The sequence below is a fragment of the Psychrobacter sp. AOP7-C1-14 genome, from assembly GCF_052376135.1.
In the GTDB taxonomy this organism is placed as follows: Bacteria; Pseudomonadota; Gammaproteobacteria; order Pseudomonadales; family Moraxellaceae; genus Psychrobacter.
In genome coordinates this window covers 115,343-173,013 of record NZ_JBQSVH010000004.1, presented here as the reverse complement: position 1 = coordinate 173,013, position 57,671 = coordinate 115,343, and the positions used below count along the sequence as shown (strand labels likewise).

Below are 57,671 nucleotides of genomic sequence, written 5' to 3'. Positions count from 1 at the left end.
ATACGTGCAATAAATAGACCTACAAATGGCGCCCAAGCAACCCACCATGCCCAGAAAAATATCGTCCACCAAGATTTCCACTCGGCACCAGCAGCACCGTCATAAGCATAAACGTCAAAGGTTTTATAAATGATGGTCTGGAAATATTGACCAATATTTTGAGTAAAGGTATTTAATAGATATACCGTATTACCCATTACCAATATAGCAAGCAATAGCAAAATTGACGACAGCATGTTGAACTCAGATAGACGACGGACGCCTTTTTCAACACCTGTCATCGCAGAAATAGCAGCTGCGGCAACAACCCCGACAATGATGAGCGCTTGAACCATTTTACTAGATTCGATACCAAATACATGGGTCAAACCTGCATTGGCTTGTAGCACTCCAATACCCAAACTGGTCGCAATACCCATCAACGTACAGACGACACCAAAGGTATCAATACCATCACCTAGCCAGCCTTTGATTAAACGTTCACCAAATATCGGCGTCAACGGCGAGCGTAGCGCGAGTGGCATATTTTTACGATAAGCAAAGTAAGCCAAAGCCATACCGATTAGTGCATAAATACCCCAGCCGTGCAAACCCCAGTGTAAAAAAGTCTGAGCAAGCGCTTCACGCATCGCTTCAGCACTAGCAGGCTCTAGACCAGTATGCGGGGTCAAATAATGCATCAAAGGTTCAGAGGCACCAAAGAACAACAGGTCGATACCGATACCCGCTGAAAACAACATGGCCGCCCACGCTAAAAACGGAAATTGCGCTTTTTCGTGGTCTTGACCAAGCTTGATATCGCCATACTTAGAAAAACCAACAAACAACGCAAAAATGCTATAAGCAGCAACCACCAGCATGTAGTACCAACCAAACTTATCTGACACCCACGCCATGCTCGCGCTCAGTAAAGTCTCACTATAATCTGGAAAAGCAATGGTCCAGATTATCAATAAAATAGAAATAATAGCAGAGCCCAAAAACACCGTTTTGTTCAGGCTCAAAGGTTTCGTCACATCTTGTGATGGCGAACTGTACATAAAAGACCTCAATAGGTAAATTAAACAGGGTCCGATATTGCTTTGTCCGGCATCGTCTGATGGTAGACTGATGACCTATAACCGTATGACGTGGAACCAACCGCATGACGGACAAAGCAGTACCAATAAATAAAAAGCTAATAAAATTATAAACAACTTCAACCTGAGCGGTATTCATCATTCTAATACGCTAACGCTGATAGAAAAGGCCTTTACTTGGAAAGGCCCTTTTGTTGAAATTTTCTCATATCGTTATTTATTCAGTTTTTTGCCTGTAGGTTTATATCTCAGCCTACACCGTCGAGAGGTAATCACGCATTGGCTCAGAGCGCAGTGGTGCACCATTGGCTACATAATAATCTGCCGTAGAACGTGGTAGCTTCACGCCTCTCATCTTATCGACAATTTTTTCTGCCAACATAATAGTCGTGGCATTGAGATTACCACTAATGATGTTGGGCATGATAGATGCATCGACGACTCGCAAGCCATCAATACCGTGAACCAGACCTTCGCCGTTCACTACCGAATCATTGTCTTCACCCATCGCACAGGTACAAGATGGATGATAAGCCGTCTCACTATGATTACGTACGTATTCATCTAACTGGGCATCGGTGACCAAATCATCAGTCGGTGCAATCGCACGACCACGATAAGGGTCGAGCGCTGGCTGATGCATGATTTCACGCGTGATACGCATAGCCGCACGGAATTCTTGCCAGTCCTGATCATGCGACATATAGTTAAACAAAATACTTGGATGCGCTTTGGGATCACGCGACTTTAGCTTGACGCGACCACGGCTTGGCGAGCGCAATGAGCCGACGTGTGCCTGAAAGCTGTGCGATTTAACGGCACTACGGCCATCGTAGCGTACAGCTAACGGCAAGAAGTGATACTGAATGTTTGGATGGGTGAACTTTTCATCGGTACGGATAAAGCCGCCACCTTCGAATTGGTTAGAAGCACCCAGACCTGTGCCATTGAACAACCACTCTGCACCAATCGCAGGCTTATTCCACCATTTATTGGCAGGCGCGATTGAAACTGGCAGTTTGCATTCATACTGCATATACAGCTCTAAATGGTCTTGTAAATTATTACCGACACCTGGCAGCTCTAGTATTTCAGTCACACCAGCGTCTTTTAGCCACTGACCAGGACCGATACCTGAACGTTGTAACAGTTGCGGTGAAGCAATCGCACCAGAAGAGACAATTACTTCGCGAGCGGCATGGAAATTTTTGGTCTGGCCCTCGTGCTCGACTTTAACACCGACAGCGCGCTTGCCGTCGAATAAAATTACATCAGTCAACGCACCTGTCAAAATCGTGATATTGCTACGAGGTTTGGCACGATCGAGATAGCCGCGAGCCGTTGATGCACGGCGACCGTTGGGTGTCACGAATCGATCCATCGGACCAAAACCTTCTTGCTGATAGCCGTTTAGATCTTCGGTACGTGGATAGCCCGCTTGCACGCCTGCTTCAATCATAGCTTGGAACAGTGGATTAACCCCTGGCTTTGAGGTAGTCATTTCAACAGGACCACCCACGCCGTGATAGTCATTCTCGCCAGCGTCACGATTTTCTAGCTTTTTGAAATACGGTAAGCAATCAGAATATGTCCAATCTGATAGGCCTTTTATTTTAGACCAATCATCAAAATCTAACGCATTACCACGGATGTAGCACATACCGTTAATCAGTGATGAGCCACCTAGCCCTTTGCCGCGACCGCAGTCCATGACACGGTTGTTCATATAGGGTTCAGGATCTGTCTTATAACCCCAGTTATAAGTCGTCCCTTGTAGTGGCATTGCAAGCGCAGCTGGCATTTGGGTACGAAAGTCAGAACGATAATCTGGACGACCTGCTTCTAACAGCAGTACCCTAATATTGGCATCTTCGGTCAGACGTGTGGCCAGCACATTTCCTGCTGAGCCTGCACCAACGATAATGTAGTCGTACTCATGTGTGGTTGATGGCATAACATACTCCATAATATTGAAAAACATAAATCGTTTAGTGTCAGTAAGGTCTACTAAAAAGGCCAAATAGACCTGATAAAAAACCTTGCTGGCTTAGTTTTTCTCAATACAAATTATTAAACTGTGGACAATTAAAAGACCGATTCGAACGCGCCCAACTCTACTTGGATAGATTTGGTCTGAGTATAATGCTCAAGCGCTTCGATACCATTTTCGCGGCCGATGCCAGAATGCTTGTAGCCACCTACTGGCATTTGCGCGGCCGACTCACCCCATGTATTTAACCAGCAGATGCCAGCTTCGATTTGAGCAATGACGCGATGCGCGCGTTTTAGATCTACAGTCACAACCCCAGCTGCCAATCCGTAATCGGTATCATTGGCACGGCGAATAACCTCTTCTTCAGTCTCATAGGTCAATATCGACATTACTGGGCCAAATATCTCCTCACGTACAATTGTCATATCGTCCGTGCAATCAGTGAATACAGTCGGTTCGACAAACGCCCCGTTTGCAAACTCGTCTGTCGTAACACGTGCGCCGCCTACTAGTAGACGTGCACCACTTTGTTTACCTTGCTCGATATAACCAAGCACTCTTTCCATATGCGGGAAGCTAACCAATGGACCCATATTGATATTTTCATCCATAGGATCGCCTAGCTTAATACGCTCAACACGAGTTAAGATAGCTTGCTCGAACTTAGCTTGTAGCGCTTTGGGGACAAATACACGCGTACCATTGGTACACACCTGACCAGTACTATAGAAGTTGGCCATCATAGCGATGTCAGCAGCCGTATCGATATCTGCATCATCAAATATAATCAACGGTGATTTACCACCAAGCTCTAAAGTTACATCTTTTAAAGATGAGCTTGCCGCGCTCGACATAACTTTTTTACCGGTCGGCACACCACCTGTGAACGATACTTTTGCGATATCTGGGTGTTCAGTCAACGCCTGACCTACTTCGTAGTTACCTTGAACCACGTTAAACACACCATCTGGCAATCCAGCTTCTGTCAATATCTCTGCCAGCTTCAATGCCGTTAGCGGCGTCACTTCTGATGGTTTAAAAATCATCGCATTACCAGCAGCCAGCGCAGGAGCCGCTTTCCACATAGCGATTTGAATAGGATAGTTCCACGCGCCAATACCAGCGACTACTCCGAGCGGCTCGCGGCGAGTGTAGACAAAGCTAGTATCACGCAATGGAATCTGACGACCCTCAATCATTGGCGCAAGCCCTGCATAGTATTCAACGACGTCAGCACCAGTGACAATATCGACGTACTTAGTTTCAGAGTAAGCTTTACCCGTGTCTTTGGTCTCAAGTAGTGCCAAAACATCATTGCGTGCGCGCAATATTTCAACAGCTTTTGATAAGATTCGGCCACGCTCAACTGCTGTCATCGCTGCCCAAACTTTTTGACCTTTATGAGCAGCTTTTACTGCCTCGTCAATCTGCTCATTGCTGGTTTGCTGGATCGTTGCCAATACTTCACCCGTGGCTGGATTGATATCTTCAAAAGTTGTCAGCGATTCATCAACTGCTAGATAGCGACCGTTGATATAGGCTGTTTGTACTTGGTCTAAATCGATAAGATCTGTCAAATTATTAAGATCAGTCATAAATTCTCCTTAGGACGATTGGCAGAAGTAACTATATAAAAGCACTCAGGCCGAATAGTATCGTCGTTAGTTAAGTTTCAAGATTCAGTCTTTAAATAGTGAAATAAAAATTACTTTATAAATCAGTGTTGCGTTATAAATCAGCATCGTTTTATACATCGAAATCGTGTTGCGTCATTTTTATCAAGCGCTTACGCAGCGACTTTTTATCTGCGATATCAATGCCTGAAAAGTCTGAGAGCCAAATACCGTCGGCGACGAGACGCACCATACATAATGTCTCGGTATTATCCGTTTCAGCATGTTTTTTAATTTGTTCATTTGCCCATTTAGCCCACAACTCACGCAGTTCACTATCACCAAGCATTAGCACATATAAGGTTGCTTGATTATCGTACTCTTCCTGCCCTTTTTCGCCGAGGCTGATGGTGGCGTCTATATAAGCGCGAGTAAATGAACCGTATTTAATAGGATCTTCGGCCATTGCTGCGTTTACTTCTGCCTCAAATTTAGCCATTGCATCATTGAATACTTCTAGCACGAGTGCGTTTTTGGTAGAAAAATGATGCATCACGCCACCTCTAGTGACACCAACTGCATCAGCGACTGCCTGAAACGTTACCTTAGATAAGCCTTGCTCCAATGTGATACGTGCTGCCTGATCTAACAACGCACGACGAATGACTTCTGGTTGTTTTTTACGCTTATAAGCATTTACCATATCAATGCACCACAGAATTAGACAATAAGTTCATCACAACAACACCGCCGACAATCATCGCGATACCGACCACTGCTGCTGTATCGAGATTTTGCTTGAATAGCACCACACCAGCGAGTGATGTCAGCACAATACCAAGCCCGCCCCACAGTGCATACGCAATGCCTAGCGGTATGGTTTTGAGCGTCTGAGCCAACAGATAGAATGAGATAGCATAGAGCACGCCCATCATCAAAGTTGGCACCAAACGGGTGAACTGCTCTGACTTTACTAAAAAAGTCGTACCCACCACTTCGCATATAATGGCAATAGTCAGATAACCGTAAGCAATCGTAGTAGGACTCATCTTTAGAACACCCGCTTTTATTCAACGCATGCTATGAAAAAACATAGCAAAGAAACCACATGGTCGGTATTTTATAGAACTCTACTACCAATGTGAAGGGCTATCTTGCAACTTTATTGTGTCAAACGATGTCGCCTTACCTTTATATTTGAAAATACAAAGCATCAAATCCAGTTTGACTTGATTCAATTCATATCTATTTCTATACTTTTATCGTTTTTCCTATACATCAGATGAGAAGCTCTAAAAATAATCTTTATTCTTGCAGCCTATTTATAGTCATTTTCTATAAAATTGAGCCTTGAAATAGCTTATCGGACAAGGGATTGACGTTAATTTTTAATAATTGCGATAATATTTATAATTAAACGCATAATAAGGTTGACAGCCTGTAACGACTTGGCTAAAATGTGCCCCACATAACGCAAACAAGATAATTAATTGCTTTAATAGAAAGCATCAATAGCTTGTTGTTATGACCATCTATTCTCCAATAGCTCAGTTGGTAGAGCAACGGACTGTTAATCCGTGTGTCCCTGGTTCGAGCCCAGGTTGGAGAGCCATATACTAAAAACCTTCATCATAATTTGATGGAGGTTTTTTTATTGTTGTACCTTTTATATTTACCTCTAATAATATTAGCACGGCTGCGGTGTTCTTTTAGACATTTTTGTTGTATGGTAAGGTTAGATTTGATTGGGTTCGTTTTTGTTTGAGTGCTCTGCTCATACTCACTAAAAGTAATGGTTTATTATGATACCTGTACGTGTAAAAAATAAATTCTCTGCGCATCCGCAGAAGATCATGCGTCCGATTAGTATTCGTTTGTCTGAAGAGATGATTGCCCTATTAGAAACGACGTCTTCAGACTTGGGCTTTAAGCGCATTCAAGGGCTTATTCGCTTATACATACGTCAGGGCTTGGATCGTGACCATCAGGATTATACGCTTGCTCATGATGAAGTATTCATCGAAACGCTACGTAAGCGCGGTGTTAGCCAGCACATTATTGATGAAGCGATTGTTGTGACGCATAACAATAACATCACTCATCCGCTATCTGAATTACAAGATGACGACTAGACGATTGATAGTATCGCTATAAAATAGCATTAGAACAATACAGCTAAGACTCGATATTCAGTGCTATCAGAATAAAAGAGACCAAGCTTGCTTGAGCAAGTTTGGTCTTTTTTTGTGGCCGTTATAAAAGTTGAAACATTGCTGATATTTCTCCAACTCTCTTCTTGTTACACCCTTCTACTATCTAATCTACCGTATGTATATCTTTAGACACTCCAAGCTATTTGCAACTGTAATTATCCATAATCAAACACAACAGATGTTTAAACAAGGTATATTAAGAGTAGAGTCGTGACTATTTATGAGGTTTTAACATAATAAAAATTGACAAGGAGGTGTACGATGACGAGCTTACATCAGCATTTCAACAAGGCTTTGTTTTCAACCGTAACAGTAGCCATGCTAGCGATTGTGGCTGGCTGCTCATCGCCGCAGACTGATCCAAGTAAGATAACCATACCGACAGATTCTGACCAATGGCAAAAAAAGTTAGGGCAAACTTTTGAGCAACTGTCTGAGGCTGACCAACAAGTGCTCAGCCGATATATGCTGCGCATGAAGTTGAGCGATGCTTATGAGTCAGGTGCCATGCCGCGCACTACTATTAAGCAAGCACTGATACAACAGCGTGAATACGAGCGTCTACATCCAAACAATCCAACAGGCAAGAAAAGCCCTATTGTCACTGATCAGGCAGCTAACGCTACCGCGCAGATGTACCCTGTCGCCCTACTACCTGTGAAAACCAGTGATAGCGATAGCTTAAATCAAGTCAAAATGCAGTTTATGCTATCTAATCATGGAACAGGTGCGATAAAAAGCTTTAAAGGTACGCTAACCATGAAGGATGCCAACCTGAAAAAAGGCAAGAACTTCAATGTGCCTTTGACAACGTTTGATCCACCTATCGCACCAGAACAATCCGGAAAAATAATTATCGAAAGCAGTATTGAGGATATCAATGTCATGCGTGCTATCAAAAACGCTAACGGCATGACTATCGAGATTAATAAAGGCACGCTTATTTTAGTGGACGATCAGACGATCGAATTCGAAGACTCACTGGTGAAGTAGCCGCCCCGCACTATATTGAGAGCTTTATAGAAGGTAGTATTGAATACTTTTATCACTACCATAAAAAAAAGCCCCAATCATTGATGATTAGGGCTTTTTCGAATTTGGCGGAGACGGAGAGATTCGAACTCTCGAAGGGCTATTAACCCTTGTCGGTTTTCAAGACCGGTGCATTCAACCGCTCTGCCACGTCTCCATTGGTGCATCATTATATAGATATCATTTTATAATGCAAGCCCCTAATCTAAAAAAATTCAATTAATTTTCGAATACTTTTAAATTGGTGCATTATCGCTGGCTTGAGGCCAAATGTAAGCACATATCGAGCAGCCTATTGGCATAGCCCCATTCATTGTCATACCACGCAAAAACCTTATACTGACCGCCTACTTGCATAAGCTGCTGACCATCAATAATGAGTGACTCAGTCTGATGGATAAAATCACTAGATACCAACGGTTCATCGGTATAAGCCATGATGTCATGCAGATGTGCTTGGCTAGCAGATTTGAGCACCTCTCGCACTATCTCAATATCGACATCTGGCGTATCAAATACAAAGGTGACATCAATCGCAGCCACGTCGATAGTGGGTACACGTATCGAATGTCCATTTATCTTGCCGGCCATAGCTGGTAGCACCCGCTCTGTCGCAGCGATACTACTGGACGTCGTTGGGATAATATTATAGCCAGAAGCGCGCGCCCGTCTTGGGTCTCGATGTGCTTGATCTAGCACCGTTTGATCAGCAGTAACTGCATGAATCTCAGTCATCATGGCAGACTGTACACCAAACGCTTTATCTAGCGTATCAATCAGCGGTACCAATGCCTGCGTGGTGCAAGAAACACTAGAGATAATCGGTAGCTCAAGCGTGAGCGCATCGGTATTCACGCCCATGACGATACAGGCATCTACATCGTCAAATGGTGCGGCACCGATAATAACTTGCTGCGCACCAGCATCAATATGTAACGTCGCTTGCTCATACGAGCGAAAATGCCCAGTACATTCTAAAACCACATCGACACCCAGCGCCTGCCAAGGTAAGTTTTTAGGATCAGGTTCAGACAGCATATTGATGCAGTAAGTTAGGTTGTTCTTGGTCAGGCAAAGCTCGGTCTTATTGGTATCACCTGACTCATTCTCTACAATCTCAGCATTTACCCCTAGTCGACTGAGGCGACCATGTGTGCTATCAAATTTTAATAAATGCAGCAAGATATCCGCTGGCGCTAAATCATTAATTGCCACCACATGAATCGCACGGCCCAACACCTCAAAGCGCTCTAGCAAAGCACGGAGTACATTGCGCCCTATACGACCAAAACCATTGATAGCAACTCTCAGTGGCTGTGTGTGCTCACCCGTCGTACGGAACGTCGCCGCTATCGGATCAGGGGTCAATTGATAAGTAGCGCTCGAAAAATCAGGCATAACATTGGACATAAAGGGTATCGCTATAAATAGGTGCAAAAACTGAGCGTTATCACGTTGAGTGCCCTTATAATTGCTGAATACTAAGCAATAGTAAAAATAAAGGCCAAAAAACTAAAGTAGTAAAATAATAGGTAGTAAAGTTATAAGTAATACAGCTACGGAGTAATAAAAATCAGTGCAAGGCGAATGGTGTTGTAGTCAATGCTCTGCTTAAGATGATCAAATATCGGACGCAGCTTGATGTTGCCATCATCGTTGAAGTCATTTGGATTGTTAGCAACTCTAATGGCGACATAAGCATTACCAACGGCTGTCATCACCTCATCATCTGGACGCAAATGATCACAGGCAAGGCTTGGGTCTTGCGACTTTAATTCACCGATGTGACGCATGATAGTCGACTGTGACAACTGACGGGCTTGTGATATCTCCGCAATAGTCAAACTCTCTTCTAATAACACTCTGGTCGCAAGTAGAGTACTGTCTGACTTGTCAGAGACTTGATTGCCTAATTTCTGTTTTTTATCAATCTTCGCTTGCTGCTGTTCGCGGCGCTTCTTTTGTAGTGTGGCGTAGGCGTCGATTACTGACTTGCTCAATGTCCCACCTGACTTTAGGACGAATTTTTCATGTGCCTGCTGCATGCTTTCTTCATCTAGCATCGCATAATTAGCATCCGCTTCTTCAGACAGTACCAAAAACCGCTTATCTGCACCACGAGCCAATGGGTCGAGTTGCAAGCTCATATCGTTCATCCCTAGCAACTGTAGGCCCGATAGCGACTTGAGACGTGATAATGCCACATAGCCTTGTCCCAACTCAAAAGTACGCGACAAGTCAATTTCAGCTGCATCGAGGGTCATGCCTTGTGATTTATGAATGGTAATCGCCCATGCCAGACAGAGCGGCACTTGTAAGTAACTTGCTAATACATCACCCGTTTCATCTTCGATAATCCATTCTTCAGGCTCAGCGATAACCTCTCGTCCTGAATTAAGCCGCACGACAGGCATTTTTTGGGTCGTTGGTTTCTTCGACTTTGGTTTTTCTTTATCCTTCTTAGCAGCGGACTTCTTACCTTTTGTCGTTTTTTCGCTAGCAACATCTTCATCAACGTCATCGCTGCTATCATCTTCAATCAACGCGTCACTACTTTCTTTATCGTCTATTTTGACAGCAGCAAATCCAATCAACTCGCCCATTGTTCCATTAGAGACGCCAAGCTCAGCATTGTTTTTGATAAACATCACTTTTGCGCCAACTTTAAGAATCAGCTCATCTTGGGTACGGACGGTCTTTTTTAGCGTCTCAACCAGCTTACTATCGCCTGTCGCCGTCGCCTCAAAACGCATCATCTCTCCATCTAGAGAAGCCAGCTCTTTATCATTGATTTTATTCACGTTGAGATTGTGCGTATACAGACGCGTACGCTTGATATCGACACTTTGGTCATAAGTTGCTTCTAAAGCAGCAATTGCCTCAAAAGTCACTTCCTGCCGACGAATTTGGTTAAGAATATCGTCCAAGTCAAGACCACCGTTGGCTGCATCGCTGACTTGACGATGTTGCTCAGACAAATAGCAAATATGGAACTTGGCATCGAGCCACGCCTCAGACATAAAGGCAAACTTTTCACGATTGGTTTCACCTTTACTGCCAATCGGTGGTAGCTGAAAAAAATCTCCTGCGACAACCACTTGAATACCGCCAAACGCTTTGTCATTTTTGCGAATATGCTTAAGCACTTGACTGACCAAATTAAGCTGCTTGGCATGCAGCATCGAAATCTCATCGATGACCAATACCGCAGTATCTTTCAATCTGTCTGCCAAGAACTGCTTGCGTGACAAAGTAGTTAAATCTCGATCAGTCAGTTCATCCTTGATACCGATGCCTGACCAGCTATGAATCGTCGTGCCATTCATGTGCGTTGCGGCAATACCCGTACTGGCGGTCACCGCAACGGGCACACGGCGGGCGCGTAGATAGTCGATGTATTGATTGAGAGTATAAGTCTTACCTGAACCTGCTGAGCCGGTCAAAAAGACGTTTTGACCTGTTTTTAAGATATCAAGAGCAGAAGATTGACGCATATATGTAAACCAACCAATAACTTAGAAAAAAAGAGCCGCTATCAGCAAATTTATAAATGCAATAGCCTAAAAAACTGCCAATAATTATAGCAGCTACATCAACTTTACGAACCACTTTAACCGATACATTTTCCATAACTAAATTTCATACGTATACCGACTAATCATTATTAAAATTGAGTATAAGTATAAGCAAAAGTTCAGTACGATTGATTGAGAACTTAATTAGGAAGATTAAGTAACGACGATATAAGTCTCTATTTCATACACAATAAAATGATGAATTATGGCTTACCCATCGTGTACCTGATATATAAAACAACAAGGAGCAGTTAATGTTATACCCTTATCCGAATACCGAGAAAAGCCAAGTCCAATTCCGCGAAAAATACGACAACTTCATCGATGGTGAATGGATAGCACCAATTGATGGTGAGTACTTTGACAATACCAGTCCCATCGATGGCAAAGTCATCTGCCAAGTCGCCCGCTCAAAATCAGCCGATATCGAAAAAGCATTAGACGCGGCACATGCTGCTAAAGACGCTTGGGGCAAAACCAGCGTGACGGAACGTGCGAATATCCTACTGAAACTCGCTGATAAAATGGAAGCCAATCTCGAGTCTATCGCTATTGCTGAATGTTATGAAAACGGCAAGCCAGTGCGTGAGACACTCGCAGCAGACATCCCTCTGGCTGTTGATCATTTCCGTTATTTCGCTAGTGCTATTCGCGCCCAAGAAGGCGGCATTAGTCAAATCGATGATGATACCGTTGCCTATCATTTCCATGAGCCACTTGGCGTTGTCGGTCAGATTATTCCTTGGAACTTCCCTATCCTAATGGCCGTATGGAAACTAGCCCCTGCATTAGCTGCGGGTAACTGTATCGTCCTCAAACCTGCGGAACAAACCCCTGCCTCTGTTTTATACATGCTAGAAATTATCGGTGCGGCTGATATTTTACCTAAAGGCGTATTGAACGTGGTTAATGGCTTTGGTGTCGAAGCAGGCAAGCCACTGGCTTCAAACCCGCGTATCAATAAAGTGGCCTTTACTGGTGAGACCACCACCGGTCGCCTTATCATGCAGTATGCCAGTGAGAACATCATTCCTGTGACCTTGGAGCTGGGTGGTAAGAGTCCAAACATCTTCTTCGCCGACATCATGGATGAAGATGATGACTTCTTAGACAAGGCGGTTGAAGGCCTAGTGATGTTTGCGCTCAACCAAGGTGAAGTCTGTACCTGTCCGTCACGTGCACTGGTACATGAGAGTATTTATGATGAATTTATCAAACGCTGTGTCGCTCGTGTCGAAGCCATCAAAATGGGTAATCCACTAGATACTGACACGATGATTGGTGCGCAAGCAAGCTCAGACCAGCTAGAGAAAATCTTATCTTATCTAGATATCGGCAAACAAGAAGGTGCAAAAGTCCTAGTTGGTGGCGATCAAGCCAAACACGATGGCGACCTAGCAGACGGCTACTATGTTAAACCTACTATTTTTGAAGGCACGAACGATATGCGTGTGTTCCAAGAAGAAATTTTTGGACCTGTACTTGCCGTGACTACCTTTAAAGACGATGAAGACGCAATGAAAATTGCCAACGATACATTGTATGGTCTAGGTGCAGGTATTTGGACGCGCAGTGTTCATAAAGCATATCGCTTCGGTCGCGGCATCCAAGCAGGCCGTGTATGGACTAACTGCTACCATGTCTATCCGTCACATTCTGCATTCGGTGGCTACAAACAGTCTGGTATTGGTCGCGAAAACCATTTGATGATGTTAGATCACTATCAACAAACCAAAAACATGCTGGTATCCTACGATCCGAAGAAAATGGGCTTCTTCTAGACGCACATTTAAATACTGGCTTAAAGCACTTTGCAACTGAGGTTGCAAAGTGTGTTAGGAATGCTTATAGAGCATTTTCATATAGTAGCGATAGTCGGTTCAATCTAGTTTGGATACAAGGAAAGCGCGTGAAAGTACTACAAGTAGTAGACTAGACGAGGCTAACAACGTATCTAATCTATAGAGGATTGGCTGTATCAAGACTTATGACAAGGAATAACGACATGACTGATAAAATGAAAGCAGCCGTATTGCACGAGTTCAACCAACCTTTAAAAATCGAAGAAGTAGATACTCCCACACCAGGTCCTGGTCAAATTTTGGTCAAGATGCAAGCGTCAGGCGTTTGTCATACTGATCTACACGCAGTCGAAGGTGATTGGCCAGTCAAACCCAGTCCACCATTTATTCCAGGACATGAAGGCGTTGGTTTAATCACTGCCGTCGGTGATAATGTTACTCATGTAAAAGAAGGTGACCGAGTTGGCGTACCTTGGCTTTATTCAGCCTGTGGACACTGTACTCATTGTTTGGGTGGTTGGGAAACGCTATGCGAGAGCCAAGAAAACTCTGGTTATTCAGTCAATGGTAGCTTCGCAGAATATGTTCTAGCGGATGCCGATTATGTCGGTATTATTCCTGATAGCGTTGATTCTATAGAAATTGCACCAGTACTGTGTGCAGGGGTCACTGTCTATAAAGGGCTCAAAATGACTGATACCAAATCAGGCGATTGGGTCGTTATCTCGGGTATTGGTGGGCTAGGTCACATGGCAGTACAATATGCTATTGCAATGGGGCTAAATGTTGCAGCAGTGGATATTGATGACGAAAAACTTGCCTTTGCTAAGAAGCTAGGTGCCAACGTTACGGTCAATGCAAAAGACACTGATCCTGGTGAGTATCTACAAAAAGAGATTGGTGGCGCGCATGGCGCACTAGTAACAGCAGTATCATCTAAAGCGTTTGACCAAGCATTGAGCATGTTGCGACGCGGTGGTACTTTAGTCTGCAATGGTTTACCAACAGGCGACTTCCCTGTCTCTATCTTTGACACCGTATTAAACGGCATCACTATTCGCGGTTCTATCGTGGGTACACGTCTTGACTTACAGGAATCACTAGACATGGCCGCCGCAGGAAAGGTCAAAGCGACTGTAGCAGCAGAACCACTAGAAAACATTAACGATATCTTTGATCGTATGCGTGACGGAAAAATCGAAGGACGTATTGTCATTGATTATAGTATGTAATTATCACTTATGATATTTTGACTTTTTCTTAAAATAGTCGATTAGAGATAATTTGACTATAGATCATAAACCGTCAGTCGTATCATTTTCGTTCACATACTATAAATGATGTGAGTGAAAGTGATACGACTTTTTATATTCTCACTTAATATAGATATGAGCTAACCTACTTCACTTCAAATAAAACAATGTCTACAACTATAATTTATATGATAAGGAAGTCATTATGAAAGTTACAGCAACAGAAGCCTGCACTACCTTAATTGAACTGCTTAAATCTAAACATGGTGAGCTGATGTTTCATCAATCAGGTGGCTGCTGTGATGGTAGCTCGCCGATGTGCTATCCATTAGGAGAGTTCAAAGTGGGCGGTCAGGATGTACTGGTTGGGGATCTTGCTGGATGTCCATTCTATATGGGTAAGGCACAGTATAATCTATGGCAGCACACCGACCTCACCATTGATGTCGTCGATGGGCGCGGTGCAAGTTTTTCCTTAGAAATACCTGAAGGCAAACGCTTTATCGTACGCTCAGAAATATGTGCGATATAAGCTCGTTCGGTGCAACACTAAGTAGCATTCATTTTAAATGATGTACCCAATACAACAGTCTTAGCTTCTTCTATAATATTTGTGCAAACAGATACCGCAGAGTCATTTTTATTTTATTATTTCAGCAGAATAATAGTTACTGTAAAGCGTAGCCTATTTTAATTAGCACGGATGCTATAAGGAATATAAAATGGAATTTGACACAACCTTTGACTATGTCATCGTAGGCGGTGGCTCAGCGGGCTGCGTGCTCGCCAGCCGTCTTACTGAAAATCCAGATATCAGTGTCTGCTTGTTAGAGTACGGCGGTGATGGCAAAGATCTAGCAGTACGAGTACCTGCTGGACTGATTCTGATGGTTCCTGGCAAACCGCTTAAATTGAATAACTGGTGCTTTCACACCACTCCGCAAGAGCACCTTAATAATCGTAAAGGTTTTCAGCCGCGTGGACAATGCCTAGGCGGTTCATCAGCCATCAATGCCATGATCTATACACGCGGTAGTAGATTAGACTATGAGCGCTGGGTAGAGCAAGGCTGTACTGGCTGGGGATTTGAGGATGTCCTGCCTTATTTTATCAAAGCTGAAAATAACGTCCGTGGTAGCGATGATTTACATGGTGATAGCGGGCCGCTGCATGTTAGTGACCTACTCAGTCCACGAGATATTTCTAAAGCATTCGTAGAAGCTGCGATTGCCAATGGCCTAGATCACAACACCGACTTTAATAGCGAAAAGCAAGATGGTACAGGGTTGTATCAAGTCACTCATTTCCATGGTGAAAAACAAGGCCAACGCTGCTCTGCCGCAGCCGCTTATCTACATCCTGTACAAAACCGCTCCAACCTGACGGTTATCACTCATGCGCAGGCTAACCGCGTCATTATCGAAGACAATCAAGCAACAGGTGTCGTCTACGAAAAAGACGGCGTCGAACACACTGTCATGGCACGTCATGAAGTCTTACTATCAGGTGGTGCCTTTGGGTCACCCAAAGTTCTAATGCTTTCGGGTATCGGCCCTGCAGATCATTTGCAGTCTCATGGTATCGATGTGGTGGTAGATGCACCTGAAGTCGGTGGCAATTTGCAAGATCACTTAGACGTCGTCTTTGATTACGAGGTCAATACTACTGACGTTATCGGTATTGGCATGGCATCTATTTCGACATTGACCAAAAGCATTCGGCAATGGAGAAAGGACGGTACAGGCATACTATCTACCAACTATGCCGAAGCAGGTGCGTTCTTTAGCGTCGGTGATGACCCAAAAGAGTGGCCAAACACCCAACTGCACTTTGTCATCTCGCGCGTGATCGAGCATGGCCGCAACCTCAGACGTGGGTTTGCTGTCTCTTGCCATAGCTGTTACTTGCGTCCTAAAAGTCGTGGCACTGTCAGATTGGACTCAGCAGATCCATCTGATGCCGTCTTGATCGATCCAAACTATCTGTCTCATCCAAAAGACGTAGAGTATATGGTGGCAGGCGCCGAGCGGACTCGAGCCATCATGCAGGAGTCCGCGCTCGCTAAGTACATCACGGAAGACTACCCTGCCCCTTACATCGAAAAAGATGGCATGCTTGGCTATATCCGTAATAAATCAGATACTATCTATCACCCAGTAGGTACTTGCCGCATGGGCTCAGATGACAGCTCCGTGGTTGATTTGGAACTGAAGGTACGGGGTATAAGTGGATTACGAGTCATCGATGCTTCAGTGATGCCAACGCTTATTAGCGCCAACACCAATGCGCCAACCATTATGATTGCCGAAAAACTAGCCGATCTCATTAAGGAAAGTCATAACCATGCCTAAAACATCTCTACATAAAATATAGTCATATATATCGCCACACAGCACAGATAACCATCCTAAAGGCACTTCATAACTGGCTACGCTAAACGAACGTAACCAGTTTATTTCTTGACGTCTATATTTAGTAATAAAGGCATACAGAAATAATTTTTAGCTGCTTACCTGCAAAAAATAAAATATATAGACAAAAATCAATAAAATCTAGTATATTCCACTAAAACCATGCTACTGACAGCATAATAATCTATTTTTTATCAAAATTAGTTTATTTATAGCTTGCGTTACTACAGATTAAAAGAGTATATTCGAACGACTTGTTTATATTTTTAGTTTTCATCTACATAATTTAAAGTTATAACAACCCTTAATATGTTTTATTTTGTATATATTAAACATTGTATAGATGGAGACTTTAGAGGTTATTAAATAATTTCTCATCATATTCATGCTCAAGTACGAGCATATGGATACATGAGTAACTACCTACCATTACATAGGATGTAATAATGCAAAAATCACTCTTCAAACTTACGATGTTGGCGACGTTTGTCTTAGGTATCAGTGCCTGTAGTGGAGACAACAAAACTACCGACGACTCTGCTGCTAGCTCAGACGCTAAAGCTGCGAAGACATTGCTCTATTGCTCAGAAGGTAGCCCTGCTGGATTTGATCCAGCGCAGTATACTTCAGGCACGGATTTTGATGCGAGTGCATTCCCTATTTACAATGGCTTGGTAGAATTCAAAAGAGCGGAGACAGAAATTCAACCAGGACTTGCTGAAAGCTGGGACATTAGCGAAGACGGCAAGATTTATACTTTTAATCTACGCAAAGGGGTTAAATTCGGTACAACTGACTACTTTACTCCGACTCGCGATTTCAACGCGGATGACATTGTCTTTACGCTAGAACGTATCACTGACCCAGACTTTGAATTTAACAAAGCTTATCCTGCTGAATTCCCATATTCGGTCGGTATGGGGCTACCTGATATTATCTCTAATATCGAAAAGGTTGACGACTATACGGTGAAAATCACCCTTAGCGAAACCAATGCACCGTTCCTACAGAACCTAGCGATGCCTTTCGCCTACATCAACTCTGCTGAGTACGCAGATCAATTGCTAGCCTCTGATAATGCTGCTGATATTAATACTAAGCCCGTTGGTACCGGACCTTTCGTCTTTACTTCATATCAAAAAGATGCACAAATTCGTTACACCAAAAATCCAGACTACTGGAACAAAGACGACATTCATATCGACAACCTAGTATTTGTCATCACTAAAGACTCAGCAGTACGCGCCCAAAAAGTGCAAGCTGGCGAATGTCACGTGTCCGCTTATCCAAAACCTGCCGAAATCGAATCTGTCAAAAAATCAGGTAAAGCTACCGTTCTTAATCAGCCTGGCTTCAACGTTGGCTATGTCGGTTACAACGTTGAAAAACCTCAATTGAGCGATCTTAAAGTTCGTCAAGCATTAGATATGGCGATCAACAAAGACGCCATTATCAACGCGGTTTATCAGAGCGAAGGTCTCAAGGCGACCAACCCAATGCCACCAACGCAGTGGGGCTATGACGAGTCACTTCAAGACGCACCTTACGACGTCGAAAAAGCAAAAGTACTAATCAAAGAAGCCGGCGCGGACAACCTAGCTATCAATTTATGGTATATGCCAGTTCAGCGTCCGTACAATCCAAATGCCAAGCTAATGGCTGAAATGCTGCAAGCAGACTGGGCGAAAATTGGTGTTGATACCAAGCTTGTGACTTATGAGTGGGGCGAGTACCTAAAACGTGCTGCTAAAGGCGAGCCTGATGTCATTCTAGCGGGCTGGACTGGCGACAATGGCGATCCAGACAACTGGCTTGGCTCATTACTGTCTTGTGACGCAGTCGGTGGCAATAACTACTCACGCTGGTGTAACAAAGACTTCGATAATTTGGTGACCAATGCTCGCCAGATTAATAATCAAGATGAGCGTGTCAGTGAATATGAGCAAGCTCAGCAAATATTCAAAGAGCAGCTTCCTTGGACGACGATGGCGCATTCAGTAGTGACGGTGTTCACCGCACCAAACGTTGTCGATTATAAAATCAGCCCACTTGGCTCAATACGCTTCGATGGTGTAAAAGTTGAATAACCTTGACTGATTAACTCCGTTACGACATTCGCAATTTATTCATTGATTTTCGGCTGGGTCAGTTACTCTGCTCCAGCCGAATTCATATAAGTAATATGAGTTAAGCGCTTTGTCACGGAACTCTTCATCATTACTAATACTCTAATCATTGAACCACAACTATTGAGCAGCCCATGCTACTTTATATTCTGCGTCGTATTGCCATTTTAATACCCGTCTATCTTGGTCTCACCCTGTCCACCTTTACTCTAATTCGCCTCGTCCCTGGAGATGCAGTCGAGATTATGATGGGTGAGCGTATGGTCGACCCTGAGCTACACGCTCGCGCGCTAGAGAGACTGGGACTAGATAAACCCCTCATCGCCCAGTATTGGGACTACCTAACGGGTATCTTGACAGGCGATTTCGGCCAATCTTTTCGTACTCGTACACCCGTACTACAAGACTTCTTTGCTCACTTTGTCCCTACTTTAGAGTTAGCGCTGTGTGCCATTGTTATTGCTAGCGTCGTTGGTATTAGCTTGGGGATTTTTGCTGCCCTACGCCGTGGTACGTGGATTGATTACACCCTCATGTCAGGCGCGTTGGCAGGATACTCTATGCCCATTTATTTATTGGGCCCTATCCTGACTGGTATCTTCGCTCATTATTTAGGTCTCTTGCCTGTCGCTGGGGTGATATCCGTCGCGCAGTTCTTAGATGTGCAGCCATTGTATGGCTCATGGTTACTCGGCTCACTAAGCTCAGGAGAGCCGGGCGCGTTTTGGAATGTGGTCAAACACTTTATATTGCCTTCGATTGCATTATCGACCATTCCGCTTGCCATGATTGCACGGATGACGCGCTCAGCGATGCTGGAGGTGTTAGATGAAGATTATGTACGTACAGCACGAGCCAAAGGCTTATCTCCACGCCGAGTGATACTGGTTCACGTGATGCGCAACGCCTTGATTACTGTTGTTACAGTCGTTGGTCTACAGATGGCAACGTTGCTAGCAGGTGCAATTATTACTGAGACAATCTTTAGCTGGCCGGGTGTTGGCAACTGGTTACTCGATGGATTCTTCACGCGTGACTACCCTATCGTACAAAACGGTATTTTATTGGTCGCCACCGCTCTGATTTTAGTTAGTTTATTTATTGATATTTTGTATGGTCTGATCAATCCACGTATTCGCCATACTTCTTAATTCAACATTGATAAATACTCACATTATAAATAGTGATAATTAGCGCTTGCATGGTTCTAGAGGTTTTAGCAAATTCCTAATGATTGTTAGGAAAAGAAGCCCAAACGAATCCGATGCGCTAGTCACTATAGGAAATGCTCATGAAGCCTTCTGTTCTTCCCTCTGATGTCAATCTGATGGCAGCCAAACCGCCGTCATCTTGGCAGCTGTTTTTATCGACGTTCTGCCGAAACAAAGGCGCCGTGATTGGTTTTATTGTACTGGCACTAATGGTTCTAGTTGCGATACTCGCGCCTGCTATTGCACCTCATGATCCTTACGAGTTATTCACCGGTCAAGAGCAATTGCCACCTGCCTTTTTAGATGGTGGTAATACCATGTTTTGGCTAGGTACTGATGATGCAGGCCGAGATACATTGTCTCGCGTGATGTATGGCGCACGTTATTCGTTGTTTATCGGTCTAAGCGCAACGACTCTAGCGATGTTAGTTGGTATTTCTCTAGGACTGAGTGCCGCGTTTTGGCCAAAGGTCTGGGGCAAAGCGGTCATGTTGGTTAATGACATCTTGATGTCGTACCCGAGCTTACTATTGGCTATTATTATTGCCGCTATCTTAGGGCCATCTATGACCAATACGATTATTACGATCGCACTGGTCTGTACACCGCCATTTATTCGTCTGACTCGTGCGACTGCGATGGTAGAGCTACAACGTGAATACTTTATTGCCTCACAAGTAATGGGTGCTGGCGTATTGCGTTTGTTGTTTATCACCATTTTACCCAACTGTATGGCACCGCTTATCGTACAGGCAACGATGATTTTCTCGTCTGCTATTTTAGAAGCAGGTGCGATTGGTTTCCTAGGCTTTGGCGTACAGCCACCTGATGCTGAATGGGGCGCGATGCTAGGTACGGCACGACAATATATTCAAAGCAATGTTTGGCTAGCAATCTGGCCAGGTGTCGCTATCTTCTTGGCTGCATTATCGATTAACCTGACTGGTGATGGCTTACGCGATGCGCTAGATCCCAAATTAAAGCAGGTGACCTAAGATGACTGAACCATTAATCAAAACACCTACCACTCACACCTCTATGAATGGCGCATCAACGAAAGACTCACCATTGTTGCTAGATATTGAAAACCTGTCTGTCACGTTTGGACAAGGGGTACGTGCCTTTCGCGCAGTCGATGATGTGTCATTAAAAATAACCCAAGGTGAGGTCATAGCTGTCGTGGGTGAATCTGGCTCAGGTAAGTCGGTCACGATGATGGCACTGATGGGGCTACTTCCACCTTCTGCAACCGTCCGTGCTCAGCGAGTGGTATTTGATAATAAGGACATGCTCAGTATGTCAGCCAAAGAGAGACGCGGAATCATTGGTAAAGACATCTCTATGATTTTTCAGAATGCAATGTCTTGCTTAAATCCAAGCTTTACGGTTGAGATGCAACTGGGTGAAGTCCTGCGCAAGCACCTTGGTTTGCGAGGCGCAGCCGTACAAACACGCATTTTAGAGTTGTTAGAGTTGGTCGAAATGCCTGACGCCAAAAACCGTCTCAAAGTCTATCCGCATCAGTTGTCAGGTGGCATGAGTCAGCGAGTTATGATTGCGATGGCGCTTGCTTGTGAGCCAAAACTGCTTATCGCAGATGAACCGACCACCGCACTAGATGTCACCGTACAAGCACAAATCATGGATTTACTGAGCCGATTGCAACGCGAAAAACAAATGGCAATGGTATTAATCACTCATGATTTAGGTCTAGTTGCACAAAACTCGCGTGATGTCGCGGTCATGTATGCGGGACAAGTGGTTGAAACCAGTACTGTGCCAGAAATTTTTCAGCATCCTGCACACCCTTATACTGAGGCATTGCTGCAAGCAATCCCTGAGCTAGCTATCGGTCAAGACCGTCTGAATAGCTTACCAGGGGTCGTGCCAAGTCAGTACGACAGACCAGCTGGTTGCTTGTTGTCTCCCCGTTGCCCGTATAAAGAACCTGCATGCGAAGTACCACCGCCGATATTAGATACACCTAATGGCAAGGTGCGTTGTATTGATTCTAATATTACTTCTCATTCCTCTCACGCTGCTACCTTGGAGTCACAAGTATGAGTAACAAAGTGGTCCTAAAAGCAGACAATCTACACAAGCATTACCCAGTATCACAAGGTTTGGGCAAAGCAAAAGCGTACGTAAAAGCGCTCAATGGTGTTTCATTCGAACTTGAAGCTGGCAAGACATTGGCAGTCGTTGGTGAGTCAGGCTGTGGCAAATCTACCCTTGCCCGCCAGTTGACACTGATCGAAGCACCTACACATGGTGAGCTATTTATCAACGATGAAGGCACCACAGGCTATAGCAGAAAGGCACTAAAAGAGTTGCGTACTGAAATACAAATGGTTTTCCAAAATCCGTATGGCAGCTTAAACCCTCGCCATACTATTGGCTATCAATTGACTGAGCCGTTGGATATTCATACCAAACTGTCTAAAGAAGAAAAGCGTGACAAAATCAACGAAATGATGAGGCATGTCGGTCTACGGCCCGAACATGCTGGTCGTTATCCGCATATGTTTTCGGGTGGTCAGCGCCAGCGTATTGCCCTCGCGCGCGCGATGATGCTCAATCCTAAAATTGTCGTCGCTGATGAGCCAACTTCCGCGCTCGATGTCTCGATCCAAGCGCAAGTCTTAAATCTATTTATGGATTTGCAGGATGAGTATCGTACCGCTTACGTCTTTATCTCGCACAATCTATCGGTCGTACGCCACGTCGCTGATGATGTGATGGTGATGTATTTGGGTCAAGCTGTTGAACACGGCCCCAAAGAAGCGATTTATAATGCGCCAAAACACCCCTATACCATCGCGCTACTGGCTGCTGCACCAACGGTCAATGGTCATAAAAATGATTTAACCCTACAAGGTGAGCTACCAAGTCCTCTCAATCCACCAAGTGGCTGTGCCCTACATAAACGCTGCCCCTATGCCAAACAGCAGTGCAGCGAAGTAGAGCCACAACTGCGCGAATGGGATGGTCGATTGGTGGCTTGTTTACGTTTAGAAGAGATATATGGTTAAGGTAATTAGTGGCTAGTCGATATTTACCACACCGCGACACGTAGGAAACTGCGCGCACCCATAAAAGGATTGTCCTTGGCGTGCGCCTTTTTTTGCCACGCGTTTGACCATCTCGCCAGTACATCTTGGGCAGGTTGGCGCTTGATCGATATTAGCGTCATAGTCTGTCGCTTTAAGTGTTGCAGGTTCATTCACTTTTGGCTCAGATTCTGCAACCTCAAACGGCGTAAGAAAAACCTTATCAGCCATATCTTGTGGTGGGCTTGCCTTCTGAGTATTCAAACTATCAATCGGTAACTCGTTAGATGCAATTTCAGTTTGACCAGACCAGCGAGGCACTTCTCTACTTTTCAGCGTGGCTCGTTTAGCGGTGTCTTTTACGATTGGCTCTGGTGTAGGGTTATTAGCCACTTTAGTAATTGGTTTATCAGTAGCGTTACCACCAGGCTGTTTGTTTGAGGGGCTATGCTTGTCTTTTAGGTAGGCTTTATGCCTTCGATTAGTGCGCCAAGATTTACTAAATCTATTGCTATTAATCTGCTCAACGATAGACTTGACCTCGTCTTCAGTCAGTATCTTATCTTGTTTCTTCTTCACATAAGATGCCATACCACTCGTCAATACGTGCTCAGGTAATTCATCACGAGTTTTTAGCTCGCACTCACCGATGAACGCAATCATTGAATGAAAGTAGCTCAGCTCTAAACCTAATAAATCTGCGAGCGTCTTAATGTGCAAGTAATTTTGGCGCAATGGGTTTTGGAATTTGTATTTACTGCCATTTGGGAATGATTGCGTCCACTGCCTTTGCTTCTCGCTACCGTATATCCAGCCTTTATAGTTTTTGGTTTCGATGACAAAGATACCGTATACAGAAACGATAATATGGTCGATTTGCGTACTGCCGCCATTGGCTCGTGGCAAAGTAATACCGTTTAATCGGTGATAGATATTTTTTTCTAGTTTTAGCCACATGGCAACGTTGATGACGGTTTCACCTAGGAAACCTTTAAAGCTGGATTTTAGGGACATAGTTTTTCTTTCAACACGTGAATAGAAATCGTAGGAAGTATATATACGATAAATAAAGCAAATATAAAAAACTGTACACTTAATTTTCGTAGTATAGACTGAATTATTCACGCTTTAGAAACTAAATATATTTTGGAATACATTTCTGTATGTTGTGGTAAAAGCTATTATAAACTTTTTCAAAATCTGCTTGACGCTGCTCAAGTTTATTTAAGTTTTCATCATTAGAGTTTATTTCGAGAAATCGCTGCGCGGCACATAAATCTGATCCTGCCTGTAGAAAAACCTTACATTCATCTTCAAGCTCAGAAAAATATAATACTGTCAAAATTTCAACTTTCCCACCTTCTCTAGCAAAATTACTCAGATCAAAGCTTTTACTATCTTTACCCTGAAAATTTTTGATTTCATACTCTTTAACGAGAGTAGCAAAATCTGCAAGCCTAAAAACCAGCTCTTCAAACTTCTCTCTAAGGAAAGCTCGACGCTCTTTTTTTCGGTCAAAGTATTGAGTAATGAAAATACCGCACAAGCCTAAGAATCCAATGATAAAGGCTGCTATCACTCCTTCACTTAGACCTATTTGTTGCAACCATGTTGTATGTGTTGTTAACTGTATGTTTTCCATTTATCTCATCCAAAGTTCAGCAGCATAAAATCAGACACTACAGTCCTTATCCAGTTATATTATAGACAGTAGTTACGATGATCATCGCTTTATTTTAATATCAAAATAAAGTATACCTACACTAAAAAACTAAATGATAACCCTTATTTTTTAGTGTTTAGCTATTGAAAATAACTATTAAAACCAATCATATAAAAAAAGCCACTAGATTTCTCCAGTAGCTCTTTGTCAAACACTAACTAAGTTAGGTTTATTACACCAAACTATTTACCGCTTCGACCACAGCGTCAGTCGTAATACCAAACTCTTTATACAAATCACTAGCAGGAGCAGATTCACCATAAGTGGTCATGCCGATGACTTTGCCATCTAGACCAACGAACTTATACCAGTAATCTACATGAGCCGCTTCGACTGCGACGCGAGCACGGATATTAGCAGGCAATACAGCCTCGCGGTAGCTAGCATCTTGCTCAACGAAAACCTCAGCACATGGCATAGACACTACGCGGACGCCGACACCATTCGCGCTCAACGCTTCATACGCTTCCATCGCTAGGCCAACTTCTGAACCTGTCGCGATGATGATAGCTTGTAGCTCGCCCTGCTCTTTTGCCAATACATAACCACCTTTGGTGATGTTCGCGACTTGCTCGCTATCACGTGCTTGATGTGGCAAGCTCTGACGGCTGAAGATTAGCGCTGAAGGATTGTTTTCAGACTTGATTGCTTCTACCCAAGCGCTAGCAGATTCAGTTGCATCACACGGACGCCAAGTGCGTAGATTTGGCGTCGTGCGTAGGCTAGTCAATTGCTCAACTGGCTGATGCGTTGGGCCATCTTCACCCAGGCCGATAGAGTCATGCGTATATACATGAATGACGCGCTGCTTCATGAGTGCGCCCATACGTACCGCGTTACGTGCGTATTCCATAAACATTAGGAACGTGGCTACGTAAGGGATAAAACCACCATGTAATGCGATACCATTGGCAATCGCGGTCATACCGAACTCACGTACGCCGTAATAGATATAGTTACCGTCAGCGTCTTTCTCGATGCCTTTAGCGCCTTTAAATAGCGTAAGGTTTGAGCCTGCTAGATCCGCTGAGCCACCCATTAGTTCTGGTAATAATGGCTGCAAGCTGTTGATAGCGTTTTGGCTGGCTTTACGACTAGCAACATCGCCGCCCGCTTCTTGCGTTTGCTGAATATAGGCTTGTGCTTGGCTAGCAAAGTCAGCAGGCAACTCGCCATTTAAACGACGTAACAATTCTGCTGCAAGCTCTGGATAGGCTTTTGTGTACGCTTCAAAGTCAGCTTCCCAGTTCTTTTGCTGTACGTCGCCTTTGGCTTTGGCATCCCACGCTTCATAGATTTCATCATCTAATTCAAACGGAGCATGTTTCCAAGACAATGCATCACGAGTCAAGGCGATTTCGTCATCACCAAGTGGCGCACCATGACTGGCTGCGAGACCCTGCTTATTCGGGCTACCAGCGCCGATAGTTGTTTTACAAATGATGAGACTTGGCTTAGCAGACTCTGCAAGCGCTTGTTCAGTTGCTTGCGTAATCGCATCAGCATCATGACCGTCGACCTTGATAACTTGCCAGCCGTACGACTCAAAACGCGCTTGCGTATCATCTGTGAACCAGCCTTCGACATTACCATCGATTGAGATACCATTGTCATCATAAAAGAAGACTAGCTTACCAAGAGCCAACGTGCCAGCCAGTGAGCACACTTCATGACTGATACCTTCCATCAAGCAACCATCGCCTAAGAATGCATAGGTGTTATGGTCAACGACGTTATGACCGTCACGATTGAACTGCGCGGCTAGGGTTTTTTCTGCAATCGCAAAACCAACGGCATTGGCAATACCTTGACCTAGTGGACCAGTCGTCGTTTCTACACCAGGCGTGTAGCCAAGCTCAGGGTGACCTGGAGTTTTTGAATGCAGCTGACGGAAACCTTTTAGGTCATCAGCGCTGACATCGTAACCTGATAAATGTAACAACGAATAAATAAGCATCGAGCCATGACCGTTTGACAGTACAAAGCGATCACGGTTGTGCCAATTAGGATCTGCTGGGTTGTGCTTCAAAAACTTGCGCCACAAAACTTCGGCAATATCAGCCATACCCATTGGCGCACCCGGATGTCCAGAGTTGGCTTTTTGAACCGCGTCAAACGACAGTACACGGATGGCATTGGCTAGTTTACGTTCGCTAATTGGAGCTGGCATAGAGTGTCCTAATATTCGAATGAGTCGTATAAAGATAAGAGGAGAGTTTACTCAGAGGATAATCCATCAAAAACGCGGCAGGCGCCTTTAATGAATAGGCTATAAAATAAAAATGCAATATTAACATATTTGCTATAAGCCTAGCTAAAAATGCGGTGACAGGACCGTTTATATTTAGCAATGACTCACATCGTTTTTGTTAAACGATAAGCAATGACGGACTTTTACTTAAATCATAAGTAACAAGCCGCGAGTGACTTAATGGACTTGCAGCTTGTTACTTATAGCCAATTTATTAAATTGAAATAGTCTCAGCACCGCCCATAAACGGACGTAATACTTCTGGAATCGTAATGCTGCCATCAGCGTTTTGATGGTTTTCCATCACTGCTAATAGCGTACGACCAACTGCTAGACCTGAACCGTTTAAGGTATGCGCTAAGCTAGTTTGCTTGCCGTTTTTGACACGCGTACCCATACGGCGCGATTGGAAATCACCACAGTTAGAGCAGCTAGAGATTTCACGATAGGTATCCTGGCTCGGTAACCATACTTCGATGTCATAGGTTTTTTGTGCGGCAAAACCCATATCGCCCGTACATAGCTGTACCGTGCGGTATGGTAGGTTCAATTGCTGCAAGATATATTCAGCCTGCCCTGTCATTGCCTCTAACAGGTCATCGGACTGTTCGCTAGTGCCAACATTGACCATTTCAACTTTTTCAAACTGATGCTGACGAATCAGACCGCGCGTATCACGCCCGTGTGAGCCAGCTTCACTGCGGAAACATGGTGTATGTGCAGTGAATTTTAGCGGTAGCTCTTTGATATCCAAACGCTCGCCGCGTACCAAGTTAGTCATTGGCACTTCAGCCGTTGGAATAAGATAAAAATCCATCTCATCATTATTAGTATGGTTGCTCAGCTTAAATAAGTCATCTTCAAACTTTGGCAACTGACCCGTACCTTTTAAGCTATCGCTATTGACGATGTAAGGCACGTAGGTCTCAAGATAGCCGTACTTCATAGTATGCGTGTTCAACATGAATTGAATCAATGCGCGATGTAATTGTGCGAGCTTCCCTTTAAGCACGTTAAAACGGCTACCAGTCAATTTGGTTGCTGCTTCAAAGTCCAGCATACCAAGTGTCTCACCGATATGCGTATGATCTTGAATCTCAAAATCAAACGTACGCGGCGTGCCCCACTTACGCACTTCTACGTTATCGTCTTCTGATGTACCGACTGGCACACCTGCCGCAGGAATATTTGGAATTTGCAAGGCTGCTTGAGTGATACGCTCTTGTAGCGTACGTAGCTCGTCTTCCGCAGTTTTAATCTCACCGCTAACGCTTTGCATCTCAGCCAGTAGCTCACTGGCATCTTCGCCTGATTTCTTTAGGGCGCCTACTTGCTTAGCTCCAGCATTACGGCGCGATTGCAACTCTTCAGTTTTAACTTGTAGAGACTTACGTTCAGACTCAATTGCTTGCCAAAAGTCCATATCAAGCTCATAACCACGGGTGGCTAGCTGCTGTTGTAGGTCGCTTAAATCGCCGCGTAAGAGTTTCGGATCAATCATAGTAGTTGCCTGTAACACTAAAGGTGAGTAAAAGGTTTAAAAGTATTATTAATAAAGTAATCGTCTAGCGCGCATCGCTATCACAGTCTCTGTGGTAACTGGCTACGACATTATGTTTTACATCAACATATCTGGTAGCCGCTATAATACCAAGACACGGCAGATTTGACCATGTTTTGAATATCTTTGGCTGCTTTTCACTGTTTTTAGCGATGTATGACTGATTCTCACTAGGTTTTGTTCATGATACTAATCGCTTATAGCAAGTTACTCTATTTTTAATTGCTCACTTTTGCTTTCGTCTCGTCTTAATAAGCTGAGTATAGAGCGTGAACTACGGCATTAATATGACATCTATCCGTGAACAGTCTTGCTTATATGTTTCATTTAGGAGTACTTTTCGGTAAGATAAGCGCATACCTTTATTCACTTCTAGCCAAGTACAGCATCGCTGCTTCGCTTTGGCAGTTTTAATCCAACGCTTTTAATATAAGTATTTGAGAAACCTTTATGGCCCTGTACCCCTACACGCTCCAACCTGTCGCCTTAAACCTAACTGAGGCTGAATTTCACCAAGCACAGTATGAACTGTTTGCCAGTGCCAGCCCTTCTTTTGGTTTATCAAGCTTTAAGACCAAAGAGTGGATCATCATGGCCGTGGTTGTGGTACTTGCTATTGCAGGGCTTATTTTTGTAACAGGCTATTCAACCATTATATTTTGGTTAATGCTGGTTGGTGTGGTGATTTATCTATTGGCGCGTACCTTAGGTTTTAAATGGTATGTAAAAAGAGAGTTTGATAAACAAGTGGCCGACCAAGAGATGCCAGATGAAATGCGTCAGATGAAGTTAGGCGTGCAGAAGCATGGTCTAGTCATGGCAATGCCAAGCAATCAGCCTGACATGATGAAAAACTCACAAATGCGCGGTATGCAGATGCGTGCAGGCGCAACTCAGCAAGCAGTTATTCCTTGGACATCTATCAAGAGCTGGGATGAGACTGATGACTATATCTTTATGATGTTTGAGATGAAAGGTCAGCAAGGCAGCCAAATCGTACCGAAACGCTTGCAAGCACAGAAATTCCCTATCGATACAGTACGTCAGCACCTACAGGAAGTGGTTCCTATTAAAGGATTAAACCCTGAAAACTTGCAACCACCAGCGTAAACATAATTAAGTTTCTCTATCATTGAGAAACTTAATAGAAAAAACTGTTTTTAGTTTTAAAAAATTAATCGTAAAATTGTATTTATTAAATTTAACTTATTAATAATAGTTTGCTATTATTATAAGCATCAAAGGAAGAGATAGAATTTATTTCAATAGATACAGATAAAAGTCAAAGTGCTCTTATCCGTACCTCAGCTTGGTAACAGTTCTACTTTTCTTTATTCAGTATTTTAAAACTACACTCACACTATAAGGACAATACTATGAGTAATTCTAACAATGCTACTAACCAGATCGGTCTAGAAAAAGCAGATATGAGCGAAGTTATTGCTCAGTTAAACAATCTACTATCAACGTATCACGTGTTTTATCTAAACGTACGTGGTTATCATTGGAACGTAAAAGGTGAGCATTTCTTCACCTTGCATCCAAAATTTGAAGAACTGTATACGTCACTACAACTTCAAATTGATGAAATCGCTGAGCGTATCTTAACCTTGGGTGGTACACCACTGCACGCTTACAGCGATTTTACACAGCATACTAGCATCAGTGAAGATAAAAACGTCAAAGATGGCACGAGCTGTGTCAAAGGCGTCGTCACTGGCTTGCAAGCGTTGATCGCAGAGCAGCGTCAAGTATCAGCACTAGCAGAAGAGAGCGAAGACCAAGGCTCTGCTGATTTAGTTGATGCCTACGTACAAGAGCAAGAAAAACTCGTATGGATGTACAATGCGTTTTTAGGCTAGTGAAATATAATCTTTTATCTAAATACTCATGAAAATCCAAACAATAAAAAAGCACCCAGTTGGGTGCTTTTTTATTGTTTGCCGGTTCGAAAAATATCAGTCTACTGTTGAATCCACTGACGCATTTTTTCACGTTCAGCAGGCGTGGCTTGTAGCCAGACTTGCATAAATGTATCTAGCGTACTAGTGGAAGTATTCACGCTAGTAGCTTGATTAACAGTAGTCGTACCAGTATTGACGTTGCTAGTAGTATTTGCTACTGGTTGATCTAAAGAGGCAATAGCACGTTGGTTCTGTAGCTCTGCGTCACCTGCACCGCCAAACACGCCGCCTAATGCTTTGCCGATGCCTGAGAATATGCCGCCTTGATTACCAGCCATACTTTGTTGACTAGCGATAACAGTATTGTTCTGCTGGACAGCGAGCGTTGGCTGTTTGGCATAGTCTTTAGCTGCTTCATAAGCTTCTGGTTGGTTAGGCATAGTCAAACGATACGTTTGGTTATCGGTTAATTGTGCTGTCACGCTGACATTACCTGAACGCAAATAGTCGTGCTGATCGCGAGGTAAGTTATACAGACGATCATATTTAGCGGTGATAGCATGTTGTCCAGGCTGTAACGTAAATGTTTTCTGCAAAGTCTGAAAAGCGCTCTGCTGAACTTCCTGCCCATTAATAGCGGTTACTTTGATATGGTCATCAACCTGTAGAGTCACTGCTGCCTGTGACAACATAGGAACCGCGGCAGCACCTACCAACAATGTGCCTATCGTTAATTTTTTTAGCAAAGAAGCATTCGATTTCATAAGTTATTCCATTAATAGTAAAAGCGAGTTGGGCAAAAGATTCGTATTCTTACGGTTATTCGTTTTTCTTACTGCTAAAAATCTTGCTATTAAAAATCAAGTGGCATCGTGTGCTGGTCTTGATCGGAGGTATCATTATCTATATGTGTCTCTTGAGCAATATCTGCCAGCTCCGCTGCAAGCGTCTGCTCATCAATGGTACGCAAAGCATCACTTATTACTGCTTTTGAGATATTACTGCGACCAAGGTTAGAAAACATTGGCTGAATGTAATTAAGCACTTCCATCATCGCACCGATACGATGCGGCCCATCAGTCAATAAGTGATCAATAATTCGATCGTCAAACTGCCATCCGCGCCGACGTAAAATAGATTGTAATAATGCTTGTCTGTCTGCCAAATCATGGCCAGTAGGCACTTTGAAGGTAGGTGCTTGTGCCAAACGCGTCATCAAATCCCTTAGCTGAAATGGCAAGCCATCAGCTGGCTTATTGGCTGCAAACAATAGCTGGCGTTGCCCTTCTCGGCTACGATTAATCAAGTGAAATAAAGCTTCTTGCCACTGACTGCTTTGCTCAAGCACTTCCAAGTCATCAATAGCGATAAGATCAAAGTTTTCTAAAGATGATAGTACGTGGACATCTGTATGAATCAGCTCATTAAGAGACAAACAGATAGCCGATTTATCCATTTCGATAAATGACTCACAAATAGCAGATAGCAAATGAGACTTACCTGTGGCAGGGCTACCAAACAGATATAATTGACCGATCAGGCCGACATGTAACTGCCGTACTGCATCGATAATCGACATCCAACCGGGACCGGCAAAGTCGCTGAGACTTGCATCATGCTTAATGTCCAGATTGAGGCTTAGCTGTGCTTCTGCCATGAATCATCAACTCGTATTGCGTAGTGCAATGAAAAATATAACAAAAAAGATAGGTTGCTTTGAGCTGTATTTATTACTATCAGTACTAGCCGATATAAATGCATTTAATGACCCTATAGCCTTTACAAAATCGGTTAATTACTTTGTAGAAAACAACTTTAGCAAAACTGCTACTAAAACGGTTGATACTATCAACACTGCGCCTATATATAACATATTTACAAAATGACTGACAAGTCTTTTGCCCATAAAGCCTTATCAGTCATTGCGTTCCTATACTTATATTGTATAGCTATCTCTATCTAGTGTATTCAATAATAAGGTAATTATCTTTTTTCAAACAATGCCAATTGTTTGCGACCTTTATAAAAGTCAGTGGTTCGATAATAATTATATAAATGGCGGAACAGAACATTTAGAACAGCAGATACTGGCAAAGCAATTAACATACCGACAAAACCTAATAAGCTAGCACCAGCCAATACGGCGAATATGACCCATAGCGGCGATAGTCCAATCTTATCACCTAAGAGCAACGGTTGCAGGATATAACCTTCTGCAGCCTGACCAATCAAGAACGCACCTACAACTAATGACAAATACGTCCAGTCCAATCCAAACTGAAATAAGCAGGCAATAATAGCTGCGATAAAACCAATACCAAACCCTAAGTACGGCACAAAACTGGCAACGCCTGCTACCATACCAATAATAAGCCCAAGCTCCAGCCCAATAAGCTGTAACTGTACCGCATAAATAGCGCCTAGTAACACCATCACTAGTAATTGACCTTTGATAAATGCCATCAATGCAAGATCGCACTCTTTAGCTATTTCGGTCACTTTTTGGCAGTAAGCACTTGGTATCGCCATCTTCCAACTTTGCAAACGTTGATCCCAATTGAATAGGAAATAAAAAGTCAAAATTGGCACCAATACAATGAGACCTGCATTATTGATGAAATTCATACTTGAGGTCAGTATTTGGCTCATCATAGTACTGGCATCAGCGAACTTATAATTCGTCTGCATATAATCGACGAGTGTATCAGAGAACTCCTTCGACTCTAGTTCAGGCAGTTTTATACGGGTATTACTGTTGAACCACTCTCGTACTACTTGGTTATACCAATTAAATATCTTCGGCAAATAATCCCAAGCCGCTTGCAGCTGATGCCACAATGTCGGTACCAACCACCAAAGTAATAACGCCATCCCCAAAGTAATCGTCGAGTAAACAATAATGATTGCGACCCAACGTTTGATGTATTTCGATAAGCGCTTGACTAGAGGGTTGAATAGGTAAGCCAGCATAAAGGCAAAAACGAAGGGTACGATGACGGGCATCATCAAATACAAAAGAAACATAGCCACAACTAACGCCACGACAATAAATAAGCGCCGGAAAAAAGGATCTATTGTTTGGTTTATCATGGCAAGTAATCCTATAGTTGGACGGGTTTAAAAAGTGATCAAAAGCAATACACTGCTAGTAATTTCTAAATGAAATAAATACAGCATTATGCTATTTCACTAGGTGAGTTTCTTTTTTTTAGTTGTTTTTAGCTAGCTAAGCTGAGATGTATCAAAACCTTCAAAGACGTTTAATTTTTGACAAATTTATGTTTATTATTTTCTATGCTGTCAATCACATTTGAATTTGTATTAAGGCTATTATTAACAATAAATCTAGCGTTCTATTATCGCAGAACACAACAAAAAATCAGTCATTTTTTGTTTCTTAACTGCTAATTTGCCCCTCAATGCAAATCTTAGTCAAATATTGGCAAGTTGCTTTGCGAGTACGGTCTGTTTTTGGGTATAATGCGCGCACTGTCTTTAAACTTTGTCTTTGAACGTTATAACGCTGATTTTTGCGTGCTCAATTACTTTACCTTCTAATCCCAATTATCTATCCCCAACTGTGAGATGACTATGAGTGACAAGCCTTCTTTAAGCTACAAAGATGCCGGTGTTGATATCGATGCAGGCGATGCTTTGGTGCAGCGAATCAAGTCCGTTGCAAAAGCCACTACTCGTCCTGAAGTCGTGGGTGGGCTTGGCGGTTTTGGCGCGTTATGCCGTATTCCAACAGGTTATACTTCGCCACTATTGGTTTCTGGCACTGATGGTGTCGGTACCAAACTAAAATTGGCCCTACAATTGAACCGTCACGAGACAATCGGTATTGATTTGGTTGCGATGTGTGTCAACGACCTATTGGTTTGCGGTGCGGAGCCACTATTCTTCTTAGACTATTATGCAACTGGTAAGCTTGATGTAGATGTAGCAGCGACTGTCGTAACTGGTATCGGTGATGGCTGTAAACTTGCTAACTGTGCGCTTATTGGTGGTGAGACTGCTGAAATGCCAGGTATGTATCAAGATGACGATTACGACTTAGCTGGATTTTGTGTGGGCGTGGTTGAAGAGGCAGAAGTCGTCACTGGTGAAAATGTCGCAGAAGGCGATGTACTGATTGCGCTTGCCTCAAGTGGCGCGCATTCAAATGGCTACTCGTTGGTGCGTAAAGTTATCGAAGTCAGCGGTGTTGACGTGACCAATAGTGATGAGCAACTAGACGGCCAGCCTATTCAAGATGCGCTAATGGCCCCTACTCGTATCTATGTAAAAGCCATTAAAGCATTACAAGATACACTTGGTAGCTCAGCCTTACATGCGATGTCACACATCACAGGTGGCGGCCTAACAGACAACTTACCACGTGTACTACCTGATGACCTAGCCGCTAGCATCGACACCAATAGCTGGCAGTTTTCAGAGCTATTCACTTGGCTACAGACCCAAGGTAACATCGCACAGAGTGAAATGTATCGCACCTTCAACTGTGGTGTTGGCTTTGTCATCGTTATGCCAAAAGACAAAGCTGAAGCGGCTATTCAGACACTGACTGATGCTGGCGAGACAGCTTGGCAAATAGGTGAAATGGTCAAACGCAGCACTGACGACCAAGCGGATGCAGTGGTGTACCGTTAATGTCAACTGATAATACAAGCCAGCCTATTGAGCCATTGCGTATTGCTGTACTAGTCTCAGGAAGCGGTAGCAACCTGCAAGTGTTAATCAATGCAATGCAGGCAGGCGCGCTACCGATAGAAATCGTAGGGGTCATTAGCAACCGTGAAGACGCTTATGCGTTGACACGTGCTAAAGAAGCCAATATTCCAGTAGCGGTATTGTCGCACGTTGCTAGTGGCAAACGTATGGGTATCAAAACGTTTGAAACTCATGCCAATGAGCAGCTAATAGCATGGCAACCTGACTTGATCGTCTTAGCTGGATTTATGCGCGTGTTAAGTGGTTCATTTATCGATAATGCACCAGCACCGATGATTAACCTTCACCCTTCTCTACTTCCGGTTTATAAGGGTTTAGATACTCATAAGCGAGTCATACAAGCAGGTGAACGTCGTCACGGGTGTAGTATCCACAAAGTGACAGCAGAGCTTGATGCAGGTCAGGTATTGACTCAAGCCGTGTTGAATGTCGATATCAACGAGACAGTAGAGAGCTTGCAGTCACGAGTTCAGAAGCTTGAACATAAGCTACTACCTTGGACAATTTTATTGCTAGCAAAAAATGTATTATCACTTGGAACAGTTAATACGTCATCGGAAACTTACCTACCCACGTTACCTTTGCAGTTGCTTATTGATGGATAAAAATTGCAGTTTACTAAGCCGCTTTTAATCCTATTCGGATAGCAAAATAAAAGCCCAGTTACTCGTAATGAGTAACTGGGCTTTTTTAATTCAACAACTATTTATCGTCTGAAATCATCTAACATTCCGAATCGTAAATAGTTATCTGTCAAAACTATTTATCTAAGTCGTTTAATTAAATCATTCTTAAAATACATGAACTGCTTTAATATTGACAAACTCTTTCACACCAAAGCCACCATGCTCACGGCCATAGCCTGAGTTTTTCACACCGCCAAACGGTAATGCAGGATTAGCAAGACCGTAACCATTGATATAAACCATACCAGTGTCAAACTGCTCACGTGCTAGACGAACAGCTTTCTCTTCATCTTTTGAGAAAATCGCACCACCTAGACCATAGCGACTGTCATTAGCAATGCGCATCGCATCGTCTTCGTCTTTGGCACGAATTAATGATGCTACTGGACCAAATAACTCGTCATCATACGCAGGCTGGCCTTTTTCGACATTCTCTAGGATAGTTGCTGGGTAAAAGCTACCTTTACCTTCGGGTACCTTACCACCGACTGCAATTGTCGCACCTTTGGCCACACTTTGCTCTACCTGCTCGTGTAGTTGCTCTTGTAAGTCCGCACGCGCTAATGGGCCGATATCTGAGCCATCATCCATTGGGTCACCAGCTTTGGTACCTTCAAATTTTTCGACTATACGTTTACGGAACTCGTCATATACGCTATCAACCACAATAAAGCGTTTAGCTGCTACGCAAGTTTCACCATTGTTGATTAGACGGGCTTGAGTACAAGTTTCTACAGCGACATCAATATCAGCATCTTCTAATACGATAAATGCGTCATTTGAACCAAGTTCTAATACCGCTTTCTTGATTGCTTTAGCTGCCTGTTGTCCAACAAGGGCACCCGCACTGTCACTACCTGTTAGTGTAACGCCGCGTACCTTATCATTACCGATCAGTTCTTCTGATTGATCGTGATCAATGATAATCGTACGGAATAAGTCGTTTGGCAGTTCTGACTCATGAAGAATTTTCTCAATTAGTAAGCCAGAGCCTGTTACGTTAGACGCATGTTTTAGTAGGACACTATTACCCGCCATCAAATTCGCAATCGTATAGCGAAACACTTGATACGCAGGGAAGTTCCATGGCTGCATACCGTAGATGATACCAATAGGTTGATACGTCACCAGACCTTTTTTCATGCTTTCGATATCACGTACATCGTCAGCCAAAGATGCGACGCCATTTTCAGCAGTATAGTCACAAATGGCTTTGCACAAATCAATCTCTTCCATGCTTTGGCTGTACAATTTGCCGCGCTCTTCTGTCATCAGTTTTGATAACTCTTCTTTATACTCCATCAGTTTGTCGCCGATAGATTTGATAACACGGCCGCGCTCTTCGTGGCTGACAGTTCGCCATTCTAAAAACGCGTCATGTGAAGCATCGACAATTTTATTGACTTCGTCGTTGCTCATATAGCTATAGTTACTGATTTCTTCGCCCGTGGTTGGGTTGATAGTAGTAATGTCTGACATACGTACTGTCCTTATTATATTATTCGAGTTTATATTTGGAATTATTGTCACTTGTAGTTATTTTGCTGTGACAGTTTTAATTATTAAATCTATATCGATAGCACAATCTATTGTTAGCTCGTTTTCTATCTGTAGTTATCTTAACAAGCTATTCGCTGAACAGTTTTACAATATATTGTGAAGTGTTTTGAAGATGTTAATAGTGTGACTGACTTATTAAGGATGGCTAAATTAGGTATATGAACTACTAATCGCTAGAACAAAAAAAACCAGCTTAGAGGCTGGTTTAGTAACGATATAGAGTAGGATACGAAGAAAAGTATTCTTATTAGCGTGTAAAGGCTCAACAATATGCCGCTTTAATGTGACGTAATCTTAATTCACACAAACCCATCAAAATAAATGATTAATAACGGGTATTTCTTGTGGTGGATTTTCTTCTTCAGCAACGACTTGGCGCGCTACATGCATAATTAGCTGACGTAACCAGCGGTGAGCTGGATGATGCTGCAACAGAGGTGACCATGCCATCGTGAGCTCAAACTCAGGAATAAAAAACGGTGGATCTTCCATCATGATGCTATCGTTATTTGCTTGCATTCTTGCCACACGCGTGGGCAACGTCGCTATCAAGTCTTTATTTGCTGCAAGCATGGCAGGCATTTGATAATGCCGAGTAAAAACACTAATTTGACGTTTTTGTCCAAGGCGCTGCAATGCCTGATCAATAGATCCTAATCCGCCTGACTTCTCTGGGTTCACGCCGAACCCTACACCCATACCTGTTTTAGATACCCAGACATGCTGTGCTTTAAGATAGTTTTTTAAGTTAAAACGATTGGCATAAGGACTGTCAGAAGATAATAGGCAGCTAAAAGTATCACGCCAGACTAGAACCTGATGAAAACTTTGAGGTATCTCATTGAAGCGGTTAATCGCTAAGTCAACTCGTCCTTGCTCCATATCTCGATAAGAGACGTCTGACGGGGTCAAGAAATCCAAAATAACATTCGGTGCTTCAGAACGTAGTGCTTTTACTAGCTTAGGTACCAAGGTCGCTTCGGCATAATCCGATGTCATGATACGAAACACACGAGAAGTACTATAAGGACGGAATTCGGTACGTGGCTCCAATACTTGAGTCAAATCAGCAAGTATCTCACGGATACGTGGCTGTAATTCAAGGGCACGTTCAGTCGGCGTCATACCTTCTGACGAACGTACTAATAATGGATCATTAAACAGCTTACGTAAACGGCGCAAAATATTACTCATAGCAGGCTGAGTAATACCAAGCTGCTCAGCTGCGCGAGTAACGTTTTTTTCTCGTAGCAACACATCTAAATGGACTAATAAATTTAAATCGACCCGCTGCAAATTCATATTTAGTTCTCTTGGCTTTTGAACAAACACCATATTAAGGCTGGCATTTGTAACATTGCTACGATGGTTTATACGCTACAACAGCGTAACTTCATTATTTTTTACTAATTTGGTTCGAAATCTCTTTGATAGACTCACATCACAACTTACTCAACCTATCTTAAGAGCCTGTTATATAAGTATTATATCATATAGAAATACCAAAGATAACTATCATAAATTAGATAAATCTTGGCAAGGTGGTTATAGTGAGTTCTATAAAGGATTTGCAGCATAGACGATGAATCTTTGATTTACCGTCCGTTCTCACCTGATTAAATATTGTAGCTCAGTAATATATTAACGGCTTTTGTCAGTCATTGAATATGGTTAATTTAACTTATTATTGTAACACTTCCAGCTACCAATTATGACATTACTGCCTATGAAGTATTTAAATACCTTATAGATATATAGTTAAAATCGATAAACCTTTACAAGTTAGCAAGTATTTTTAACTGTCGAGTTCAGCAAATTTCTTGTAATAGCGTAGCGGTTTGTTTAGGGTAAATAGAGCTTCAATAAATAACAAACCAGATTCTGAATAGCATTTTTTAGTACAAAATTTTAGTAAAGCAGCATACTCATTATTTTAGTATTTAACTTATTTGTTTTTTACACCCCACCAAGGAGACATAGATGTCAACTGCATATAAATCAGCGATCGATTTAGTACGTGAATTAAAGCAAAAGCACGGTAACTGGCAGAACATTAGCGAGACTGATGCCGCACGTATGATGTCACAAAACCGTTTTAAAACAGGTTTGGATATCGCAAAATATACTGCAAAAATCATGCGTCAAGACATGGCAGATTATGACAATGATACGTCTCAGTACACTCAGTCTTTAGGTGCATGGCATGGTTTTGTTGCACAGCAAACAATGTACGCTAAGAAAAAATATTTCGGTACTACAGCTAAAACTTACATCTACCTTTCAGGTTGGATGGTAGCTGCCCTACGCTCTGAGTTTGGTCCTTTACCTGATCAATCTATGCACGAAAAAACGTCTGTACCGAAGCTAATCGAAGAAATCTACACGTTCTTGCGCCAAGCTGACGCAAAAGTACTGAATGATTATTTCCGTGAGCTAAACGCTGCTGAAGAAGCTGGTCAAGATACCTCAGCTATCCTAGAAAAAATCGAAAACTTTGATTCACATGTTGTGCCAATCATCGCTGATATCGATGCAGGTTTTGGTAACGAAGAAGCGACTTACTTATTGACTAAGCAAATGATTGAAGCTGGTGCTTGTGCTATTCAGGTTGAGAACCAAGTATCTGATGCTAAGCAGTGTGGTCACCAAGCAGGTAAGGTTACTGTACCGCATGAAGACTACATTGCAAAAATCAACGCTATCCGTTATGCATTCCTAGAGCTAGGTGTTGAAGATGGCGTTATCGTTGCCCGTACTGACTCGGAAGGCGCATCACTAACACAAAAAATCCCAGTATCAAATGAGCCAGGCGATCTTGCTTCTAAATACATCGACTTCCTAGAAATGGAAGAGGTGAGCATTGAAGACGCTAACGAAAACGACAGCCTACTTAAGCACAATGGTAAGCTAGTACGTCCAGTTCGTATGCCGAACGGCTTGTACAGCTTCCGTGAAGATACTAACATCGACCGCGTTGTTCTTGACTGTGTCACTGCATTAGAAAATGGCGCTGACCTACTTTGGATTGAAACACCAACACCAGATGTTGCCCACATCAAATCAATGGTAGATCGTATCAAAGAGCAACAGCCTAAAGCGAAGCTGGTATACAACAACAGCCCATCATTCAACTGGACGCTTAACTTCCGTAAACAAATTATCGCTCAATGGGAAACCGAAGGCAAAGACATCTCTGCATACAATAAAGATGACTTGATGAGTGCTGATTACGACGGTACTGAGCTTGATGCAGCAGCTGACGTAGCCGCTAAGAATTTCCAACGCGATGCGTCACGTGAAGCAGGTGTATTCCATCACTTAATCACGCTACCGACTTACCACACGACTGCTCTTAGCGTTCATGAACTTGCTAAAGGCTACTTCGGTGAAGAAGGCATGCTTGCTTATGCAGCTGGCGTACAGCGTAAAGAAATCCGTGAAGGCATCTCTTGTGTTAAGCACCAAGCAATGGCTGGTTCTGACCTTGGCGATGACCACAAAGAAATCTTCTCAGGCGATAACGCTCTGAAAGCTGGCGGCGGCAAGAACACAATGAACCAGTTCTAATCACCGACAAACTAGTAGTATTTATTAAAAAACCGCCCTACATGATGTAGGGCGGTTTTTTATTGCGGCTTAAATAATCAGAGAATGGTAGACTAATAATTGTTTATTGCAACCATCGATCAGAGCCATCAGTCAGAATTATTAGGAGCTAATATGCAAGAGATAGAGCTGAAGTTTTTGGTACCAGAGTCGCGACTAAAGGGTTTAATGCGTCAAACGCACGTTAAATCTTCACAAACGACACAACTGGCTGCGCACTACTACGATACGACTGACCAGCAGCTTGCACAGGCAAGTATTGGCCTACGTATTCGCAAAGAAGGTGATACATGGGTCCAAACCATTAAAGCTGGTGGTGATGGTATTGCCGCACGCTTAGAGCACAATGCCGTGCTCGATAACGAGCAAGTGCAAGCGATGCTCGATAACAATGAGCTGATGCCTGACTTAACAATATATGAAGATACTCCAATCGCTACTGCATTGGCTGAATTCAAAATCAAAAAGCTAGCAAAGACACTAACACGGCTGTATGTCACTGATGTCGAGCGCACTACTCGGTTGCTAACAGAAAGCAATGAGAACGGAACCGATAACTGTATCGAAATGGCTTACGATCAAGGGGAAATTATTCATGGTACCGATGAGTCGCTACGCAAAACTATTCAAGAAATAGAGTTTGAACTGGTGTCAGGAGGTTTAGACTTTCTATTTACGACTGCAAAAACATGGTGTAAACGCTATAAGTTGTGTCTATCTACCATTACCAAAGCTGAGAACGGTAGCCTGCTTATTAACGGACAAAACCACAGTCCTGCAGTCAATGCCAACCTAAGCCAATTGCAAGTAGATAAAGATAGCAGCGCGCCCGCCTTTATACGTGCGGTCGTACATAACTGCTTATTGCAAATATTACCAAATAGCAGTGCTATCGTCGCTGACAGCACAGATGACGATCATATTCTACAGTTACGGATAGGTATTGATCGCTTGCGTACGGCATTAAAAGTATTTTCCGACTTCTCTGATGAGATTAATCCTGAATGGCTGCCGATACTTAATCAAACCGCAACCTTGCTTAGCGATTATTATCAACTTGCTTATATCAATGCACAGATCGAACCTGAGCTTCAATCACTTGGCGCGCGTGCCGTTGACTGGACGACAGATATCGAAGATATAAAAATCACACCTATCAATACGCTGCAAGCCAATGACTTTCAGATAACTTTGCTAGAGCTGATTGCTTTTATCATGAGCGACTCAAGCATTGAACCTCAGACTGACCAACTTGCCAAAGACAAGTTAGAAAAAATTCTAGCTAAGCAATATAAAAAATTCGTTAAAACCAATAAAAAAGCTGACGTAGTAAGTGATACCGAGCTTGTGAGTGATGAAGCAAATGCAAGCGCAGACATTGCTTATGACGATCAATCTGAAAGCGACCTGCTTAACCAATTAAGAAGTTTACATTACATCGGTGAATTTTCCGCACCTTTATTAAGTAAGAAAAAAGCTAAGAAGAAAACCAAACGTTGGCTAAAACGGTTGATAAAAGCGCAGAAAGCATTAGAGCAACTGAAAGAGGATAATCAATATCAGAAACTTTATGAAGTAAAATCAAAAACAGACGCTAATGCTTTATATGGTGCGGGTTGGTTTGCCGCTATACTTACTGGTGACCAAAACCATATTGATGCACGTTTATCAAAATTTGCAGAAAGCTCAACGTTTTGGTAGTAGTAATATTGTTTTTCATACGGATAATGCTCTCATAAAGTAAAAACGTTTCATAAAAAAGGCCAGCCTGTTATATAACAGGCTGGCCTTTTTTATTGTATTTAAATAGCCTCTATCAGCGCCATAGTTAAAGGTACAACATGACTTATTCAGCAACAATCGTAACGGGCATACCCTCTTCTACTTGCTCAAATAACTCTACAATATCTTCGTTACGCATACGTATACAGCCATGAGATAGCGGGATGCTCATTGGTTCAGTATCGGGTGTGCCATGAATATAGATATAGCGCTCATAAGTATCGCAACCACCTTTACTATTACTACCTTTGTTTACCCCTTCTTCAAGACCGCTTAACCAAAGAATACGGCTCAATATCCAGTCACGCTTGGGATGTAACTCACCAAGGCTTACATCATATATCTCACCTGTCGGCACACGCCCGACAAATACCGCATTCATAGGCTCGCTACCGCCTATTTTCTGTTCAATGATGTGCCTACCAAGCGGCGTGCAGCCACTATCCTGCTGACTACCAATACCATTTTTTGCAGTGGAGACCACGTATTTGGCAACCTCAGTTTGCTGTTGGTACATCGTTAATGTTTGCTCAGCGATATTAATCACTAGCTGTTTATCAAGCGTCTCGTTATTTATCATAAATGCTTCCGACTATCAGTCATTCATCAGATTACTATCAAAGTTATTCGTAAAATGATTGAAAATTTCTATTCTCAGGGGATTGTATCAAGACATTTGGCACCGTAATATAGGGGCACACTTTTTGATGCTAGCAGATTATGACGACTATTTCACCGACACGTGTGTCGATGTATGATTTTTTATATCATGATACCCAGCCTATGCTGTCACTTTTGGCCGATGCGGCACAGCTCTCTCTACCGCAAGCACGCTTAGGGACAGATGCCAGTCTACAAGCTATCGTAAGTGCGCTTCTGGCCTATCAGCAGCGACATCAGGGACAAGCCGTCAGCAAGAAACTATTTAGTCGTAGTGCTGTCAAAGAGTTACGACAGTATAATTCAATGAACTTTGCAACCATTAGTGCCACACTCTACCATCGTCACGATGCGGCAGATGCCGTATTTAGCGATAACAGCCGTGTCATAAAGGCAAGCGAACATATCGCCAAAAATATTGACACAACGACGCAACAGGCTCAAATTCTACTCACTTCTTTGTGCGTGATTGTGCTGCGTGAATTGGCTATTCTGACAGAATACAGTCAACTAGACAGTGATGAAATCAACAAATGGTTCGCACTACAACCACAGTTTTTATCAGCGGCACGGTTTGATTCACAGCTCACGCATACCTTATCTACTGATACAGAAGGTAATAGTGACGCACCTAAATCAACTACTGAAGCGGTAGATAATATTGAAGCTATAGAAAACAACTCAGAGAGTAATGCGGAGCGTACGTTATTGAATGCTGAGCAGCTATCAAGCACCCCACCCTCTTTTGATCCTTACTGGTATGAACTGACTGGATTCAAACCAGAAAACTATGAACCTGTGCAAGACATGCAAATGGCAACAGGTAATTACTTAAAAGCCATTGGTCGCTCACCTGACAATCTACAGCAAGGTCGCCACAACGATATGCTGGTATTTACCGAGATGCACGCCATTGTTTTGCCACACCAACGTTGGTTATTACAATTGGCTAAAATCTCAGATATCTATCTCAGCCGAAATCGACTGCGTGTTAACTCTGAACCAGCGAACCCACCCAAACCGCCTTTAGTAAGCTTAGGGTTGATTGGCGGCAATAACGATAATACACCAACCACCACCAGTGAAAAGCCCATCGAGTATGAAGCGGCCACACCGCTATGGAAAAATCCTGTTATTCTCATCATCATACTTGTCGTTGGTGTACTTGGTACACTCGCTACTTTAAAATATCAATCGCAAAAATCTGATGGTGTCACCCTTGCAACTGAAGAAGTATTAGAACAGGACGCTATTGATGAGCGTCAACAGCAAGATGTAGCCATTGTCATGGTAGACGAAGATGAATCTGACGCTGCAGAGACAGGAAAAACTGAGTAAAGAATTTCAATTTTAGAACGTTTATTCTCAGAGTAAACGTTTTGGCAATAATTCATTAGCCATAAAAAAAGAGGCCCTATCAATATAGAGCCTCTTTTTTTGTTGTGTAATCTAAGTTTTCAATTAACTATAAGCAACCAAAAATTTACTTAGATAAATCACGACCACGGCTAGCTTCGATAGCCAGACGTAGACCATTTAGACGGATAAAGCCTTCTGCGTCTTTTTGGTCATAAGCGCCCGCATCATCTTCGAAAGTAGCAATTTTTTCATCAAATAATGAATCATCAGATTTACGACCAACGACGCTCACGCTACCTTTGTACAGTTTTACACGTACAGTACCGTTGACGTATTCTTGTGATTTGTCAATTAAGGCTTGTAGCATCATACGCTCGGGGCTAAACCAATAGCCGTTGTAGATGATTTTTGCGTAGCGTGGCATTAGCTCATCTTTTAAATGTGCAGCTTCACGATCGAGCGTTAGTGATTCAATACCACGATGCGCTTTTAGCATAATAGTACCCGCTGGCGTCTCGTAGCAACCACGTGACTTCATACCAACGTAACGGTTTTCAACGATATCTAAACGACCGATACCATGTTTCCCGCCGAGCTCATTCAGCTTAATCATAACTTCATAAGGCTTAAGCGCTTCGCCATCGATAGCAACGATATCACCTTTTTCGTATTCTAATTCTAAATACTGCGCTTCATTAGGTGCTTCTTCTGGGCTGACAGACCAGCGCCACATGTCCTCTTCTGCTTCAGTATACGGTTCTTCTAGGACACCGCCTTCGTAAGAGATATGCAGTAAGTTAGCATCCATTGAATAAGGAGATTTTTTCTTATTACCCGCATAATCGATTGCGATATCATGCTCTTCAGCATATTTCATTAGGCTTTCACGGCTTGAAAGATCCCACTCACGCCAAGGAGCTATGGTCACTACGTCTGGTGACAAGGCAACAGCACCTAGCTCAAAACGAACTTGGTCATTACCTTTACCAGTCGCACCATGGCTAATAGCATCGGCGTTATGCTCTTTAGCAATCTCAACCAAACGCTTGGCAATCAATGGACGAGCAATAGACGTACCTAGTAAGTACTCACCTTCGTAGATGGCGTTAGCACGGAACATAGGGAATACATAATCACGAGCAAACTCTTCGCGCAAATCTTCGATATGAATATGCTTGATACCCATTGCCTGAGCTTTGGCTCGTGCTGGCTCAACTTCTTCGCCTTGACCGATATCAGCAGTAAAAGTGATTACTTCCGCATCATAAGTTTCTTGTAGCCATTTAGCGATGATTGAGGTATCAAGACCACCTGAATAAGCCAAGACGATTTTATTAATATTTTTTGGATCAAGTTGAGCCATGAATAACTCCCATTATGAAATATAGTTTTAGAAAAGGCGACGATCAAATCAAAAGCAAGTCGAACGATAATTACCTGCTCAGTGTACATCATATTTACTATGGGCAAAAGTCTAACTGCCACAAGGCGTGCGCTTTTGACTTAAATTCTAGTCAACCTCATTTTTGCCACCAAAATTTAGACATTATTTAATGACAAGACATTAATCTTAGCTCGATGAATTATGTACAGATATTTAGCCTTATATTTAGTCGAGTGGGCAAATCTGTTATGATAGACCCACAGTATCACTCCCTTTTGTTTCCTTTATTTGACGATATAGAGCGCTTTGACACTATGACTGATTCGATTAGAGAATTGACCATCCTTCAGCCAGATGACTGGCATATTCACTTGCGTGACGATCTCGCTTTGAGCACGACCGTACCTCATGCCGCAAGCAGCTTTAACCGTGTCATCTGTATGCCAAACCTTGTGCCTCCAGTCAAAAATGCGCAGGAGGCTATTGCCTACCGCACACGTATCATGGAGCAGTTAGCAGCTAGTGATTTGAGTCTTGAGCGCAAGTCAGCGTTTGATCCACGTATGACGCTATATTTAACAGATAATACCACTGCACAAGATATCGAATTGGCAGCGCAGTCAGGTATCGTACAAGCAGTTAAGCTCTATCCTGCTGGAGCGACTACCAACTCCGCAGATGGTGTCACCAATATCAACGCCTGCGTCGATGTCTTTGAAGCACTAGAAAAGTACAATTTGCCATTGCTAATCCATGGTGAAGTGACCCAAGACCATATAGATATCTTTGATCGCGAAAAGCGTTTCTTAGATGAAGTGCTGGCTCAAATTATCGTAAAATTCCCTACATTAAAAATAGTGGTAGAGCACATCACTACCAGCGATGCAGCAGATTTTGTATTGTCACAAGGTAACCACGTTGCTGCGACTATTACGCCGCAGCATCTAATGTTTAATCGTAATCATCTATTGGTTGGTGGTATCAAACCGCACTTTTATTGCCTACCTATTTTAAAGCGTGAGAGCCACCAAAAAGTGCTGTTGGATGTGGCCACTAGTGGTAATCCAAAGTTCTTCTTAGGTACTGATTCTGCGCCACATGCGACAGACAAAAAAGAAGCCGCTTGTGGCTGTGCGGGTTGCTATAGTGCAGCGACGGCGCTGCCTTTGTACGCGACCGCCTTCGATAGTGTTGGAAAAATAGATAAGTTAGAGGGCTTTGCCAGTCGCTTTGGTGCCCAGTTCTATGGTCTACCTCTGAATGAAAGCACTATCACACTTGTCAACACGCCTATGCAAGTACCGACCGACTATCCTTACTTTGATGGCGCATCATTGACACCCTTGATGGCAGGTGAAACGCTACCTTGGTCAATTAAAGCCTAACGCCCGCAAAGAAAACTTAGCATTCAATACATGACCTATTATTTGATCCTATGATATTAATGACACCTTTGTACTAGATTATTTTGTATTAAAGGTTTAATTAATATCATAGGATGCTTATTTTTATTTAATATATTAGTACGACTGATAAAAGTGATTTAACTTTATATGACCAATCAAAACATAGCGGCCTTGCCTGACAAAGACCTATCAAACCCTAAATCTGCGAGCTTTGATACCACGCTAGATACTTCTCATGAAGACGTAGCCTCAGCGGCAGATGAGCAAGCGCCTATGGCATTAAAAGACCGTTTTCGTAAGTTCTTACCTGTCGTCGTCGACGTGGAAACAGCAGGCTTTAATGCACAGACCGACGCCCTATTAGAGATTGCCTGTATCCCTGTGCTACTTAATGAGCAAGGTGTATTTTACCCAGGTGAAGCTCTCAACGCTCATATTGAGCCTTTCGAGGGCGCAAACTTAGAGCCAAGTGCTCTTGACTTTACCGGTATTGATCCTAAAAACCCAATGCGTAAAGCTATTGCGGAAGATGAGAAGACAGCGTTGCGCCGTATTTTTAAAGGGTTAAAAGACGTACGCCGTGATGAAGAGTGCCGCCAGTGTGTCTTAATTGGACACAATGCTCATTTTGATTTAGCTTTTTTAAATGCCGCCGTGCTACGAACCAATAGTAAAAATCACAATCCATTTCATAATTTTTCAGTATTCGATACCGTCACTTTATCAGCCTTAGCCTTTGGTCAAACTGTTCTCGCGCGCGCTTGTAAAGCAGCTGGATTGGAGTTTGATGGCAAGAATGCTCACTCAGCTCTATATGACACTCAAAAGACTGCTGAGCTATTTTGTCACATACTAAATAACTACCCGATGCTGGCCAATGCGCTGCATAACGAAGATACGAAAGAAGAGTCAGCTGACAACGACCGTAAATAAGTCACATAACCTATATTGCCAATCAGACATAATAGTGCTATTTGTAATACTTGATAACTTTAACATCTTGATTTGGCAATCAATAGGGATATGATTAATATTGTGATAAATAAACGGAACTATTTCAGCAATTACAGATGTGGTCATTTCGGCTGATACGAATGACTATCTGATTATAAAATGTCACTCTTAAGTGATATGGTTGTATCCTATAGATGGTTTAAGTTGCTCACACTGTCTTGATAGCAAACCCTATCAAGATTAATAGGAGGGACTTTATTATGGATCCACAGCTCAAGTTATGGGGTACTATACTCGGTTATATGCTGCTTGCATTGACGATTAGCGCCTGTACTTCTTTATGGATTCGCTATCATTTGAAGAGAAACGACCTACATCCTCGTCGCGCAATTAAAAAAAGATATTTAATTTTAAAAAGACGTAGAAAAAGGCTTGACAGAAGACGCCGACACTATTAGAATACGCACCACTTCAGCATAAATGGTGAAAGCAGTTGAAGTGTTGTTACTAGTCCCCATCGTCTAGAGGCCTAGGACACCGCCCTTTCACGGCGGTAACGGGGGTTCGAATCCCCCTGGGGACGCCACTATTTGGCGTCACTTATTAGCACTTTTGCTTAGCATTAGATTAGACTGATAAGCGTACCACCAAAAACCCAGTTCATAATATATTATGAACTGGGTTTTTTTATGCCCACCACTAAAAGCTCAGTTATTCTTTTCAATAAAAAGGCCAGCATCAATCGATGCTGGCTTTTTTGTTTGGCTATCTTATTAAGTAAGTATAAATATAACTTAGTTTGATGCGAAACGTTAATAATATTAGTAGATTAAAGCAGTAACCACAATAACGTCGCAACTATCATCAATCCTAATATCGTCTGGATTAAGAAGAACGCTTGATGCTGTCCTACAACCTTACTAAGAGTCACCCCTAGCGTACTGTATTTGACAGGCGGTGTATCAATGTTACCTATCCTATTTTGTTCTTCATAGTAGCCTTGCAGTACGTCTAAGAACTTTTGCCACTCATCAGAATCCCACTCATAAGGCTTAAATGGCATTAACTGCTTAAGTTCAGGCTCTTTAGTCATCCAGCGCTCAAGAGTAATCGAACGTAACGACCAACTGGCAAAGCGACGCTTGGTAATTGCAGAAAAATCCAAAATCTTTAACTCTTTGTGTCGATCATCTACTATTAAACGATTTTTTAGATTGGTTAACGCCTGCTCTGATCCTTCAACGCACTGTAAAAAGTAACCATTGCCGTAGCAAAGAATACCGGTAACATTATCTATTTGATTGCGTTCAACTGCGGTCTCTGAAATATCATTAAGTGTGCTAGGACTTGAAAGACCAGTAGAAGTAATCCGGCTTATATATACAAGCTGGCAGAGATCTGTCGTTACTGGATTTGTTGAACCGTTGATTGTTGACAATCAGCTTCTCCCTATTATTGGGTAAATGTCGCTAAAACAATCATACTAACTTCAGAAAAATATAGAGACAACATAACTGCGCGTCATGAATTAGTCTGATATATTATTGATTTTATAAGTTTTTATATTAATTGTATTAAGTTAGTTACATCATAGGTTAGTTTAGTCATCAAAGCAACCTATTATCGAATGTAAGCCTTTTCAGATACAAAAAACACTTATCATCACGATATTTAACCCATAGTAAATGATACGTTTTCTATCTTTCCGTGATAGAAAACATACAATATGTTCAAAATATTTTGGCAACTTCAAGAGGAGATACAATGATTGGTAATATTGTGAGCTTTGCCATGATCGCTACTGATTGCAAATAGAGCAAAGCTGATGCTTATTGATGGAGGCCGAAGTGCAGATAAATCAAGACTGGAGAGCCATAATGGCTGTTAGTAGTGCGGCATCATCAGGATAAGTTAGCTTAATATTTTGGCGACTACCAGAGACTAGTCGTATTGGTAGTTCTAGTTGTTCAAAGGCACTGGCCTCATCTGTAATGCTTAATTGGTGCTCAGATACATGATTGAGGACTTTCTTTAATTGACCTAAACGAAATACTTGCGGCGTTTGTGCTTGCCACATATTGCTACGATCGATAGTAGATTTAGTATAAGAATGCAGACGACTCTCTTCTATAGTGGTAGCTTTCTGATAAGAAGCTTTCAACGTATCGGCCACTGGTGTCGCTAAGATAGCACCATAAGGCTCTACCATCGCAGCTACTACTACTTTATCGATATCTGAGCTTGGTACAGCAGGACGTGCCGCATCATGAATGAGTACCAAGTCTGAATCATCAGCGCCTGCCTGACTAATTGCCTCAACGCCTGCCTGTACTGATTGCCAACGTTCTGCTCCGCCGAATGCATAGCGTACAGGAAGTGCAAACTCTAACTGTTGAGCCGTGCTGTCATCTGCCGATATGACCAATAGACACTTATTAATATAATTACTACAAGCAAGTCGTGCCACGCTATGCTGCAATAGTGTCTGACCTTCTAGCGTTGTATATTGCTTGGCAATAGACGCACCAAAACGGCTGCCGCGACCAGCTGCAACGATCATGGCATGTATATTAGGAGTTGTATTCATAGTATTGTACTCATGGTTGAGCCCATGACAGTATATATAAAGAGAAATAAAGCAGGTGTTAAGTATAGTGAATGGTATCAGATAATAACGGTTTGATACTGCGTCATAGAATTAATGTATGTCGTAACCGCTAGTATACCTATAAAAGTCAGTATATTCGTAAAAACTAGTAGTTGCTATGCGTGGTTGGTGCAGTAGATACTTGGACAAAAGTTTCATTTGGTTTGATTAAACCTAAGTCTAAGCGAGCATGCTCTTCTACGGCCTCAAGTCCCATTTTTAAATCTTGAACATCGGTACGTAACAAGTTATTTGCCGCGACTTGATTGTCATTTAAACGTTGTTGCTCTTCAATTTGAGCCGTTAATTTATTGTGTTCAAAGCGACCATTTTCACCCAACCAATATTGATACTGCAATCCTAAAAGCACTGCAACGGCTAAAGCAAGTAGCATGAATTGGCTAAAGTATTTCATAAGATAGTAACGCCAAACGATATGAAAGAAGGGATAGTAAAGTTTAAGCTGATTAGGCGATATATAAATGTTATATATCACCTAAATATTGACTTCAGCTTATGATTCTAGGCTTTCTAACGTATATTATACGTCAAAAAGCCGGTCAGAGTCTTAGCCACGTAGACCGATAAACTCTTCACGGCCACGGTAGCTTGCACGTACTTGCTGCTCAATACGTAGCAACTGGTTGTACTTCGCTACTCGGTCAGAACGGCATAGTGAGCCTGTTTTGATTTGACCAGCTGCTGTACCCACTGCCAAGTCTGCAATGGTGCTGTCTTCCGTTTCACCTGAACGATGTGAAATGATGGTTGCATAGCCATTTTTCTTCGCCATATAAATCGCATCTAGCGTTTCTGACAAGGTACCAATTTGGTTGAATTTAATCAAAATTGCATTAGCAATATGCTTATCGATACCTTCTTGCAAGATTGAAGGATTGGTCACAAACAGATCATCACCAACCAACTGGACCTTATCACCAATTTGCTCGGTCAAATACTTCCAGCCATCCCAATCCGACTCATCCAGACCATCCTCGATAGAGATAATAGGATACTGACGTGCTAGCCCAACTAGATAGTCTGAGAAACCTTGGCTATCAAATGCTTTGTTACCTTCGCCTGCCAAGACATATTGACCGTTTTTGTAAAACTCACTGGCCGCACAATCTAGCGCAAGATGAATATCTTCGCCAGCCTTATAGCCGACTTGTTCAATCGCTTGCATGATAACTGTGATGGCTTCTTCGTTACTACGTAGGTTCGGTGCAAAACCACCTTCATCACCAACGGCAGTGTTTAAACCTTGTGATTTTAATACAGATTTCAAGCTATGGAAAATCTCTGTACCAGCACGCAACGCTTCTGAGAAGCTGGTGAAGCCTACAGGCTCAATCATAAACTCTTGGATATCAACGGTGTTGTCCGCGTGCTCGCCACCATTCAAGATGTTCATCATCGGCACAGGCATGGTCAACGACGTTTGATTACGTAGATTGGCGATGTATTGATGCAATGGCAGGTTCTGTGACTTGGCCGCTGCTTTGGCCGTAGCAAGTGACACAGCTAACATGGCATTAGCACCCAAGCTTTCTTTGTTTTCTGTACCATCTAATGCAATCATAGCATCGTCAATGGCCTGTTGCTCAGTCACATCTTTGTCAATCAAGGCGCTGCGGATTTGACTGTTGACATTAGAAACGGCTTTTTTGACGCCTTTGCCCATAAAACGGGTCTTGTCGCCATCACGTAGCTCAAGTGCTTCACGTGAGCCTGTTGATGCGCCACTTGGAGCAGCAGCACGGCCGACAGTACCGTCAGCTAAGATAACATCAGCTTCGATAGTTGGGTTGCCGCGCGAGTCTAAAATTTCACGAGCGCGAATGTCTTTAATTGCGGTGACGTTGTTGGTTTCTTCAGCGTACATAATGTCTGTTAATTCCTTTGGTCATGCCAAGTTTGTGAGATAAATAAAGGCAGCTAGCATACAAAAAAGATAAAGCAAAATATCATATAGCGCACAATCCTAAAAACCTTTTATACTCCTCTATCTTGTGACTATAGTTGCCTAACAATTAGAGGTATATGGAGCAGATTAATAGTCGGCTATAGTGCTTGGCATCATAGCATATATTTCACCAAACTTCCCTTATCTTACACTGACTTGCGGTCATAAAAACAATCTTAAAGATGCATATACGCGATAGCTGAAGCTTTTGTACTTATAGAAAACCTAAGCAAATATAACAGCTACCCTTCCGCTAAGCGTTCTTCATCCATATGAGATATGGATACTGTATTGTCTAACTCAACCTTGGTCTCAAAACGTGTCAATCGTAGTGCATTCATTAGTACTGAGATGGAGCTGAGCGCCATGGCGGCAGCCGCAATCATCGGATTTAAAAACCCAAACGCAGCAAGCGGAATACCAAGACAGTTATAAATGAAGGCAAAAAACAGATTTTGCTTGATATTGCGTAGCGTCGCTTGAGCGATTTTTTGTGCCGCATTAATATGCATGAGAGACTCACCCATTAGACGTGCAGAGGCACTATGCTGAGCGACGTCAGTTCCTTCAAACATCGCAAAACTGGCATCGGCAGTGGCCATCGCTGGTGCATCGTTGACGCCGTCTCCTGCCATCGCTACCTTATGACCAGCAGTTTGCAATAATGCAATTTGACTGGCCTTATCACGTGGACTCATCTTGCCATAAGCCTTATCAATACCCAACTGCCCTGCTACATGATCGACGACGGACTGCTTATCACCACTCATCAGAATCACATTAATACCCGCATCTTGTAAGGCAGTGATTGCTTGCGGGGTATCCTCTTTTAAATCATCAGCTAAGGCAAATGCACCTAATGGCTCATCATTAATACTAATTGCGACGGTGCTAGCAATTTGCCATACTTTTGGCATAAATTTTGGTAGTGCTAAATTCGCAAACTCTGCTGTCCCAACTTTTATAAGCCCAAGCCCTTCGATATTGGCTTGTATACCGGCACCTTTTATTACACTGATGTCAGTCACATTAAACAGAGGTAGTTGGCGATCCTTGGCCGTATTGACGAGAGCAGTTGCTAGTGGATGGCTGGCATGCGCTTCGACACTGGCCGCAATCTGCAATACATCATTAACAGCAAGTGACTTATCCACCATAACATGGTCGACGATAGTCGGTCTTCCAATAGTTAATGTACCTGTTTTATCGAGTACTACCGTATCGATATTACCTGCCACCTCAAGGCTTTGTGCATCTTTGAACCAGACGCCATGACGAGCGGCAACGCCCATGCCAGCCATAATCGCCGCTGGTGTGGCTAAACCAAGCGCACAAGGACAAGCAATGACCAATACTGATACGGCATGCATTAAAGCCGTATCAACCATACCTGTTAGCCACCATGTGACCCCAAAGGTAACCAATGCAATCGTTACTACCACAGGGACAAAGACAGCCGTTACTCGATCAGCGAGACGAGCCAGGTTGGCTTTTGAGCCTTGTGCCTCACTTAACGCTCGTACCATATCGCCAAGCTTAGTATCGCTGCCCTTCGCATTGACACGATATAGCAGACTCCCGTTCTCGACCAAGGCACCTGCTAGCAATCCATCACCTTGCTCTTTTTTGAGTGCGACTGATTCACCAGTCAAATGACTCTCTACGCACCATCCGCTACCTTCTATGACGCTACCATCTGTAGCGACGCGGCTACCTTGTTTTGCACGTAGGACATCACCTATTTGCACATCAGACAACGCAATATCATGAAAATCACCATTTGGCTGCTGCTGCTCTACTTTATCAGGCGTTAGTGATAATAATAAATCAATACTGTTTAGACTGTGCTTCTTAGTACGTTCCTCTAAGTATTTACCCGTACGCACGAAAGCAATGACCATCACCCCTGCTTCAAAATATACGGCTGGGCTATTACTAATGCCATGCCCACTTTGCAACAGACTGTTTAGAGTACCATCGCCGTGCGTGAGCCATAAATAAGTCGAATATGCCCATATCGTCACTGTACCGATAACTACCAGCACATCCATATTGGCAAGGCCGCCTTTGATAGATGCCCATGCGCTTTTATAAAACGGTAATGCTAAGCCAAACTGTACCACTGTCGCTAAAACAAATTGAGCCCAGATCGGTAGCATCCACGCCATACCAAAACCTGTCAGCATACCTGCCATACCTACCAAAAATGGCACCAAACAAATCCATAATCCGATCAAACGCCATGGATATTGAGTGGTTGTATCTTCATCAGTCTGAGCAAATAAGCTATCGCCTGCCTGTACGTTGGCAACGAAACCTGTTTTATTCACCCACTCTGTCAGCTGCTTGGGTGTCGTCTGGGTAGGATCATAGTCAACATTGGCAGTCTCGCCAGCAAAACTCACACTTACCTCGTACACCGAAGGTTTCTTGTTAAGCACCTTTTCGATTCTTGAGGCGCAGGCCTGACAGGTCATGCCGTCAATCGCTAATTGCAGATGCGCACGTTGCGGTGTAAGTGGCGTATTGGACTCAATGTCAGTTTCGACATCGTAAGACTCATCTTTGGTAGTACTGGCGGTATCGTTCATAAATAAAACTCGTCATGGTGCCTATAAATTCATAGGGACCACGATAAAATATCAGTGGGTGGGCAAAAAATTCAAACAAAGTAATTGGGTAATATCGTATTCAGCATTAATATTTTAGACAAAGTAGTAAAACATTAATGCCGAATACTCATAATCGTTAATCATTAAAAAACCAGCTATCATGCTCGCAATAACATGTTAGCTGGTTCTGTAAATATATGACGAAGTTTATGAGTTAGCGACTGTCGCCTCAAACCCAGCATCGTCAATAGCCGAAGCAATAGCCTCTGCACTGGTTTTGCCATCATCAAAGGTTACTGTCGCTAAGTTATCAGCAAGGTCAACGGTAATAGTCTCTAATCCATCAATATCGGCTGTCGCCGTATGTACGCTTGCTATGCATCCGCCACAAGTCATACCATCAATTTTAATAATACGTGTTTGGTCTGCCATATCGGGCTCCTTATTTTTATTGGTAACAGGCAGCTCTAATAGTGATTCTGTTAATGCTAACTTTGATATATCTTTTAATTTATTAAAGTAAAGCAAATCATCAGAGCTACAGTAAATAAGCATAAGCCCTATTACTTTCGACGACAAGACCATTTGGTTGTTACTTTATTAATGAGTCAGTAACTTATTAATAAAAACGTAAAAAAGCTCATCAACAAACTTGTAATAATACTGTTTGTAATTATAAATCGTGATGATGCGGATTCTGCGGTGAGTCAATAGGAAATGGCTGAGTCACATAATCCACCATACTAATCGCCGCTGTCAAAGCATGGATACTAGTATCTGTATCATCATAGCTCACCGTTGCAACATTATGTTTGGGATCCAAATTGATAGCAGTCACGCCTGAGATATTCTTAAGAGCGGTCATTATGCTATCTAAACCTTCTGCATCATCGATATTTTCGATGCTTACTTGTGTCATCTGAATTGCCATTGTATAGCCCTCTTATCACTTACCGTACTAATGAGTATCTAATACTTCAAAACCTTTGACTAAGTCATCAATTTGCTTGAGCTGACGCAAGAACGGCTCTAATTGGCTCATACGCAGCGCACATGGACCATCGCATTTTGCAGTTTCTGGATTTGGATGCGCTTCCAAAAACAACCCTGCTAACCCTGTAGCCATACCTGCACGAGCAAGCGTTGTAATCTGCTCACGACGTCCACCAGCGCTGTCACTACGTGCACCTGGCTGCTGTAGGCTATGGGTTACATCAAAAAATACCGGAATATCCATCTGCTTCATGGTATCAAAACCAAGCATATCAACGACCAGATTATTATATCCAAAGGCACTACCACGCTCACAAAGTATGAGCTTATCATTACCGCCCTCTAAGCACTTATTGACGATATGACGCATTTCATGGGGGGCCAAAAACTGCGCCTTTTTAATGTTAATAATGGCATCTGTTTTTGCCATCGCATGTACTAGGTCCGTCTGACGTGACAAAAACGCAGGTAGCTGAATAATATCAGCCACTTCAGCGACTGGTGCTGCTTGATAGGGTTCATGCA

General features: G+C 42.9%; 46 protein-coding genes and 3 tRNA genes (2 of these 49 running past the window's edge). 22 read left to right on the top strand and 27 right to left on the bottom strand.

All coding sequences use genetic code 11. The features are described from left to right. The 5 genes from betT to ACT3QN_RS05285 all read right to left on the bottom strand — a co-directional run. Nucleotides 1–1,040, bottom strand: partial view of a choline BCCT transporter BetT gene (betT, locus tag ACT3QN_RS05305; RefSeq protein WP_444520549.1) — the 5' portion only. It extends 1,006 nt beyond the left edge of the window; the window shows 1,040 of its 2,046 coding nt (coding positions 1–1,040); the start codon lies at nt 1,038–1,040; its stop codon lies beyond the left edge, outside the window. A 292-nt stretch (nt 1,041–1,332) separates the two neighbouring features. Beyond that, nucleotides 1,333–3,033 (bottom strand): choline dehydrogenase, encoded by a 1,701-nt coding sequence (gene betA, locus ACT3QN_RS05300; RefSeq protein WP_444523930.1) that lies wholly within the window; start codon nt 3,031–3,033, stop codon nt 1,333–1,335. Nucleotides 3,034–3,164: 131 nt separating this feature from the next. Next, nucleotides 3,165–4,667 carry a betaine-aldehyde dehydrogenase gene (gene betB, locus ACT3QN_RS05295; RefSeq protein WP_444523929.1) on the bottom strand — a complete coding sequence of 501 codons (1,503 nt, stop codon included), beginning with the start codon at nt 4,665–4,667 and terminating at the stop codon, nt 3,165–3,167. 151 nt (nt 4,668–4,818) lie between these two features. Next, complete coding sequence (locus ACT3QN_RS05290) at nt 4,819–5,388, bottom strand: TetR/AcrR family transcriptional regulator (RefSeq protein WP_444529085.1); 570 nt, start codon at nt 5,386–5,388, stop codon at nt 4,819–4,821. A 1-nt stretch (nt 5,389) separates the two neighbouring features. Beyond that, entirely contained in the window at nt 5,390–5,734 is a 345-nt protein-coding gene (locus ACT3QN_RS05285) for a DMT family transporter (RefSeq protein ID WP_444520545.1), read from the bottom strand. Nucleotides 5,735–6,221: 487 nt separating this feature from the next. On the opposite strand from ACT3QN_RS05285, the gene ACT3QN_RS05280 reads away from it, so the two are divergent. The 3 genes from ACT3QN_RS05280 to ACT3QN_RS05270 all read left to right on the top strand — a co-directional run bounded on the left by ACT3QN_RS05280 (nt 6,222) and on the right by ACT3QN_RS05270 (nt 7,891). Continuing rightward, nucleotides 6,222–6,297: transfer RNA gene (locus ACT3QN_RS05280), tRNA-Asn, on the top strand. Nucleotides 6,298–6,487: 190 nt separating this feature from the next. Beyond that, entirely contained in the window at nt 6,488–6,817 is a 330-nt protein-coding gene (locus ACT3QN_RS05275; protein WP_444520544.1) for a CopG family transcriptional regulator, read from the top strand. Between the two features lie 342 nt (nt 6,818–7,159). Continuing rightward, entirely contained in the window at nt 7,160–7,891 is a 732-nt protein-coding gene (locus ACT3QN_RS05270; protein WP_444522504.1) for a hypothetical protein, read from the top strand. Between the two features lie 105 nt (nt 7,892–7,996). Here ACT3QN_RS05270 and ACT3QN_RS05265 read toward each other — a convergent pair. The 3 genes from ACT3QN_RS05265 to ACT3QN_RS05255 all read right to left on the bottom strand — a co-directional run bounded on the left by ACT3QN_RS05265 (nt 7,997) and on the right by ACT3QN_RS05255 (nt 11,424). Next, a tRNA-Ser gene (locus ACT3QN_RS05265) sits at nt 7,997–8,087 on the bottom strand. 92 nt (nt 8,088–8,179) lie between these two features. Next, on the bottom strand, nt 8,180–9,328 hold the full coding sequence (locus tag ACT3QN_RS05260; protein WP_444522506.1) for a type I glyceraldehyde-3-phosphate dehydrogenase: 1,149 nt from the start codon (nt 9,326–9,328) through the stop codon (nt 8,180–8,182). A gap of 158 nt (nt 9,329–9,486) precedes the next feature. Further along, complete coding sequence (locus ACT3QN_RS05255; RefSeq protein WP_444522503.1) at nt 9,487–11,424, bottom strand: AAA family ATPase; 1,938 nt, start codon at nt 11,422–11,424, stop codon at nt 9,487–9,489. 335 nt (nt 11,425–11,759) lie between these two features. Here ACT3QN_RS05255 and exaC point away from each other — a divergent pair, with 335 nt between their 5' ends. The 9 genes from exaC (at nt 11,760) to ACT3QN_RS05210 (ending at nt 23,340) form a co-directional block, all read left to right on the top strand. Beyond that, nucleotides 11,760–13,286 (top strand): acetaldehyde dehydrogenase ExaC, encoded by a 1,527-nt coding sequence (gene exaC / locus ACT3QN_RS05250; protein ID WP_444522502.1) that lies wholly within the window; start codon nt 11,760–11,762, stop codon nt 13,284–13,286. A 224-nt stretch (nt 13,287–13,510) separates the two neighbouring features. Then, on the top strand, nt 13,511–14,539 hold the full coding sequence (gene adhP, locus ACT3QN_RS05245; RefSeq protein ID WP_444522501.1) for an alcohol dehydrogenase AdhP: 1,029 nt from the start codon (nt 13,511–13,513) through the stop codon (nt 14,537–14,539). A 226-nt stretch (nt 14,540–14,765) separates the two neighbouring features. Next, complete coding sequence (locus ACT3QN_RS05240) at nt 14,766–15,092, top strand: DUF779 domain-containing protein (protein WP_444520539.1); 327 nt, start codon at nt 14,766–14,768, stop codon at nt 15,090–15,092. A 190-nt stretch (nt 15,093–15,282) separates the two neighbouring features. Then, complete coding sequence (locus ACT3QN_RS05235; RefSeq protein WP_444522500.1) at nt 15,283–16,911, top strand: GMC family oxidoreductase; 1,629 nt, start codon at nt 15,283–15,285, stop codon at nt 16,909–16,911. A gap of 506 nt (nt 16,912–17,417) precedes the next feature. After that, nucleotides 17,418–19,058: an ABC transporter substrate-binding protein gene (locus ACT3QN_RS05230; protein ID WP_444522499.1), complete on the top strand. Its 1,641-nt coding sequence runs from the start codon at nt 17,418–17,420 to the stop codon at nt 19,056–19,058. A gap of 173 nt (nt 19,059–19,231) precedes the next feature. Then, nucleotides 19,232–20,248, top strand: coding sequence for an ABC transporter permease (locus tag ACT3QN_RS05225; protein WP_444522498.1), 1,017 nt, complete (start codon nt 19,232–19,234; stop codon nt 20,246–20,248). 140 nt (nt 20,249–20,388) lie between these two features. Continuing rightward, nucleotides 20,389–21,303: an ABC transporter permease gene (locus ACT3QN_RS05220; protein WP_444522497.1), complete on the top strand. Its 915-nt coding sequence runs from the start codon at nt 20,389–20,391 to the stop codon at nt 21,301–21,303. Between the two features lies 1 nt (nt 21,304). Next, a complete protein-coding gene (locus ACT3QN_RS05215; protein WP_444522496.1) occupies nt 21,305–22,372 on the top strand; it encodes an ABC transporter ATP-binding protein in 1,068 nt (355 codons plus the stop codon). Then, entirely contained in the window at nt 22,369–23,340 is a 972-nt protein-coding gene (locus ACT3QN_RS05210; protein ID WP_102093680.1) for a peptide ABC transporter ATP-binding protein, read from the top strand. The genes ACT3QN_RS05215 and ACT3QN_RS05210 overlap by 4 nt, the downstream gene beginning before the upstream one ends. A gap of 12 nt (nt 23,341–23,352) precedes the next feature. Here ACT3QN_RS05210 and ACT3QN_RS05205 read toward each other — a convergent pair whose 3' ends face one another. The 4 genes from ACT3QN_RS05205 to serS all read right to left on the bottom strand — a co-directional run bounded on the left by ACT3QN_RS05205 (nt 23,353) and on the right by serS (nt 28,833). Next, nucleotides 23,353–24,372, bottom strand: a complete 1,020-nt coding sequence (locus tag ACT3QN_RS05205) for an NERD domain-containing protein (RefSeq protein ID WP_444522495.1) — start codon at nt 24,370–24,372, stop codon at nt 23,353–23,355. Nucleotides 24,373–24,493: 121 nt separating this feature from the next. Beyond that, complete coding sequence (locus tag ACT3QN_RS05200; RefSeq protein WP_444522494.1) at nt 24,494–25,000, bottom strand: hypothetical protein; 507 nt, start codon at nt 24,998–25,000, stop codon at nt 24,494–24,496. 253 nt (nt 25,001–25,253) lie between these two features. Beyond that, nucleotides 25,254–27,251, bottom strand: coding sequence for a transketolase (gene tkt / locus ACT3QN_RS05195; RefSeq protein ID WP_444522493.1), 1,998 nt, complete (start codon nt 27,249–27,251; stop codon nt 25,254–25,256). Between the two features lie 295 nt (nt 27,252–27,546). Next, nucleotides 27,547–28,833, bottom strand: coding sequence for a serine--tRNA ligase (gene serS / locus ACT3QN_RS05190; RefSeq protein WP_444522492.1), 1,287 nt, complete (start codon nt 28,831–28,833; stop codon nt 27,547–27,549). 510 nt (nt 28,834–29,343) lie between these two features. Here serS and ACT3QN_RS05185 point away from each other — a divergent pair. Together ACT3QN_RS05185 and ACT3QN_RS05180 are read left to right on the top strand one after the other, a co-directional pair. Then, nucleotides 29,344–30,003 carry a YcxB family protein gene (locus ACT3QN_RS05185; RefSeq protein ID WP_444520528.1) on the top strand — a complete coding sequence of 220 codons (660 nt, stop codon included), beginning with the start codon at nt 29,344–29,346 and terminating at the stop codon, nt 30,001–30,003. A 266-nt stretch (nt 30,004–30,269) separates the two neighbouring features. Continuing rightward, nucleotides 30,270–30,755: a Dps family protein gene (locus ACT3QN_RS05180; protein ID WP_444520527.1), complete on the top strand. Its 486-nt coding sequence runs from the start codon at nt 30,270–30,272 to the stop codon at nt 30,753–30,755. A gap of 101 nt (nt 30,756–30,856) precedes the next feature. Here the strand turns inward: ACT3QN_RS05180 and ACT3QN_RS05175 are convergent, their stop codons facing one another. The 3 genes from ACT3QN_RS05175 to ACT3QN_RS05165 form a co-directional block, all read right to left on the bottom strand. Beyond that, nucleotides 30,857–31,561 carry a DUF2057 family protein gene (locus tag ACT3QN_RS05175; RefSeq protein WP_444522491.1) on the bottom strand — a complete coding sequence of 235 codons (705 nt, stop codon included), beginning with the start codon at nt 31,559–31,561 and terminating at the stop codon, nt 30,857–30,859. Between the two features lie 89 nt (nt 31,562–31,650). Further along, on the bottom strand, nt 31,651–32,454 hold the full coding sequence (hda, locus tag ACT3QN_RS05170) for a DnaA regulatory inactivator Hda (RefSeq protein ID WP_444522490.1): 804 nt from the start codon (nt 32,452–32,454) through the stop codon (nt 31,651–31,653). A 326-nt stretch (nt 32,455–32,780) separates the two neighbouring features. Further along, nucleotides 32,781–33,887, bottom strand: a complete 1,107-nt coding sequence (locus ACT3QN_RS05165; protein ID WP_444522489.1) for an AI-2E family transporter — start codon at nt 33,885–33,887, stop codon at nt 32,781–32,783. A 501-nt stretch (nt 33,888–34,388) separates the two neighbouring features. Here ACT3QN_RS05165 and purM point away from each other — a divergent pair. After that, on the top strand, nt 34,389–35,450 hold the full coding sequence (gene purM, locus ACT3QN_RS05160) for a phosphoribosylformylglycinamidine cyclo-ligase (protein ID WP_444520523.1): 1,062 nt from the start codon (nt 34,389–34,391) through the stop codon (nt 35,448–35,450). Continuing rightward, on the top strand, nt 35,450–36,136 hold the full coding sequence (gene purN / locus ACT3QN_RS05155; protein ID WP_444522488.1) for a phosphoribosylglycinamide formyltransferase: 687 nt from the start codon (nt 35,450–35,452) through the stop codon (nt 36,134–36,136). The genes purM and purN overlap by 1 nt, the downstream gene beginning before the upstream one ends. A gap of 186 nt (nt 36,137–36,322) precedes the next feature. Here purN and ACT3QN_RS05150 read toward each other — a convergent pair whose 3' ends face one another. Beyond that, nucleotides 36,323–37,696 (bottom strand): NAD-dependent succinate-semialdehyde dehydrogenase, encoded by a 1,374-nt coding sequence (locus ACT3QN_RS05150; RefSeq protein ID WP_444522487.1) that lies wholly within the window; start codon nt 37,694–37,696, stop codon nt 36,323–36,325. A gap of 393 nt (nt 37,697–38,089) precedes the next feature. Continuing rightward, nucleotides 38,090–39,079 carry a LysR family transcriptional regulator gene (locus tag ACT3QN_RS05145; protein WP_057761159.1) on the bottom strand — a complete coding sequence of 330 codons (990 nt, stop codon included), beginning with the start codon at nt 39,077–39,079 and terminating at the stop codon, nt 38,090–38,092. Nucleotides 39,080–39,757: 678 nt separating this feature from the next. Here ACT3QN_RS05145 and ACT3QN_RS05140 point away from each other — a divergent pair. After that, nucleotides 39,758–41,344, top strand: coding sequence for an isocitrate lyase (locus ACT3QN_RS05140; protein ID WP_444522486.1), 1,587 nt, complete (start codon nt 39,758–39,760; stop codon nt 41,342–41,344). Nucleotides 41,345–41,497: 153 nt separating this feature from the next. Further along, a complete protein-coding gene (locus tag ACT3QN_RS05135) occupies nt 41,498–43,084 on the top strand; it encodes a CYTH and CHAD domain-containing protein (protein WP_444522485.1) in 1,587 nt (528 codons plus the stop codon). A gap of 145 nt (nt 43,085–43,229) precedes the next feature. Here the strand turns inward: ACT3QN_RS05135 and ACT3QN_RS05130 are convergent, their stop codons facing one another. Next, a complete protein-coding gene (locus tag ACT3QN_RS05130) occupies nt 43,230–43,745 on the bottom strand; it encodes a L,D-transpeptidase family protein (protein ID WP_444522484.1) in 516 nt (171 codons plus the stop codon). 140 nt (nt 43,746–43,885) lie between these two features. Here ACT3QN_RS05130 and ACT3QN_RS05125 point away from each other — a divergent pair, with 140 nt between their 5' ends. Then, nucleotides 43,886–45,163 (top strand): hypothetical protein, encoded by a 1,278-nt coding sequence (locus ACT3QN_RS05125; RefSeq protein WP_444522483.1) that lies wholly within the window; start codon nt 43,886–43,888, stop codon nt 45,161–45,163. A 145-nt stretch (nt 45,164–45,308) separates the two neighbouring features. On the opposite strand, the gene ACT3QN_RS05120 is transcribed toward ACT3QN_RS05125, so the two are convergent. Further along, nucleotides 45,309–46,547, bottom strand: a complete 1,239-nt coding sequence (locus ACT3QN_RS05120) for an argininosuccinate synthase (protein WP_444522482.1) — start codon at nt 46,545–46,547, stop codon at nt 45,309–45,311. A gap of 335 nt (nt 46,548–46,882) precedes the next feature. On the opposite strand from ACT3QN_RS05120, the gene pyrC reads away from it, so the two are divergent. From pyrC to ACT3QN_RS05105, 3 genes are all read left to right on the top strand, one after another. Next, nucleotides 46,883–47,953 carry a dihydroorotase gene (gene pyrC, locus ACT3QN_RS05115; RefSeq protein WP_444522481.1) on the top strand — a complete coding sequence of 357 codons (1,071 nt, stop codon included), beginning with the start codon at nt 46,883–46,885 and terminating at the stop codon, nt 47,951–47,953. 168 nt (nt 47,954–48,121) lie between these two features. Next, nucleotides 48,122–48,907 carry a ribonuclease T gene (gene rnt / locus ACT3QN_RS05110; protein ID WP_444522480.1) on the top strand — a complete coding sequence of 262 codons (786 nt, stop codon included), beginning with the start codon at nt 48,122–48,124 and terminating at the stop codon, nt 48,905–48,907. A gap of 531 nt (nt 48,908–49,438) precedes the next feature. Further along, nucleotides 49,439–49,514, top strand: a tRNA-Glu gene (locus ACT3QN_RS05105). Nucleotides 49,515–49,757: 243 nt separating this feature from the next. Here the strand turns inward: ACT3QN_RS05105 and ACT3QN_RS05100 are convergent. The 8 genes from ACT3QN_RS05100 to kdsA all read right to left on the bottom strand — a co-directional run. Further along, nucleotides 49,758–50,366, bottom strand: a complete 609-nt coding sequence (locus ACT3QN_RS05100) for a BLUF domain-containing protein (protein WP_444520514.1) — start codon at nt 50,364–50,366, stop codon at nt 49,758–49,760. 420 nt (nt 50,367–50,786) lie between these two features. Then, nucleotides 50,787–51,515 carry a 2-C-methyl-D-erythritol 4-phosphate cytidylyltransferase gene (ispD, locus tag ACT3QN_RS05095; RefSeq protein WP_444522479.1) on the bottom strand — a complete coding sequence of 243 codons (729 nt, stop codon included), beginning with the start codon at nt 51,513–51,515 and terminating at the stop codon, nt 50,787–50,789. Between the two features lie 166 nt (nt 51,516–51,681). Further along, nucleotides 51,682–51,990: a septum formation initiator family protein gene (locus tag ACT3QN_RS05090; protein WP_444522478.1), complete on the bottom strand. Its 309-nt coding sequence runs from the start codon at nt 51,988–51,990 to the stop codon at nt 51,682–51,684. 153 nt (nt 51,991–52,143) lie between these two features. Continuing rightward, complete coding sequence (gene eno, locus ACT3QN_RS05085) at nt 52,144–53,460, bottom strand: phosphopyruvate hydratase (protein WP_444520511.1); 1,317 nt, start codon at nt 53,458–53,460, stop codon at nt 52,144–52,146. A 323-nt stretch (nt 53,461–53,783) separates the two neighbouring features. Further along, a complete protein-coding gene (locus tag ACT3QN_RS05080) occupies nt 53,784–56,132 on the bottom strand; it encodes a heavy metal translocating P-type ATPase (protein WP_444522477.1) in 2,349 nt (782 codons plus the stop codon). A gap of 228 nt (nt 56,133–56,360) precedes the next feature. Beyond that, nucleotides 56,361–56,585: a heavy-metal-associated domain-containing protein gene (locus ACT3QN_RS05075; RefSeq protein ID WP_444522476.1), complete on the bottom strand. Its 225-nt coding sequence runs from the start codon at nt 56,583–56,585 to the stop codon at nt 56,361–56,363. Nucleotides 56,586–56,826: 241 nt separating this feature from the next. Further along, nucleotides 56,827–57,084, bottom strand: coding sequence for a heavy-metal-associated domain-containing protein (locus tag ACT3QN_RS05070; protein WP_444522475.1), 258 nt, complete (start codon nt 57,082–57,084; stop codon nt 56,827–56,829). Nucleotides 57,085–57,111: 27 nt separating this feature from the next. Beyond that, on the bottom strand, nt 57,112–57,671 hold the 3' portion of the coding sequence (kdsA, locus tag ACT3QN_RS05065) for a 3-deoxy-8-phosphooctulonate synthase (RefSeq protein WP_444522474.1). The gene runs 316 nt beyond the window's last position; only the last 560 of its 876 coding nucleotides appear in the window; the start codon falls outside the window, past its right edge — the gene reads right to left on this strand; it ends in the stop codon at nt 57,112–57,114.

Coding starts and splice junctions, on each gene's coding strand:
- ACT3QN_RS05150 (WP_444522487.1), bottom strand. CDS start 37,696: ATGTCAGACATTACTACTATCAACCCAACCACGGGCGAAGAAATCAGT.
- betA (WP_444523930.1), bottom strand. CDS start 3,033: ATGCCATCAACCACACATGAGTACGACTACATTATCGTTGGTGCAGGC.
- ACT3QN_RS05260 (WP_444522506.1), bottom strand. CDS start 9,328: ATGCCTGATTTTTCGAGCGCTACTTATCAATTGACCCCTGATCCGATA.
- ACT3QN_RS05140 (WP_444522486.1), top strand. CDS start 39,758: ATGTCAACTGCATATAAATCAGCGATCGATTTAGTACGTGAATTAAAG.
- purM (WP_444520523.1), top strand. CDS start 34,389: ATGAGTGACAAGCCTTCTTTAAGCTACAAAGATGCCGGTGTTGATATC.
- ACT3QN_RS05200 (WP_444522494.1), bottom strand. CDS start 25,000: ATGGAAAACATACAGTTAACAACACATACAACATGGTTGCAACAAATA.
- ACT3QN_RS05275 (WP_444520544.1), top strand. CDS start 6,488: ATGATACCTGTACGTGTAAAAAATAAATTCTCTGCGCATCCGCAGAAG.
- eno (WP_444520511.1), bottom strand. CDS start 53,460: ATGTACGCTGAAGAAACCAACAACGTCACCGCAATTAAAGACATTCGC.
- ACT3QN_RS05230 (WP_444522499.1), top strand. CDS start 17,418: ATGCAAAAATCACTCTTCAAACTTACGATGTTGGCGACGTTTGTCTTA.
- ACT3QN_RS05215 (WP_444522496.1), top strand. CDS start 21,305: ATGACTGAACCATTAATCAAAACACCTACCACTCACACCTCTATGAAT.
- ACT3QN_RS05290 (WP_444529085.1), bottom strand. CDS start 5,388: ATGGTAAATGCTTATAAGCGTAAAAAACAACCAGAAGTCATTCGTCGT.
- ACT3QN_RS05240 (WP_444520539.1), top strand. CDS start 14,766: ATGAAAGTTACAGCAACAGAAGCCTGCACTACCTTAATTGAACTGCTT.
- hda (WP_444522490.1), bottom strand. CDS start 32,454: ATGGCAGAAGCACAGCTAAGCCTCAATCTGGACATTAAGCATGATGCA.
- ACT3QN_RS05070 (WP_444522475.1), bottom strand. CDS start 57,084: ATGGCAATTCAGATGACACAAGTAAGCATCGAAAATATCGATGATGCA.
- ACT3QN_RS05125 (WP_444522483.1), top strand. CDS start 43,886: ATGACGACTATTTCACCGACACGTGTGTCGATGTATGATTTTTTATAT.
- ACT3QN_RS05210 (WP_102093680.1), top strand. CDS start 22,369: ATGAGTAACAAAGTGGTCCTAAAAGCAGACAATCTACACAAGCATTAC.
- betB (WP_444523929.1), bottom strand. CDS start 4,667: ATGACTGATCTTAATAATTTGACAGATCTTATCGATTTAGACCAAGTA.
- ACT3QN_RS05080 (WP_444522477.1), bottom strand. CDS start 56,132: ATGAACGATACCGCCAGTACTACCAAAGATGAGTCTTACGATGTCGAA.
- ACT3QN_RS05130 (WP_444522484.1), bottom strand. CDS start 43,745: ATGATAAATAACGAGACGCTTGATAAACAGCTAGTGATTAATATCGCT.
- exaC (WP_444522502.1), top strand. CDS start 11,760: ATGTTATACCCTTATCCGAATACCGAGAAAAGCCAAGTCCAATTCCGC.
- ACT3QN_RS05165 (WP_444522489.1), bottom strand. CDS start 33,887: ATGATAAACCAAACAATAGATCCTTTTTTCCGGCGCTTATTTATTGTC.
- serS (WP_444522492.1), bottom strand. CDS start 28,833: ATGATTGATCCGAAACTCTTACGCGGCGATTTAAGCGACCTACAACAG.
- pyrC (WP_444522481.1), top strand. CDS start 46,883: ATGACTGATTCGATTAGAGAATTGACCATCCTTCAGCCAGATGACTGG.
- ACT3QN_RS05135 (WP_444522485.1), top strand. CDS start 41,498: ATGCAAGAGATAGAGCTGAAGTTTTTGGTACCAGAGTCGCGACTAAAG.
- ACT3QN_RS05270 (WP_444522504.1), top strand. CDS start 7,160: ATGACGAGCTTACATCAGCATTTCAACAAGGCTTTGTTTTCAACCGTA.
- ACT3QN_RS05090 (WP_444522478.1), bottom strand. CDS start 51,990: ATGAAATACTTTAGCCAATTCATGCTACTTGCTTTAGCCGTTGCAGTG.
- ispD (WP_444522479.1), bottom strand. CDS start 51,515: ATGAATACAACTCCTAATATACATGCCATGATCGTTGCAGCTGGTCGC.
- ACT3QN_RS05220 (WP_444522497.1), top strand. CDS start 20,389: ATGAAGCCTTCTGTTCTTCCCTCTGATGTCAATCTGATGGCAGCCAAA.
- ACT3QN_RS05145 (WP_057761159.1), bottom strand. CDS start 39,079: ATGAATTTGCAGCGGGTCGATTTAAATTTATTAGTCCATTTAGATGTG.
- ACT3QN_RS05175 (WP_444522491.1), bottom strand. CDS start 31,561: ATGAAATCGAATGCTTCTTTGCTAAAAAAATTAACGATAGGCACATTG.
- tkt (WP_444522493.1), bottom strand. CDS start 27,251: ATGCCAGCTCCAATTAGCGAACGTAAACTAGCCAATGCCATCCGTGTA.
- adhP (WP_444522501.1), top strand. CDS start 13,511: ATGACTGATAAAATGAAAGCAGCCGTATTGCACGAGTTCAACCAACCT.
- ACT3QN_RS05225 (WP_444522498.1), top strand. CDS start 19,232: ATGCTACTTTATATTCTGCGTCGTATTGCCATTTTAATACCCGTCTAT.
- ACT3QN_RS05185 (WP_444520528.1), top strand. CDS start 29,344: ATGGCCCTGTACCCCTACACGCTCCAACCTGTCGCCTTAAACCTAACT.
- ACT3QN_RS05255 (WP_444522503.1), bottom strand. CDS start 11,424: ATGCGTCAATCTTCTGCTCTTGATATCTTAAAAACAGGTCAAAACGTC.
- rnt (WP_444522480.1), top strand. CDS start 48,122: ATGACCAATCAAAACATAGCGGCCTTGCCTGACAAAGACCTATCAAAC.
- ACT3QN_RS05120 (WP_444522482.1), bottom strand. CDS start 46,547: ATGGCTCAACTTGATCCAAAAAATATTAATAAAATCGTCTTGGCTTAT.
- ACT3QN_RS05285 (WP_444520545.1), bottom strand. CDS start 5,734: ATGAGTCCTACTACGATTGCTTACGGTTATCTGACTATTGCCATTATA.
- ACT3QN_RS05180 (WP_444520527.1), top strand. CDS start 30,270: ATGAGTAATTCTAACAATGCTACTAACCAGATCGGTCTAGAAAAAGCA.
- ACT3QN_RS05205 (WP_444522495.1), bottom strand. CDS start 24,372: ATGTCCCTAAAATCCAGCTTTAAAGGTTTCCTAGGTGAAACCGTCATC.
- ACT3QN_RS05235 (WP_444522500.1), top strand. CDS start 15,283: ATGGAATTTGACACAACCTTTGACTATGTCATCGTAGGCGGTGGCTCA.
- ACT3QN_RS05075 (WP_444522476.1), bottom strand. CDS start 56,585: ATGGCAGACCAAACACGTATTATTAAAATTGATGGTATGACTTGTGGC.
- purN (WP_444522488.1), top strand. CDS start 35,450: ATGTCAACTGATAATACAAGCCAGCCTATTGAGCCATTGCGTATTGCT.